At 64.2% G+C, this 44,560-nt stretch carries 43 protein-coding genes and 1 pseudogene; 34 read left to right on the top strand and 10 right to left on the bottom strand.

Annotation, left to right across the window (positions count from 1 at the left end):
- Positions 1-105 precede the first annotated feature (105 nt).
- The 5 genes from J0M27_RS16780 to J0M27_RS16760 all read left to right on the top strand — a co-directional run bounded on the left by J0M27_RS16780 (position 106) and on the right by J0M27_RS16760 (position 6,042).
- Complete coding sequence (locus tag J0M27_RS16780; protein ID WP_294994276.1) at positions 106-900, top strand: hypothetical protein; 795 nt, start codon at positions 106-108, stop codon at positions 898-900.
- Positions 897-1,283, top strand: a complete 387-nt coding sequence (locus J0M27_RS16775; RefSeq protein WP_294994274.1) for a DUF1484 family protein — start codon at positions 897-899, stop codon at positions 1,281-1,283. Before J0M27_RS16780 ends, J0M27_RS16775 begins: the two co-directional genes overlap by 4 nt.
- 79 nt (positions 1,284-1,362) lie before the next feature.
- On the top strand, positions 1,363-4,146 hold the full coding sequence (locus J0M27_RS16770; RefSeq protein ID WP_294994271.1) for a toprim domain-containing protein: 2,784 nt from the start codon (positions 1,363-1,365) through the stop codon (positions 4,144-4,146).
- Between the two features lie 40 nt (positions 4,147-4,186).
- On the top strand, positions 4,187-4,345 hold the full coding sequence (locus J0M27_RS16765) for a hypothetical protein (RefSeq protein ID WP_294994268.1): 159 nt from the start codon (positions 4,187-4,189) through the stop codon (positions 4,343-4,345).
- Between the two features lie 1,265 nt (positions 4,346-5,610).
- Positions 5,611-6,042: a DUF1178 family protein gene (locus tag J0M27_RS16760; RefSeq protein ID WP_294994265.1), complete on the top strand. Its 432-nt coding sequence runs from the start codon at positions 5,611-5,613 to the stop codon at positions 6,040-6,042.
- Positions 6,043-6,063: 21 nt separating this feature from the next.
- On the opposite strand, the gene mutS is transcribed toward J0M27_RS16760, so the two are convergent.
- The 4 genes from mutS to J0M27_RS16740 all read right to left on the bottom strand — a co-directional run bounded on the left by mutS (position 6,064) and on the right by J0M27_RS16740 (position 10,282).
- Positions 6,064-8,655 (bottom strand): DNA mismatch repair protein MutS, encoded by a 2,592-nt coding sequence (mutS, locus tag J0M27_RS16755; protein ID WP_294994262.1) that lies wholly within the window; start codon positions 8,653-8,655, stop codon positions 6,064-6,066.
- Positions 8,656-8,657: 2 nt separating this feature from the next.
- On the bottom strand, positions 8,658-9,080 hold the full coding sequence (locus J0M27_RS16750; protein WP_294994259.1) for a PIN domain-containing protein: 423 nt from the start codon (positions 9,078-9,080) through the stop codon (positions 8,658-8,660).
- On the bottom strand, positions 9,077-9,355 hold the full coding sequence (locus J0M27_RS16745) for a hypothetical protein (protein WP_294994257.1): 279 nt from the start codon (positions 9,353-9,355) through the stop codon (positions 9,077-9,079). The genes J0M27_RS16750 and J0M27_RS16745 overlap by 4 nt, the downstream gene beginning before the upstream one ends.
- Positions 9,356-9,475: 120 nt before the next feature.
- Positions 9,476-10,282, bottom strand: a complete 807-nt coding sequence (locus tag J0M27_RS16740; protein WP_294994254.1) for an inositol monophosphatase family protein — start codon at positions 10,280-10,282, stop codon at positions 9,476-9,478.
- 139 nt (positions 10,283-10,421) lie between these two features.
- Here J0M27_RS16740 and J0M27_RS16735 point away from each other — a divergent pair, with 139 nt between their 5' ends.
- From J0M27_RS16735 to J0M27_RS16670, 14 genes are all read left to right on the top strand, one after another.
- Complete coding sequence (locus tag J0M27_RS16735; protein WP_294994251.1) at positions 10,422-11,216, top strand: RNA methyltransferase; 795 nt, start codon at positions 10,422-10,424, stop codon at positions 11,214-11,216.
- Positions 11,217-11,259: 43 nt separating this feature from the next.
- Positions 11,260-12,045: a serine O-acetyltransferase gene (cysE, locus tag J0M27_RS16730; protein ID WP_294994248.1), complete on the top strand. Its 786-nt coding sequence runs from the start codon at positions 11,260-11,262 to the stop codon at positions 12,043-12,045.
- Positions 12,046-12,134: 89 nt separating this feature from the next.
- Positions 12,135-12,626, top strand: a complete 492-nt coding sequence (gene iscR / locus J0M27_RS16725) for a Fe-S cluster assembly transcriptional regulator IscR (RefSeq protein ID WP_294994246.1) — start codon at positions 12,135-12,137, stop codon at positions 12,624-12,626.
- Between the two features lie 130 nt (positions 12,627-12,756).
- The gene (locus tag J0M27_RS16720) at positions 12,757-13,914 is read left to right on the top strand and encodes a cysteine desulfurase family protein (RefSeq protein WP_294994243.1); all 1,158 of its coding nucleotides are present in this window, start codon (positions 12,757-12,759) and stop codon (positions 13,912-13,914) included.
- A 28-nt stretch (positions 13,915-13,942) separates the two neighbouring features.
- Entirely contained in the window at positions 13,943-15,154 is a 1,212-nt protein-coding gene (locus tag J0M27_RS16715; protein WP_294994279.1) for an IscS subfamily cysteine desulfurase, read from the top strand.
- A 10-nt stretch (positions 15,155-15,164) separates the two neighbouring features.
- Positions 15,165-15,548, top strand: a complete 384-nt coding sequence (gene iscU, locus J0M27_RS16710) for a Fe-S cluster assembly scaffold IscU (RefSeq protein ID WP_294994240.1) — start codon at positions 15,165-15,167, stop codon at positions 15,546-15,548.
- A gap of 2 nt (positions 15,549-15,550) precedes the next feature.
- Positions 15,551-15,874: an iron-sulfur cluster assembly protein IscA gene (gene iscA / locus J0M27_RS16705; protein WP_294994237.1), complete on the top strand. Its 324-nt coding sequence runs from the start codon at positions 15,551-15,553 to the stop codon at positions 15,872-15,874.
- A 21-nt stretch (positions 15,875-15,895) separates the two neighbouring features.
- On the top strand, positions 15,896-16,438 hold the full coding sequence (hscB, locus tag J0M27_RS16700) for a Fe-S protein assembly co-chaperone HscB (protein WP_294994234.1): 543 nt from the start codon (positions 15,896-15,898) through the stop codon (positions 16,436-16,438).
- Positions 16,439-16,598: 160 nt separating this feature from the next.
- The gene (gene hscA, locus J0M27_RS16695; RefSeq protein WP_294994230.1) at positions 16,599-18,464 is read left to right on the top strand and encodes a Fe-S protein assembly chaperone HscA; all 1,866 of its coding nucleotides are present in this window, start codon (positions 16,599-16,601) and stop codon (positions 18,462-18,464) included.
- Complete coding sequence (gene fdx, locus J0M27_RS16690) at positions 18,461-18,808, top strand: ISC system 2Fe-2S type ferredoxin (RefSeq protein ID WP_294994227.1); 348 nt, start codon at positions 18,461-18,463, stop codon at positions 18,806-18,808. Before hscA ends, fdx begins: the two co-directional genes overlap by 4 nt.
- Positions 18,805-18,999: a Fe-S cluster assembly protein IscX gene (gene iscX / locus J0M27_RS16685; RefSeq protein ID WP_294994224.1), complete on the top strand. Its 195-nt coding sequence runs from the start codon at positions 18,805-18,807 to the stop codon at positions 18,997-18,999. Before fdx ends, iscX begins: the two co-directional genes overlap by 4 nt.
- 3 nt (positions 19,000-19,002) lie before the next feature.
- Positions 19,003-19,776 carry a TatD family hydrolase gene (locus J0M27_RS16680; RefSeq protein ID WP_294994221.1) on the top strand — a complete coding sequence of 258 codons (774 nt, stop codon included), beginning with the start codon at positions 19,003-19,005 and terminating at the stop codon, positions 19,774-19,776.
- Positions 19,777-19,819: 43 nt separating this feature from the next.
- Positions 19,820-20,323, top strand: a complete 504-nt coding sequence (tpx, locus tag J0M27_RS16675) for a thiol peroxidase (protein WP_294994218.1) — start codon at positions 19,820-19,822, stop codon at positions 20,321-20,323.
- A 199-nt stretch (positions 20,324-20,522) separates the two neighbouring features.
- Positions 20,523-21,581 (top strand): OmpA family protein, encoded by a 1,059-nt coding sequence (locus J0M27_RS16670; protein WP_294994215.1) that lies wholly within the window; start codon positions 20,523-20,525, stop codon positions 21,579-21,581.
- A 96-nt stretch (positions 21,582-21,677) separates the two neighbouring features.
- Here J0M27_RS16670 and typA read toward each other — a convergent pair whose 3' ends face one another.
- On the bottom strand, positions 21,678-23,498 hold the full coding sequence (typA, locus tag J0M27_RS16665; protein WP_294994212.1) for a translational GTPase TypA: 1,821 nt from the start codon (positions 23,496-23,498) through the stop codon (positions 21,678-21,680).
- A 101-nt stretch (positions 23,499-23,599) separates the two neighbouring features.
- Here typA and J0M27_RS16660 point away from each other — a divergent pair, with 101 nt between their 5' ends.
- Positions 23,600-24,337 carry an S-methyl-5'-thioinosine phosphorylase gene (locus J0M27_RS16660; protein ID WP_294994209.1) on the top strand — a complete coding sequence of 246 codons (738 nt, stop codon included), beginning with the start codon at positions 23,600-23,602 and terminating at the stop codon, positions 24,335-24,337.
- A 7-nt stretch (positions 24,338-24,344) separates the two neighbouring features.
- A complete protein-coding gene (gene def, locus J0M27_RS16655; protein ID WP_294994206.1) occupies positions 24,345-24,872 on the top strand; it encodes a peptide deformylase in 528 nt (175 codons plus the stop codon).
- 38 nt (positions 24,873-24,910) lie between these two features.
- On the opposite strand, the gene J0M27_RS16650 is transcribed toward def, so the two are convergent.
- The 3 genes from J0M27_RS16650 to paaX form a co-directional block, all read right to left on the bottom strand.
- On the bottom strand, positions 24,911-25,312 hold the full coding sequence (locus J0M27_RS16650; RefSeq protein ID WP_294994203.1) for a hypothetical protein: 402 nt from the start codon (positions 25,310-25,312) through the stop codon (positions 24,911-24,913).
- 26 nt (positions 25,313-25,338) lie between these two features.
- On the bottom strand, positions 25,339-27,438 hold the full coding sequence (locus J0M27_RS16645) for a CoA-binding protein (protein WP_294994200.1): 2,100 nt from the start codon (positions 27,436-27,438) through the stop codon (positions 25,339-25,341).
- 116 nt (positions 27,439-27,554) lie between these two features.
- On the bottom strand, positions 27,555-28,511 hold the full coding sequence (gene paaX / locus J0M27_RS16640) for a phenylacetic acid degradation operon negative regulatory protein PaaX (RefSeq protein WP_294994197.1): 957 nt from the start codon (positions 28,509-28,511) through the stop codon (positions 27,555-27,557).
- 219 nt (positions 28,512-28,730) lie between these two features.
- Between paaX and fdhD the strand changes: the two genes are divergently transcribed.
- The 13 genes from fdhD to J0M27_RS16575 all read left to right on the top strand — a co-directional run bounded on the left by fdhD (position 28,731) and on the right by J0M27_RS16575 (position 43,549).
- Entirely contained in the window at positions 28,731-29,546 is an 816-nt protein-coding gene (gene fdhD / locus J0M27_RS16635) for a formate dehydrogenase accessory sulfurtransferase FdhD (RefSeq protein ID WP_294994194.1), read from the top strand.
- Between the two features lie 158 nt (positions 29,547-29,704).
- Positions 29,705-32,461: a molybdopterin-dependent oxidoreductase gene (locus J0M27_RS16630; protein WP_294994190.1), complete on the top strand. Its 2,757-nt coding sequence runs from the start codon at positions 29,705-29,707 to the stop codon at positions 32,459-32,461.
- Positions 32,458-33,105, top strand: coding sequence for a 4Fe-4S dicluster domain-containing protein (locus J0M27_RS16625; RefSeq protein WP_294994186.1), 648 nt, complete (start codon positions 32,458-32,460; stop codon positions 33,103-33,105). The genes J0M27_RS16630 and J0M27_RS16625 overlap by 4 nt, the downstream gene beginning before the upstream one ends.
- Positions 33,102-34,022: a DmsC/YnfH family molybdoenzyme membrane anchor subunit gene (locus J0M27_RS16620; RefSeq protein ID WP_294994183.1), complete on the top strand. Its 921-nt coding sequence runs from the start codon at positions 33,102-33,104 to the stop codon at positions 34,020-34,022. Before J0M27_RS16625 ends, J0M27_RS16620 begins: the two co-directional genes overlap by 4 nt.
- 63 nt (positions 34,023-34,085) lie before the next feature.
- Positions 34,086-34,658 carry an NADH-dependent phenylglyoxylate dehydrogenase subunit gamma gene (padE, locus tag J0M27_RS16615; protein WP_294994180.1) on the top strand — a complete coding sequence of 191 codons (573 nt, stop codon included), beginning with the start codon at positions 34,086-34,088 and terminating at the stop codon, positions 34,656-34,658.
- Positions 34,655-34,951 (top strand): NADH-dependent phenylglyoxylate dehydrogenase subunit delta, encoded by a 297-nt coding sequence (gene padF, locus J0M27_RS16610; protein ID WP_294994177.1) that lies wholly within the window; start codon positions 34,655-34,657, stop codon positions 34,949-34,951. Before padE ends, padF begins: the two co-directional genes overlap by 4 nt.
- Positions 34,952-35,000: 49 nt before the next feature.
- Positions 35,001-36,248, top strand: a complete 1,248-nt coding sequence (gene padG, locus J0M27_RS16605) for an NADH-dependent phenylglyoxylate dehydrogenase subunit alpha (RefSeq protein ID WP_294994174.1) — start codon at positions 35,001-35,003, stop codon at positions 36,246-36,248.
- 2 nt (positions 36,249-36,250) lie between these two features.
- A complete protein-coding gene (gene padH / locus J0M27_RS16600; RefSeq protein ID WP_294994171.1) occupies positions 36,251-37,507 on the top strand; it encodes an NADH-dependent phenylglyoxylate dehydrogenase subunit epsilon in 1,257 nt (418 codons plus the stop codon).
- A 2-nt stretch (positions 37,508-37,509) separates the two neighbouring features.
- Complete coding sequence (padI, locus tag J0M27_RS16595; RefSeq protein WP_294994168.1) at positions 37,510-38,862, top strand: NADH-dependent phenylglyoxylate dehydrogenase subunit beta; 1,353 nt, start codon at positions 37,510-37,512, stop codon at positions 38,860-38,862.
- A 178-nt stretch (positions 38,863-39,040) separates the two neighbouring features.
- Entirely contained in the window at positions 39,041-40,360 is a 1,320-nt protein-coding gene (paaK, locus tag J0M27_RS16590) for a phenylacetate--CoA ligase PaaK (protein WP_294994165.1), read from the top strand.
- 222 nt (positions 40,361-40,582) lie between these two features.
- Positions 40,583-41,614 (top strand): TRAP transporter substrate-binding protein, encoded by a 1,032-nt coding sequence (locus tag J0M27_RS16585; protein ID WP_294994162.1) that lies wholly within the window; start codon positions 40,583-40,585, stop codon positions 41,612-41,614.
- A 97-nt stretch (positions 41,615-41,711) separates the two neighbouring features.
- The gene (locus J0M27_RS16580; RefSeq protein WP_294994159.1) at positions 41,712-42,236 is read left to right on the top strand and encodes a TRAP transporter small permease; all 525 of its coding nucleotides are present in this window, start codon (positions 41,712-41,714) and stop codon (positions 42,234-42,236) included.
- Entirely contained in the window at positions 42,233-43,549 is a 1,317-nt protein-coding gene (locus J0M27_RS16575; RefSeq protein ID WP_294994156.1) for a TRAP transporter large permease, read from the top strand. The genes J0M27_RS16580 and J0M27_RS16575 overlap by 4 nt, the downstream gene beginning before the upstream one ends.
- A gap of 55 nt (positions 43,550-43,604) precedes the next feature.
- On the opposite strand, the gene J0M27_RS16570 is transcribed toward J0M27_RS16575, so the two are convergent.
- The gene (locus tag J0M27_RS16570; protein ID WP_294994153.1) at positions 43,605-44,042 is read right to left on the bottom strand and encodes a DsrE family protein; all 438 of its coding nucleotides are present in this window, start codon (positions 44,040-44,042) and stop codon (positions 43,605-43,607) included.
- A 41-nt stretch (positions 44,043-44,083) separates the two neighbouring features.
- Positions 44,084-44,560, bottom strand: a pseudogene (locus J0M27_RS16565) (hypothetical protein); the annotation flags it as partial.

Here is a 44,560-nt window from a genome sequence, read left to right as displayed (position 1 = left end):
ACCTGGGCGAGTTGCACGCGACCGCGCGAAACAAACTCAAGAGCGCTCAGAAACGCCCTTCGATCATCGCTGCGTGCTGGATGCAGGCTACGCTGTGGTGATGTCATGAATTACGGAAGTCTCAATAGGTTCAAGACGCCCACCAAGGGCAAATCCACCGCTGCACCGAAAAAACCCGCCCGCCGTACCCTGCCCGCGCCGACCCCGGCGAGTATTCATGCCCTGTTCGTCGCCCTGCGCACGCTGGGCTGGCGTTCCGGAATGGAACACGCCCACGGTACCCGGCGTCCGCCCCCCGAGTCCGTACCGGTCAATGCCAGCACGCCGCTGCCATCCGCCGAGCAGATCGAGGCCACGTTCATGGCCGCCTGGAAGCTGGGCTGGGAGGCGATCTCAAACGACGAAGCCAGCTTCCTGTTAGGGCGGAACCGACTCACGCAAGACGGCATCGGCCACCTTTATGAGGTCGCCATCTGCATTCAGAAAGACCACCCGTGGCAGCTCAGCCTCGCCGAACGCTGCGCCGGCGTCTACAAGGTGCCGCACTACTGCACCAGCGAGCTGCCGCCGGTATCGCCGGCCACGCCGCGTGAGCAGGCGATGTTCGCCGTTTTAAGACAGGTCGGTATCTACGCCTACCAGGAACTCGGCCACGCACCGCTGAAAGCGCCCCCCCTGCCAGATATGGAGGCTTCATCCAAACGCCTGACCGGCGCATGGCACAACGCCGCCCGCGTGCTGGCCATGGAGCTGGGCTGGTGGCGGACGAACCCACGGGAAGTGGAGCTGATACACCTGCTGCGCCGCTGCAATGACAAGGGCCGCGACATCCTCTGCGCCACGCTCAGCGCCCTATTGCGCAGGAACAGGCTGGGAAATTACCAAGGAGACACAAAATGAGCAACCCTGGATACCCAACGCTGCACGAGAAACTCAGGAATTTGGACCGTCAGGAAAATTTTGACCTGATCAATAAAATCTTTTCATCTAACCGTCGTCTTGCTCAACTGATCGGCGAGATTGGCGGTTCGCTGAGCGCGCAGGACAAGGCTCAAGCTGAAATCAACGAGATAAGCAATCGGATAGCGACATTGTGCATTGTCGTTGACGCGATCGATGACGAATTCAAATCGTTTCAATGTGGGCTCAACGGCCTCATCGAGATGCTCTCTCATATGACCGAGAGCGAGATCAACGCGGGCAGCGTGCTGTGCTTGTTGATGCCTTTGAGCAGACAATTCCGTGAGGCGAACACAGAGTTCGACAGCATGGTGGCAGTGTGACCAGGGCGCCGCTCAATCGCCAGGTGATCAATGCCAATTTCGCGGTCGGATACCTGAGATTGTTGCGGCGGTGGTATTGATGGGCGCCAACCTTCCTGCGCAGCCCGCATCCGGCTATTTCGATGCGCTGAAATCCTCGATCGATCTGCATAACCTGGCGGAACGCCTGGGGCTGCGCAGGAAGGGCGACAACGGCAACTATCAGAGTCCGCACCATCGCGACAAGACGCCGTCGCTGTCGATAACTCCCAACGCTCGCGGATGGAAAGACTGGTCTTCGGATGGAAGCGCCGGAGGCAGTTGCATTGACCTCGTGCTGTATTGCCGGCCGGAGATCGAGTCTGCAATGGATGCCGCCCTGTTGCTGGGGGACTGGTACGGCATCAGTCTTCCACGGCAGAGCCCGCAGGCCAAGGGCAAACGTAGCCAGAAGAGCATTCCCGAGTACATCGCCGATCGCTGTGTCGAGAACCCGGAACCGGTAGTGTCCTACCTGGCCGGGCGCGGCATCGACGATGCAGTTATCAGGAAAGCCATCCAGCTCAAAACCCTTGGTTGGAACACTTGGACCAACGACAAGATTGCGCCCAATGAAGCGGGACACGGCGGGCCGGCCGCCGCCTTTATCGTCCGCTCGATCGAGACCCGGCTGGTCGAGGCAGTGGATATGAGGTTCGCGGATCCTGCGCTAAACGGCGGCGTCAAGACTCAGTGCCAGGGCAGGAAGGAAGGCATTGCATGGACAAGCGATCTGCCGCGATTGACGCGGGCACACACCGTGTACGTGGTCGAGTCGCCGATCAACGCGCTATCGGTCGAGAGCTGTCCCATCCCCAATGGAACAGCCGTCCTGGCGCTGCGGGGCACCGGCAATGCCGACAAGCAGGATCTGGCCTTTCTCAAGGGCAAGCGCCTCATCATCGCCCTGGATCACACCGACCCGGTGAACGAGCGGACAGGGCAGCGCCCGGGGCTCGCCGCCGCATGGCGACTTTCCGAACGGCTCACGGCCTGCGAGATCAGCGCCATGCTGGTGGACATGCAGGATTGGGAAGAGGGCGAGGACATCAACGACGTGCTGAAGACCGGCGGAGTCGATGACCTCTGGCGGCGCCTGCGCAAGCTGGAGGAATGGCTTATTCCAGGGATGCCGGGCGGTGGCGAAGGCCTGCAGGGCACGCGCCGGATATTTCTCCCTGAACACGATTTCAAGGTGTATTGGCGCTACCGGGTGCGCGAGGATTTCACCCAGTACGTCGACGAGTGGAAGGATGATGAAGGCGGCCAGCGGAGAGAAACGATCGGCGATCTGTGCTCGTTTCGGCTGGCCGGATTCTCGCGGTTGCGTGTACAGGGCCACCTGGCCACGATCAATGGCACCCCGGACACCCAATCGGAAACGGTGTTCGGCATCAGCGCGCAATCGCCGCGGCATGGAGTGATCTTGCAGCGGGAAGTTGTCGACGATCGCCAGCTATTCAATCTTGACTGGTGGCGATCCCGCTTTGGCGCGATCTTCAAGCCGGCGCAGTTCCAGCGCATGCTGAACATCCTGGAGCGGTCTGCTGCGCTCGGTGCCCGGGATGTCGTCAATTTCGTCGGGCTGGCCTGGCGTGCGGGCTCGCCGGCGGCACTGGAGGGGAATGACTGCTTCTTCATCGAACCGGCCAAGCAGTGTCTCTACCACAACATGATTTTCCCCCGTGGCAGCGTTCAGGACGCTCGCCGCGTGGTTGAGGCTTACCAGGCCACGTTCAAGGCCAATGCCGCCGCCATTCCCCTCGTATGGGCCTTGGGTGCCCATCTGAAGGCGATCCTGGGCTTCTATCCGCATTTCCAGATGCAGGCCGAAAAGGGGTCCGGAAAATCGAAGCTACTGGAGTCCATGCAAGCGGCGCTCGCCTTCCAGGTGCTATCCGGCCAGATGCTCAAGACGGACCATCGGCGCCGCGCCTCAGTCAGCTATACCAGCCATCCGGTAGGCTGGGACGAATTCTCCAAGCTGCCAAAGATGGTGCTTTCTGAAATCGACGGACTGCTGCAGTCGACCTATCGCTTCGAATTCACGCGCGTGGGGGCAGGCCTTACGCCTTACCTCATGTGTGCCCCGGTGCTGCTCGCCGGCGAGGAAGTGGATGTCGCCTCGCTGCAATCGAAGATCTGCCGCAGCTCGTTGACCTCGGCAAAGCAGGGGCCGTTGATTCCGCATGATCTGCCCCAGTTCCCCGTCTGGCAGTGGCTTCAGTTTCTGGAAAAGACCGGAACGGACAAGGTGAAAGCGATGTATCGGCAATGCCAGGAGTATTGCCAGCAGCATTCGCGAACCAGTGTCGACGACGCCACCGGCCGCCGGATGATGGAAAACTATGCCGTGATTCTCATGGCCTGGCACTTGCTGTGCGAGTTCGCCGACATCGACATCGAACAAGGTGGCTTTGCCGGCGATCTGGTTGCGGAAATGAATGAACATATCGCCGAAACGGATGGCATCCGTCTGCCATGGGTCTGGATCATGGAGATCCTGCTGTCGGAAATCGATGCGAACCGGTTCGAGCATCCCCACTGCTGGGACACCATCCCGGTTTCTCCTGGCGCTATCGAGCCGGCGCTGTTCATTCGGCCATCGCACGTCATGGACCATATCTCGACCGCGCCGCACCTGCGGGGCAAATTCGACGCCTTGCCGATCAAAACCGGGCGTGTGTTCAAGCAGCAGCTCCAGGCGAGCGGCGTGGTGATCGATGACGATGCTGAGCGATCGATTCGAGGCAACAGGACAGCGCACCTGACGGCGATCAGCCTGGCCAAGCTTGACCGGCTTGGCCTTCACGCGACGCCGAAATTCGACAGGTACGTTAAGTGAGTCCAGGGCGATGACTGGCAACCGAGCTCGCGGGCGGCAAATGCTGATCGATCTGTTAGCCGAACGGATCGTCGCAGAATATCTTGCCGAACAGGAGATGCTTGCGCAGGCGCGGCCAGGTAACAAGCCGATTGAACCGGACCGGATAAGTGATCCCCCGGGCGTCGCGCCGATCGGCGGTCAAAGAAAGAGGCTGTGAATGGGCAACAGGAACCTGGGTGGCGACGCCCCTGGAGCGGGCAGACCAAAGCGGCGTGCAGCGCCTACGAAGGCCGCAGAGACCTTCACATTGCTTCCACCGGTCGGATTGCCAGACCGTAAGCTGGCGATCAAGCTGATGGCGGCAGTTGTCCTATCAATCTGGGAAAAACATCGCGGCCGTGGCGAGCCCTCGGCATCGATCGAGGAATCGTAGCGACGCCGGCGACCTCTACCGGCGCCGAATCCGTGGCTGCGCTTTCGATGAAGGCAGAGAGAAAATGATTCGATCATTTCTAAACGGGATTGTGTTCGGTCTGGCTACGCTGCGGGCCTTGGGCGCGATCACGTTCCTGGTCGCCCTGGCGATCTGAGGCGCCGGCAGCGGTCAATCTGTCCGCTACTGGATGCGCTTCGCCGGAGAGCACCGCCATCCCATCGGAGCTATACCCCTCAACTTGAGGGGTGCTGACTTGGCTTCGTCCAGGAACCCCTGCATACCGTCAACCGAGGCGCGCGATTTGGTTTCGCAGGTAGCGAACGGGCGCTTGGAGGTCACATAGAAAATGAAAAACCCGTGGATTCCGTGGATTTATTGACCGAAACCGCTATACGACGCCACAAACGGGTTTTTCTGTTCCACGGAATCGTTCTCAATCTCCACGGAATTGGTTCAATTCTCCACGGAATCGCCTGTTTTCTCCACGGGTCGATTTTTCGCCTTTCTCCGCTCTTCTTCTTCTTCTTTTAATAAAATCAAAGAGAAAGAGAAGAAAGACAGGCATTTGATGGGAGCGGCGCAATCCACAGAATCCAAATGTCATGGAAAAACGATTCCGTGGAGTTTTGGCCCAAATCAGGGGAATTCCGTGGAACAGCGGCAACGTAAGCTATTGATTTGACTAGGTGCGTAAATCGACCTGTGGATGATCCACAGAATTACAGGGGAATCCGTGGATAGTGATACTTATGTAACGTATTGTTGTATTGGCGGATATTGAATGCTTTATGCATTTTCCACGGAATCGGCCGGTTTTTTTGCCTGTGTGGTCCCTGGAGTGACCGGGCTTCACTGTTGTTGATCGTCAATCCCGCGTCCCCTGGATCGCTCGGCAGGGAGGTGGTTTCTCGCGGATATACTGCGCAGCACCGCAAAGCGCGTGGATCTAGGGGGCATCGATGGGGGCATTTCTAAAAACTTCACTTCCATCAACCATTGATGTTGCTGGCGTTGGCTAGTATTTTCGATTCCGGTTCCGGCACCATATGATAATCATCGATCTCCTCTGCGATCAGGGACACCGCTTCGAAGGCTGGTTCGCTTCCGGCGAGGCGTTTCGCGACCAGAGCCAGCGTCATCTGGTGCTCTGTCCGCATTGCCAGACTTCGAGCGTCAGCCAGTTGCCTTCGGCACCGCATCTGAAGCGCGGTGCGTCGGAACTCGCGCCGTCCGCGTCCACGCAATCGGTCGCCCCGGAGCCTGCGCTGGCGCGTCTGCACGAAGCGCTTGCGAGCATGGCGCGCAAGGCCGAAAACGTCGGCACGGCGTTTCCCGAGGAGGCGCGGCGCATCCATTACGACGAGGCTCCCGCGCGCAGCATACGCGGCATCGCAACAGTCGATGAGACGCGCGAACTTCTCGAAGAAGGCATTGCGGTGCTTCCGGCGCCCGTGCCGCCTGACGACGAACTGCACTGAGGCGCGAGGAAGGCGCCCGCCTTAATCCTTCGCCAGACGGGCGAGCCGGTAGAGCGTGTCGAGGGCTTCGCGCGGGCTGAGCTCGTCGCAATTCAGGTCGCGCAGCGCATCCAGCGCCGGATGCGGCGGCTCGGGCAGCGGCGGGGCGCTGGCGAACAGGTCGGGTTGCAGCAGCGATCCGGCTTCGCGGTTTTCCAGCAACGCCAGGCGGCGCTTTGCTTCGCGCACCACCGCCGGGGGCATGCCCGCCAGCGCGGCGACCTGCACGCCATAGCTCTGCGAGGCCGGACCTTCCTCCACCGCATGCAGGAAGACGATCTTGTGGCCGTGCTCGACCGCGTCGAGATGGACGTTGGCGCAGACCGGGTAGTCCTGCGCCAGGCGCGTCAGCTCGAAATAGTGGGTGGAAAACAGGGTCCAGGCGCGGTTTTTTTCGACCAGGTGGCGGGCGATGGCGAAGGCCAGCGCGACGCCGTCGAAGGTCGAGGTGCCGCGCCCGATCTCGTCCATCAGCACCAGAGATTTGTCGGTAGCGCCGTTGAGGATGGCGGCGGCCTCGGTCATTTCGACCATGAAGGTGGAACGCCCCGAGGCGAGGTCGTCCGAGGCGCCGATGCGCGTGTAGATCGCATCCACCGGTCCCAGGCGGCAGCGCCGCGCGGGAACGAAGCTGCCGCAGTGCGCCAGCAGCACGATCAAGGCCGCCTGGCGCATGTAGGTCGATTTGCCGCCCATGTTGGGGCCGGTGATCAGCAGCATGCGGCGCGCGGCCGACAGGCGCATGTCATTGGCAATGAAGCTTGCCGACTGCGCAACGAGTTGGCGTTCCACCACCGGGTGGCGACCACCCTCGATTTCCAGCGCCGCTTCCTCGCAGAACTCGGGCTGGCGGTAGTCGTGGCGCACCGCGGCGCAGGCGAAGGCGGTGAGTCCGTCGAGTTCGGCGATGGCGCGGGCAATGCGCTGCAGGAGCGGAATGTGGATCGCCAGCGCGCCCAGCAGTTCGTCCCACAACTGGCGTTCCAGCGCCAGCGCGCGTTCGTTGGCCGACAAGGCCTTGTCCTCGAAGGCCTTCAGTTCCGGCGTGATGTAGCGCTCGGCGTTCTTCAGCGTCTGCCGCCGGCGGTAGTCCTCGGGGATTTTCTCGACATTGGCGTGCGTGACTTCGATGTAGAAGCCGTGCACCTTGTTGAATTCGACCTTGAGGCTGGCGATGCCGCTGCGGGTCCGTTCGCGGGCTTCCAGTTCGATCAGGAAGGCGCCGCAGTTGTCCTGGATGGCGCGCAATTCGTCGAGGTCGGCGTTGTAGCCGGGGGCGATGACGCCGCCATCGCGGATCAGCGCGCCGGGCTCCGGCGCCACGGCCTGCATCAGCAATTCGACGCAGGCCTGCGGCGTACCAAGCGCGGCGGCGAGTTCGTCGAGCCGGACCGCCGTACCGTCAGCGCCGACTCTTGCACGGATATCGCCAAGGCGGACCAAGCTGTCGCGCAATGAGGAAAGATCGCGCGGCCGGGCGCTCTTCAGGGCAATGCGGGCAGCGATGCGGTCGATGTCGGCAAAGCCCGAGAGTGCCGTGGCCAGCGCTGCATGCGGGCCACGGCCGGCGTCGCCGATCAGCGCGGCGACCGCGGCCTGCCGCGCCTGCGGAATGCCGCGATCCGTCAAGGGATGGTGCAGGCAGTGGCGCAGCCAGCGCGAGCCCATGCTGGTGGCGCAGGTGTCGAGCAGCGAGAGCAGGGTGGGTGCGGGCTCGCCGCGCAGCGTCTCGGAAATTTCCAGGTTGCGCCGGGTCGCGGCATCAAGGCGCAGGAAGCTGCCTTCGTGCTCGACCGTGAGCTGCGTCAGGTGCGCCAGCGCTTCCCGTTGCGTGGCCTGGGCATAGCGGTAGAGCGCGCCGGCGGCGGCCAGGGCGAGCTCTTCGTCCTGCACGCCGAAGCCGCCCAGGTCGCGGGTGCCGAAGTGCTCGGCCAGCGCATGGGCGGCCGCGCGACCATCGAAATGCCAGTCGGGCAGGTGCTGGGTGACGGCGCGCGTCTCGGGCAGGCCCGAGCGCAGGGCATCCGGCAGCAGCAATTCGGCCGGACGCAGGCGCTCGAATTGCTCGGGCAGGGCATCGAGCGAAGTTTCCAGCAGGCGCAGGTCGCCGCTGGCGAGGTTGAGCCAGGCCAGCCCGGTGCGCTGGCGGTCGATGCAGAGCGCCAGCAGCAGGCTGTCTGTCTTGTCGTCGAGCAGGTTGGCGTCGGTCAGCGTGCCCGGGGTGACGATGCGCGTCACGGCGCGCTCCACCGGGCCCTTGGCCAGCGCCGGGTCGCCGATCTGTTCGCAGATCGCCACCGAGACGCCGAGCTTCACCAGTTTCGCCAGATAGCCGTCGACCGCGTGGTAAGGAATGCCCGCCATCGCAATCGGCTTGCCCGCCGACTGGCCGCGCGCGGTCAGCGTGATGTCGAGCAGGCGCGCGGCCTGCTGGGCATCGTCGTAGAACAGCTCGTAGAAATCCCCCATGCGGAAAAACAGCAGCTTGTCCGCATGGTCCGCCTTGGCGCGCAGCCATTGCTGCATGACGGGGGTGTGCGCCGCAAGTTCGGCGGCGGTGATGGCAGGTGGCATCGTCAGCGTTGTTGCAGCCACTGTTCGGGCGTGAACACTTCCGCGACAGCACGCGCGCGTTCCAGCATTTCCGAGTCCAGGGTAATCAGCGGTTCTCGGTAGGTGGCTGCGAGTGCGACATAGATGGCGTCGGCGCCGCGCAGTCTCAATTTCGCGGCGAGGCGCATGGATTCGTTGGCCAATGCCGCGTCCAGTGGTACGCCTCTCACCCAGGTTTGGGCGGAGATCATTGTGGCCACTTTCAGGCCCCGGTCCGTGTCTCCCGTGCGGCGTGCGACTGCCCCGGCAATCTCCGCCCAGACCAGCAAGGGCAGGGTCGCAGTTTGGCGTTCCTTGACGAATCGATGCATGAACGCAAGGCTGATTTCATGGTGCGTGTCCACTTCAAGAACGTTGGCGACCCATACCGATGCATCGACGATCATGCGCCAAGGTCCCGGCGCTGCTCGCGTATGGCAGCAACGGCATCATGCGGTCCTTGCCAATTCGCCGAAATATCCGATGCTAGGCGATTGAGTTCCTGAATGAATGCGTCGGCTTCCTGTTCCCGGTCTTGATCTGATGGGGGTGCCGGTGTGCCTGCGCCGACTTCCCTGCGCAGGAGGTTCGTCAGCCAATCTTTCATGCTCAGGCCCTGTAAGGCGGCAACGGCCTTTGCGCGGCGAAAGAGATCGTCGGGCATTTCGATGGTGGTTTTCATTTCAAGGTCTCCATAAATATGGGCTTACGGTATTTATGGTATTCCCATGGCCGAACGAATTCAAGCTCGCGCAACCGGATTTCGAACCACGGCGGCCGTCAAGACGGCCGACATCAAGGCTCAGGCCTGCAGCTTCGCGGTCCGGTGCGGCGCAATCAGTTGCAGCAGTTGCGCGAAGATCTTCGGATTGCCGCCGACGATGTTGCCGGTCTGCATGTAGGTGGATTCGCCCGCGAGGTCGCCGACCAGTCCGCCGGCTTCGGTGATCAGCAGACTGCCGGCAGCCATGTCCCAGGGCGAGAGGCCGAGCTCCCAGAAGCCGTCCATGCGCCCGCACGCCACCCAGGCCAGGTCGAGCGCGGCGGCGCCCGGGCGGCGCATGCCGGCGGTGCGCTGCGCCACGTCGCGAAAGATTGCCAGGTAGGTATCGATGTGGTCGAACATGCGATAGGGAAAGCCGGTGCCGATCAGTGCTTCGTCGAGCTTGACGCGCTTGGCGACGCGAATGCGCTTTTCGTTGAGGTAGGCGCCGCCGCCCTTGCTGGCGGTGAAAATCTCGTTGCGGTTGGGGTCGTATACCACCGCCTGGGTAATGATTCCCTTGTGTGCCAGTCCGATCGAAATGGCATATTGCGGCAGGCCGTGGATGAAGTTGGTGGTGCCATCCAGCGGGTCGATGATCCACTGGTATTCGCTGTCGGCGGCGGTGCCGGCCAGTCCGGACTCCTCTGCTAGAATTCCGTGGCTGGGATAGGCCTCGCGCAGCACTTCGAGGATCGCCGCTTCCGCGGCACGGTCAACCTCGGTCACATAATCACTCTGTTGTTTGACATCGACCCGCAACTTGTCGACGTCCATGCTGGCGCGGTTGATGATTGTGCCGGCGCGACGCGCGGCCTTGACGGCGATGTTCAGCGTGGGATGCATGGGTGTATTGGGCGGGGCAGGCCGGGGGGCGCAGGGGCGCGGGAAGTCCACGATTCTATCGCACCCGCGGACGCCCGCCTGAGTCGCGGTGTCGCGGATATGCCTAGCACCGCCGCCATCGCAGGTCCAAGGACATGACATGAACGCCACGCCACAATCCGCTCCCGCCGTCCTCGATCGCATTCGCGTCGTGCTCTCCCATCCGAGCCACCCGGGCAACATCGGCGCTGCGGCGCGGGCCATGAAAACCATGGGCCTGTCGCGCCTGGTGCTGGTGAATCCGAAAGCATTCCCCGATACCCAGGCTGACGCCATGGCGGCCGGCGCCACCGACCTGCTGGTGGCCGCCGAAGTGGTGGACTCGCTTGCCGAGGCCTTGCGCGGCACCAGCTTGGCGATGGCGATGACCGCCCGTCGGCGCGAGCTCGCGGTGCCGGCGCTGTGGGCGCGCGCCGGCGCGGCGGCGTTGGTGGGCATGGCGGCGATCGGCGAGGTTGCGCTGGTGTTCGGCAACGAAACGTCCGGGCTGTCCAACGACGAACTGGCGATGTGCCGGCGCTGGGCGATGATTCCAGTAAATGCGGAATTCAGTTCGCTCAACCTTGCGGCGGCGGTGCAGGTGATGTGCTACGAACTGCGGCTGGCCGCGATCGATCCCGGATTGCCGCCCGCGATTTCAGGCGCCGGGACGCTGGCCAGCCACGACGAGGTCGAAGGCCTGATCGCGCACATCGAACGCGCCGCGATCGCCAGCGAGTTCCTCGACCCGGCCCGCCCGAAGCGCCTGATCCCGCGCCTGCGGCGCATGTTCTCCCGCGCCGGTCCGGAAAAGGAGGAAGTCGCCATCCTGCGCGGCTTGTTCGCCTCGCTGGAAGCCGGTCCGCGGATGCCGGGCGGCAAATCGCCTGGCATGCGGCGGGCGTCCGATGACTGAACGCTGAAAGCCGGAGGCGTGGCGATGCCAAGCGCCGGTATACTTGGCCCTCCATTCCTGTCAGCGGTCCCCTGTCATGTTCTCCCGCCTGCGCGAAGATATTGCCTGCGTTTTCGAACGCGATCCCGCCGCCCGTTCCACCTGGGAGGTGGTGACCTGCTATCCGGGATTCCACGCACTGACCCTGCATCGCATCTCGCACTGGTTGTGGAGCGCACGCTTGCGCTGGCTGGCGCGCTTCCTGTCGCATGTCACGCGCGCGCTGACCGGGATCGAGATCCATCCCGGCGCCACCATAGGGCGAAGGGTCTTCATCGACCATGGAATGGGTGTGGTCATCGGCGAGACAGCCGTGATCGAGGACGAGGTCACGCTGTATCACGGCGTGACCTTGGGCGGTACTTCCTGGAGCAAGGGCAAGCGCCATCCGACCTTGGAGCGAGGAGTGGTAATCGGCGCTGGTGCAAAGGTCCTCGGCCCCATCACCCTCGGAGTGGGCGCCAAGGTTGGTTCCAACGCCGTGGTGGTGCGCGATGTTCCGCCGGGCGGCACGGCGGTGGGCATTCCGGCACGCATCATCGAGGATCGCAGCGAGATCGACCGCGAGGTCAAGGCCGGCCAGATGGGCTTTTCGGCCTATGCGGTGACACGCGCACAGGACGATCCGCTGGCCCAGGCGATCCATGGCCTGCTCGACCACGCGGTCGAAACGGACCGCCGCATCGAGGCGTTGCTGAAAACCATGGAGCGCTGCGGGGTAACGCTCGAAGACGACGTCGCAACAGCAGACAAGTTCGATCCAAATTATCTGTCGAAGATAGTTGACTAAAACTGTCGGGATACCATATAGTCGATGGAAACGCTCAGGTATTTAGGCCGAAGCGTTTCCCGAATGTTTTTCCCCGATGGAGAATTCCCATGAGACTGACGACCAAAGGACGTTTTGCGGTAACCGCAATGATTGACCTTGCCCTGCGCCAGCACGCCGGCCCGGTGACCCTGGCCGGCATCAGCGAGCGGCAGAAGATTTCCCTTTCCTATCTGGAACAGTTGTTCGGCAAGCTGCGCCGCCGCCAACTTGTGTCCAGCGTGCGCGGCCCGGGCGGCGGCTATTGCCTGGCCAAGCCACTGGAGGGCGTTTCCGTGGCCGAGATCATCCACGCCGTGGATGAAACGCTCGACGCGACGAATTGCGGCGGCAAGGGTAACTGTGCCGAAGACCAGCGCCCCTGCATGACGCACGAGCTGTGGACCAGCCTCAACGAGAAGATGTTCGAGTACCTGAGTTCGGTCACCCTCGCCGAACTCGTGGCGCAGCAACGCGAGCGCACCGGTACCAGCGCCGTGCTGCACGACGAACGTCCGCTGCGCCGCGTGCGCCGTCCGGCCGAGGAACTGGCGGCCGCCTGACCAGCCATGAAAAAGCGAATTGGACGCCCCCACCCCCCAACCCCCGCCCGGGCGGGGGTGACTGTAAGCTCGCTGCGCTCGATCGTGACGGGGTGCTTCGGACGTATCGGCACTAACGCCTGAGCACGCGATGTTCGCCCCCGTCTATTTCGACCACAACGCCACCACGCCGCTCGACGCGCGCGTGCTGGAAGGCATGCTGCCGTACCTGACGACGCAGCATGGCAACGCTTCCAGCCGCCACGAATACGGCCGCGCGGCGCGGCGGGCGATCGACGAGGCGCGGCAACGGGTGGCCCATGCGGTTGGAGCCCATCCGACGGAAGTGGTTTTCACCAGTGGCGGCACCGAGGCGAACACCCTGTTCATCAAGGGCGCGGCGGCCTGCCTGAGTCCGGGGCTGGTGGCGGTTTCCGCGATCGAACATCCCTGCGTGCGCGAGCCGGCAAAGGCTTTGCGGCGAGCCGGATGGCGCCTGCGCGAGCTAGCCGTCGATGCGGATTGCCGTGTCGTCGGCGCCGACTTTCAGGCGGCAATGGATGGACGGCCGTCCCTGGTGTCGGTGATGTTGGCCAACAACGAAACCGGAGTCGTCCAGGACGTGGTCGCACTGGCCCAGGCAGCGGCCCCGGCCCGGGCGTGGTTCCATACCGACGCGGTGCAGGCCTTCGGCCGTCGTGCGCTGGATTTCCGCAAGCTCAACGCCGCGGGCGTGCATGCCCTGACGCTCTCCGCCCACAAGTTGGGCGGGCCCAAGGGCGCTGGGGCCCTGGTGGTGGACAAGCGTGTGGAAATGCAGCCGTTGATGGCCGGCGGCGGCCACGAGCGCGGCCTGCGTTCGGGTACCGAGAATGTCGCGGCGATCGTCGGTTTCGGCCTTGCCGCGGAACTTGCGGTGGCTGATCTCGATGCCCGTACAAGGCATCTCGCGGCGCTGCGCGGCGAACTTGAGGCGGGCCTGTTGCATCGGGGGGCGACTCTGTTCGGCGCGGGCGCCGAACGCCTGCCGAACACCTGCTACTTCGCCATCGATGGCATCGATGGGGAAACACTGGTGGGCCGGCTCGATCGTGCCGGTTTTGCGGTGGCGGCCGGGGCAGCCTGTTCCAGCGCCAATCCGGAGCCCTCGCATGTGCTGCTGGCGATGGGCGTCCCTTCCTCGCGGGCGCGCGGCGCGGTGCGCGTGAGCCTCGGCGCGGACAACACGGTTGCGCAGGTGCGCGATTTTATATCCGTACTAGATACTACAATCTTGCAACTCAAGGGCATGACCGCCCTGGCAAGCTGAACTGGAGACTTTGGTAATGACTGCAGGCATGAAACTGCCGGTGTATCTCGACTACTCGGCCACCACGCCGGTGGATCCGCGCGTAGCGGCAAAAATGATTCCCTGGTTGACCGAGCATTTCGGCAACCCGGCCTCGCGTTCCCACTCCTATGGCTGGGAGGCGGAAAAGGCCGTCGAAGATGCGCGCGAAGAGGTCGCAGCGCTGGTCGGCGCCGATTCCAAGGAAATCATCTGGACTTCGGGCGCGACGGAATCGAACAACCTCGCCATCAAGGGCGCGGCGCACTTCTACGCCGGCACCAAGGGCAAGCACATCATCACGGTGTCCACCGAGCACAAGGCGGTGCTGGACACGGTCAAGGAACTGGAACGCCAAGGCTTCGAGGCCACCTACCTGACGCCGCAGGAAAACGGCCTGATCACCGTCGAGCAGTTCAAGGCCGCGTTGCGTCCCGATACGGTGGTCGCTTCGGTGATGGCGGTGAACAACGAGATCGGCGTGATCCAGCCGATCGCCGAACTGGGCGAGATCTGCCGCGAAAAGGGCGTGATCTTCCACGTCGATGCGGCGCAGGCGACAGGCAAGATGCCGATCGACCTCTCCAAGCTGAAGGTCGACCTGATGTCTTTCTGCGCACACAAGACCTACGGACCCAAGGGCATCGGCGCGCTCTACGTGCGCCGCAAGCCGCGCGTCCGGCTCGAAGCGCAGATGCACGGCGGCGGCCACGAGCGCGGCATGCGCTCCGGTACCCTTGCCACGCACCAGATTGTCGGCATGGGCGAGTGCTTCCGCCTCGCCCGGGAGGAAATGGCTACCGAGAACGAGCGCATCCGCATGCTGCGCGACAAGCTGCTGAAGGGCCTGATGGACATCGAGGAAACCTACATCAATGGTGACATCGAGCAGCGCGTGCCGCACAACCTCAACGTCAGTTTCAACTTCGTCGAGGGCGAATCGCTGATCATGGCGATCAAGGATATCGCCGTGTCGAGCGGCTCGGCCTGCACCTCGGCCAGCCTGGAGCCGTCCTACGTGCTGCGTTCGCTCGGCCGCTCCGACGAACTGGCGCACAGTTCGATCCGCTTCACCCTCGGCCGCTTCACGACAGAAGCCGATGTCGATTTCACCATCAAACTGCTGCACGACAAGCTGGGCAAGCTGCGCGAGTTGTCCCCGCTTTGGGAAATGTTCAAGGACGGCGTCGATCTGAATTCCGTTCAATGGGCTGCACACTAAGGAAACCATCATGGCATACAGCGAGAAAGTACTCGAACACTACGAAAACCCGCGCAACGTGGGTTCCTTCGCCAAGGATGACGAAGGCGTCGCCACCGGCATGGTCGGCGCGCCGGCCTGCGGCGACGTCATGAAGCTGCAGATCAAGGTCGGCAAGGACGGCATCATCGAGGATGCCAAGTTCAAGACCTACGGCTGCGGCTCGGCCATCGCCTCGTCGTCGCTGGTGACCGAATGGGTCAAGGGCAAGACGCTGGATCAGGCGCTGGACATCAAGAACACGCAGATCGCCGAGGAGCTGGCGCTGCCGCCGGTCAAGATCCACTGCTCCATCCTCGCCGAGGATGCGATCAAGGCCGCGGTGGCCGATTACCGGAAGAAACAAGGGGGCTGATCATGGCGGTGACACTTTCCGAACCCGCGGCGAAGCACGTCGCCAACTTCATCGCCAAGCGTGGCAAGGGCGTCGGCATTCGTTTGGGGGTCAAGACTTCGGGTTGCTCGGGCATGGCCTACAAGCTCGAGTTCGCCGATGCATCCGAACCCGAGGACCTGGTTTTCGAAAGCCATGGCGTCAAGGTGCTGGTCGATCCCAAGAGCCTGCCTTATTTGGACGGCACCGAACTCGACTACACGCGGGAAGGCTTGAACGAGGGTTTCAAGTTCAACAACCCCAACGTCAAGGATGCCTGTGGCTGCGGCGAGTCGTTCAATACCTGATGCGTATTCGCTGACCGCGCAATGACCACGTTCGACCTGAACTTTGCCGCCGACCACTTCACGCTGTTCGGCCTGCCGCGGGCGCAGGCGCTGGACCTTGCGCGTCTGGAAGACAGCTTTCGCGCCATCCAGGCCAAAGTGCATCCGGACAAGCATGCCCATGCGGGCGATTCCGACCGGCGCCTGGCAATGCAGTGGGCGACGCGGGTCAACGAGGCCTTCCAGATCCTGAGGTCCCCCGGTTTGCGGGCACGCTACCTGCTCGGCCTGCTCGGTCACGATCCGCAGATCGAAAGCAACACGGCGATGCCGACCGAATTCCTGATGGACCAGATGGAGTTGCGCGAAGCGGTCATGGAGGCGCGCGCGGCCGCTGACGAAGCTGCGCTGGACGCCGTGCGCAGCCGCTTGCTCGGCGAAATCAGGTCCGACTATGTGCGACTGGCGGAACTGATCGACATCCGGAAGGATTTCGGTGCGGCGGCAATTCTTGTGCGCCAGCTAATGTTCCAGGAAAAACTGCTGCACGAAATCGACGACGCTCTCGAGGCCGTCACTTCATGACGCTCATGGTACCGACTGACGCCAGCTGAGGACGAGACCCGCGAAAAGCTAATTGGTCACCCGCCCCCCTTCCCCCCTCGCGGGGGGGTTACTAGCCGGCGCGCTTCGCGCGTCCATCAGAGGGGACTCCGAACAAGGTGTTTCACATTAACGACAAGATATGGCACTTCTTCAAATAGCGGAGCCGGGGGAATCCGCGGCACCGCACGAGCATCGTCTCGCAGCGGGCATCGACCTGGGAACCACCAACTCCCTGGTCGCCACCGTCAGGAGCGGCATGGCCGTGGTTCTCAACGACATCCAGGGCAGGCCTTTGCTGCCTTCGGTCGTCGCCTATGCCGCCGACGGCAGTGTCGAGGTGGGGTATGGTGCGGAGGCGAGGCAGTCGATCGATCCGAAGAACACCATCGTCTCGGTCAAGCGCTTCATGGGGCGCGGCCGCCGCGATATTGCGCACATCGAAACCCTGCCCTACGACTTCGTCGATGCCGAAGGCATGGTCAAGCTGCGCACCATCGCCGGCGTCAAGAGTCCCGTGGAAATTTCGGCCGAGATCCTGCGCACCGTGCGCAACCGCGCCGAGGCTTCGCTCGGCGGGGAACTGACCGGTGCCGTGATCACCGTGCCGGCCTACTTCGACGACGCGCAGCGCCAGGCGACCAAGGATGCGGCGCGACTGGCCGGCCTCAACGTGCTGCGCCTGCTCAACGAGCCGACTGCAGCCGCCATCGCCTACGGGCTGGACAATTCCGCCGAAGGCATCTATGCCGTGTTCGACCTCGGTGGCGGGACCTTCGATATTTCGATCCTGCGCCTGTCCAAAGGTGTTTTCGAAGTCATGGCCACCGGTGGCGATTCCGCGCTCGGCGGCGACGACTTCGACCATCGGGTCTTCTGCTGGATCATCGAGCAGGCCAATCTGGCGCCGCTCTCGCCGCAGGATGCGCGACTGCTGCAGATGCGCGCCCGCGAGGCCAAGGAGCAGTTGTCTCAGCATGGCCGGGCGCCGATCACCGTCAAGCTGGGCAGCGGGGAATACGTAGACCTGACGCTGACCACCGAGGCATTCACCGAGATCACCCGCACCCTGGTGCAGAAGACCCTGACCCCCACCCGCAAGGCCCTGCGCGACGCCGGGCTAACGGTGGACGAGGTGCGCGGCGTGGTGATGGTGGGCGGCTCGACGCGCATGCCGCAGATCCAGCATGCCGTGGCGGAACTGTTCAAGCAGGAGCCGCTCAACAACCTCGACCCGGAAAAGGTCGTGGCACTGGGTGCGGCGATCCAGGCCAACCTGCTGGCGGGCAATCGCGCCGCCGGTGACGACTGGCTGCTGCTCGACGTAATCCCGCTTTCGCTGGGCCTTGAGACCATGGGCGGCCTGGTGGAGAAGGTCATTCCGCGCAACTCGACGATTCCCATCGCGCGCGCGCAGGAATTCACCACCTTCAAGGATGGCCAGACCGCCATGGCCATACATGTGGTGCAAGGGGAGCGCGAACTGGTCGCGGATTGCCGCAGCCTGGCCCGATTCGAGTTGCGCGGCATGCCGCCGATGGTGGCGGGCGCGGCGAGGATCCGGGTGACCTTCCAGGTCGATGCCGATGGCCTGCTTTCCGTGACGGCCCGCGAGCAGACCACCGGGCGCGAGGCTCGGGTCGAGGTCAAGCCGTCTTACGGCCTTTCCGACGACGAAATCGCGGGCATGCTGAAAGACAGCTTCAGCCATGCCGGTGACGACGCCTTCCGCCGCGCCTTGCGCGAGGTGCAGGTCGAGGCGCAGCGCCTGATCGAGGCCACCCAGTCGGCCCTGCAGGATTCCGCCGACCTCCTTTCCGTCATGGAGCGCGCCCACATCGACGCCGCCCTGGCCAAGATGCAGGCGGTGATGATCGGCGACGACCGCCGCCAGATCGACGACGCGATGCGCGCCCTGAGCGCCGCCACCAACGAGTTTGCCGCGCGACGCATGAACCAGAGCGTGCAGCGCGCGCTCGCGGGCCGCAACGTGGACCAGATTACATGACCCAGATCATCGTTTTGCCCCATGTCGAGTTGTGTCCCGATGGCGCCGTTCTCGACGCCGAACCCGGTGTCTCGGTTTGCGACGCCTTGCTCGCCAACGACATCGAAATCGAGCACGCCTGCGAGAAATCCTGCGCCTGCACCACCTGCCATGTCGTGGTCCGCGAGGGTATCGAATCCCTGGCCGACGCCGAGGAGCTGGAAGAGGACATGCTCGACAAGGCCTGGGGTCTGGAGCCGAATTCGCGCCTGTCCTGCCAGGCCATCGTCGGCCGCACGCCGCTGGTGATCGAGATTCCAAAGTACACGATCAACATGGTCAAGGAAGGGCATTCGAAGAAATGAAGTGGACTGACAGCCTCGACATCGCCATCGAACTTTCCGAAGCGCACCCCGATGTCGATCCGACACGCATCAACTTCGTCGACCTGATGCGCTGGGTCATGCTGCTGCCGGGTTTCGAGGAAAACGAAACCCACTGCGGCGAGAAGAAGCTGGAAGCCATCCAGCAGGCCTGGATCGACGAACTGGAATAGGCCGTGCTGATCGACACGCACTGCCATCTCGACGCCGCGGAATTCGATCCCGATCGGGCGAATGTGGCGGCAGCGGCGGCGCTTGGCGGGGTCGGCCGCATCGTGGTACCTGCCGTGGAACGCGCCAATTTCGGCGCCGTCGCGTCCGTCTGCCGGGACTATCCCGGGTGCGCGGCGGCCTATGGCATCCATCCGATGTATGTCGAACGCGCGCGCGAGGAAGACCTCGACACCCTGCGCGAAACCGTCCGCCGCGAGCGACCGGTGGCCGTCGGCGAAATCGGCCTCGACCAGTTCGTCGAGCCGCGCGACGATGCGCGGCAGGATTTCTATCTCAGCGCCCAGTTGCAGATCGCCCGCGACAGCGACCTGCCGGTCCTGTTGCACGTGAGGCGGGCGATCGATCCCGTACTCAAGGCCTTGCGCCGCTGGCGTGTCGCCGGGGGTATCGCACACGCCTTCAACGGCAGCCGCCAGCAGGCTGATGAATTCATCAAGCTTGGCTTCAAGCTCGGCTTCGGCGGCGCCATGACGTTCCCGCGCGCCAGCCGCATACGCGAACTTGCCGCAAGCCTGCCGCTCGATGCGATCGTGCTTGAAACCGATGCGCCGGATATCCCGCCGGAGTGGCTATCCGGCGCCCGCAACGCGCCGGACCAGTTGCCCCGCATCGCGCGCGCGCTGGCCGATTTGCGCGGCGTCGCCGTCGAAGCGATCGCCGAAGCCACCACCAGCAACGCCACGATGGTCCTCCCCGGACTGATGCGGCTACACTAGGCGTTTTTTCACCCCCACTACCAACCCGGAACAGGAGCTATCCATGAGTACAACCGTAACCCTGCGCGGCACACCGTTGCGCGTCGAAGGCGATCTTCCCGCTGCCGGAGCCAAGGCTCCCGATTTCAAGCTGACCAGCGGCACCCTTGCCGAAGTGTCGCTGAAGGACTTTGCCGGCAAGCGCAAGGTCTTCAATATCTACCCGAGCATCGATACGCCGACCTGTGCCACCTCGACCCGCAAGTTCAACGAAGCCGCCGGCAAGCTGGCGAACACCGTCGTGCTCTGCGTTTCCGGTGACCTGCCGTTTGCCGCCAAGCGCTTCTGCGACATGGAAGGCCTGGCCAATGTCTCCCATCTGTCGACCTTCCGCCATCCCGAGTTCATGAAGGACTGGGGCGTCGCCTTCGCCGAGGGCCCGTTGGTCGGCCTGACGGTGCGCGCCGTGGTCGTGGTCGACGAGAACGACAAGGTAATCCATGCCGAGATGGTCCCGGAAATCGCGAACGAGCCGAATTACGAGGCGGCGCTGAAGGCTCTCGGTTGACCGGGTGAAGTTCGCCGTCGCGCCAGCGCCGACTCTTGAGCTGAAAAACGGGAGCTTCGGCTCCCGTTTTTCCGGGTGCGCGGAAAATGCAGGTGCAAGTGCATCGATGCCGTCCGGCGTCGGTACAGCGCGCCACCTTGCCGCGAACGCGCTTCGTCCGGGGAATTTCGTGCTGGCGGCCTTGCTCCTCGCGGGATGCATGCAGCCGCCGAAGGCGCCGTTCGGGCCGCCGCCGCCGGAACGGGTGCGCAGCATTGCCTCGGGTGTCGATGCCGAGCGCATTGCACGCACCCGCATTCGCATCGCCGCGCAGCGCGCCACTGCTTCCGCGACGAAACGCTATCACCTCGCCAAGGCCGACGCCTGGCTCGACTTCGCGGTCGATGTCGGGTCCACCGAGGCGGGCGGCGACGCCGCCGAGGACGCGCTTGACCAGGCCATGGCCCTGCTTGGCGCCATGGATCGCGGCAGGAATCCACCCTTGCGCACCCTGCATGTGGTTGCCAGCAGCACCGTCAATCCCGAGCTCTGGGCAACGGTCGATCAGATCAAGAACAGCGCCGGCTTTCCGTGTGCCGTCGATCCGCTCGCGCGCGCCGAGGTGGCGCTGGTGTGGGCCGGGCACAAGGCCCACATCGGCGACCCGAAAGCGGCGGAGGAAATCGGAGTCCGGGCGCAACAGTCGCTTGACGCTGCCGGTGAAGAGGTCCGGCGCTGTTTCGCCGTGGCGGAAGTCGAGCTGGTGCAACCCAGCGTGCCGCGACTGGTGCCGGTGCCTGCAGCCGCGCCAGCGCCAGCACCGGCACCCAAGTCCGTGACGACACCGGCACCCGCGCCGGATCCGGAACAAACCGCCGCCGCCAAATCCGCGGCGACGCATGTGGATATCGTGCCTCTGCCTACCGATACCCTGTTCCCCTTCGGTGCGACGCGGCTGAATGCGGCGCGCAGCGAGTCGCTGCGCGACCTCGCGCAACGCATACGCTCGACGCCGAAGCTGCTCGCCGTGCGCATCGGCGGTCACACCGACCGGCTGTCGCGCAGTGGTCCGGAGTTCAATCGGCGGCTTGCCGAGTCGCGTGCGCAAGCGGTCGGCCGGGCCCTGATTGCGCACGGCGTCGACGCGGGGCTGATCTCGGCAAGCGGCCACGGCGATACGCTCCCCGTTGTGGAATGCCCCGGCCGGCGCACGCGCGCCATCATCGATTGCCTTGCACCCAATCGCCGCGTCGTGGTCGAGATCGAGCGCGCTGCCTGACCCGGCGGGGTGAGTGCCGTGTCGCCAGCGCCGACTTTCGAGCCAAAAAACAAACGGGAGCCGCGGCTCCCGTTCATTCTTGAAAGACCGGCTTTCTCAGGCGGCGGGCTCTTCGCGGTTGGCGCGCTTGCGCTCGTGCTCCTTGAGGAAGCGCTTGCGCAGGCGGATCGACTTCGGCGTGATCTCGACCAGTTCGTCGTCGGCGATGAATTCGACGGCGGACTCGAGAGTCATCAGGATCGGCGGCACCAGGCGCACGGCTTCGTCGGTGCCCGAGGCGCGCACGTTGGTCAGCTGCTTGCCCTTGATCGGATTGACCACGAGGTCGTTGTCGCGGCTGTGCACACCGATGATGATGCCCTCGTAAAGCGGATCGCCCGGGCTGACGAACATTCGGCCGCGATCCTGCAGCTTCCACAGGGCGTAGGCCACGGCGGCGCCGTTGTCCTGCGAGATCAGCACACCGTTGCGGCGCTCGGCCATGACGCCGGCCATCGGGCCGTAGTCATCGAAAATGTGGCTGGCCATGCCGGTGCCGCGCGTGGCGGTGAGGAATTCGCCCTGGAAGCCGATCAGGCCGCGGGCGGGAATGCGGTATTCGAGGCGGACGCGGCCCTTGCCGTCGGATTCCATGTTGAGCAGTTCGCCACGGCGGCGGCCCAGTTCTTCCATGACGCCGCCCTGGTGGTCGTTTTCGATGTCCACCGTCAGCAGTTCGTAGGGTTCGCACTTCTCGCCGTTGATGTCCTTGAATAGCACGCGCGGCCGCGACACGGCCAGTTCGTAGCCTTCACGGCGCATGGTTTCGAGCAGGATCGTGAGGTGCAGTTCGCCGCGACCGGACACCAGGAATACATCGGCATCCTCGGTGTCCTCGACACGCAGGGCGACGTTGGCCAGCAGTTCCTTCTGCAGGCGCTCGCGAATCTGGCGGCTGGTGACGTACTTGCCTTCCTTGCCGGCCAGCGGAGAGGTATTGACCTGGAAGTTCATGGTCAGCGTCGGTTCGTCCACCACCAGCGGCGGCAGTCCGGCGGGCGCCGCAAGGTCGCAGACCGTGACGCCGATGCCGACCTGTTCGATACCGGTGACCAGCACGATGTCGCCGGCTTCGGCTTCGGTCGCCTGTTCGCGCTCGAGGCCGGTGAACATCATGATCTGGCCGATCTTGGCCTTGCCCCGGTTTTCGTCGCCGTACATCACCGCGACTTCCTGGCCGGCCTTCATGCGGCCCTGCTGGATGCGGCCGATACCGATGCGGCCGACATAGCTGTTGTAGTCCAGCGAACAGATCTGCAGTTGCAGCGGCTGCTCGACATCGACGGCAGGCTGCGGCGTGTGCTGGATGATGGCCTCGTAGAGCGGGCGCATGTCGGTGCCTGGCTTGGTCGCGTCGAGCATGGCGAAACCGTTCAGTGCCGAGGCGAAGACCACCGGAAAATCGAGCTGTGCCTCGGTCGCGCCGAGCTTGTCGAACAGGTCGAAGGTGTGGCTGATGACCCAGTCGGGGCGGGCGCCGGGGCGGTCGATCTTGTTTACCACGACGATGGGCTTGAGGCCCAGCGCCAGGGCCTTGCGCGTCACGAAGCGGGTTTGCGGCATCGGGCCTTCGACGGCATCGACCAGCAGCAGCACGCCGTCGACCATCGATAGCACGCGCTCCACCTCGCCGCCGAAGTCGGCGTGTCCGGGGGTGTCGACGATGTTGATGTGGGTGCCTTCGAAATCGATGGCGCAGTTCTTGGAAAGAATCGTGATCCCGCGTTCCTTTTCGAGATCGTTGGAATCCATGACCCGTTCGGCGACGGCCTGGTGGGCGGCGAAGGTGCCGGATTGACGCAGAAGTTGGTCGACCAGGGTGGTTTTGCCGTGGTCGACGTGGGCGATAATGGCGATGTTTCTGAGGGCGCGGGACATAGGGGCCTTGGCGTTGTTGCAACGCGTTGCAATGCGGAAAAAAAGCCTGCTATTCTAGCACGCAGCCGCATCCGTTCCGTTTGAATTTTCAGGGGATTTTTATGCTCGGCATCATCGGTGGCAGCGGCTTGACCCAACTCGCCAATCTCGACGTGTCACACCGTGAAGTCGTGCGTACTCCCTACGGCGAGCCATCCGGCCCGCTCACCTTCGGCCGCATCGGTTGCCGGGAAGTGGCGTTCATCGCCCGCCACGGCTACGGCCACACGATCCCTCCGCACCTGGTGAATTACCGCGCCAACATCCATGCCCTGGAAAGCTCGGGCGTGACGCAGGTTGTTTCGGTAGCGTCGGTCGGCGGTATCCGCGCCGACCTTGGCCCGGGCGTGCTGGTGGTGCCGCACCAGATCATCGACTACACCTGGGGCCGCGAAATGACCTTCCAGTCAGGCGGCGATGGCCCGGTGGTACATGTCGATTTCACCGAGCCCTACGATGCCGATGTGCGACGGATGCTGCTCGATGTCGCCGCACGGGTCGGCGAGCCGGTGACCGACGGCGCCGTGTATGCGACGACGCAGGGGCCGCGCCTGGAGACCGCCGCCGAAATCAACCGGATGCAAGGCGACGGCGCCGACATCGTCGGCATGACCGGCATGCCGGAGGCTGGCCTGGCGCGCGAGCTGGAATTGCCCTACGCCGCGCTCTGCGTGGTGGCGAACTGGGCCGCCGGCCGCGCCGACTCCCTGCACGGCATCCGCTTCGAAAGCCTCGAAGCCGTGCTGCAGGAGGCCATGGCGCGCGTGCGACGCATCATCGAAGGGCTGTGCGAGGCATGAGCACGCCATGATTCGCGAGGTTCTGCGCATGGGCGATCCGCGACTGCTACGCGTGGCGCAGCCGGTGGCGGCCTTCGCCACGCCGCAACTGGCCGAACTGCTGCACGACATGCGCGATACCATGGCCCACCTCCAGGGCGCCGGACTCGCCGCTCCGCAGATCGGCGTCGACCTGCGCGTGGTGATCTTCGGCGGCTTCGCCAATCCGCGCTATCCGGAGGCGCCGCTGGTACCGGAAACCGTGCTGATCAATCCCGAGCTGACGCCCTTCGGCGAAGAGGAAGAGGAGGGCTGGGAAGGCTGCCTTTCCGTGCCCGGCCTGCGCGGCTGGGTGCCGCGCTGGAAGCGGCTCTACTACGCCGGCCACGACGAAAGCGGGCGCCGCTTCGAGCGCCGCGTCGAGGGCTTTCACGCGCGGGTGGTGCAACACGAATGCGACCACCTCGACGGCATCCTCTATCCGATGCGCGTGCGCGACTTCCGCCGCTTCGGCTTCACCGACGTCCTCAATCTTTCGGACGTGGTCGACGAGTAGCGGCGCCGTGGCGTCGGCGCCGACTTTCCGAGTACCGCTCAGCCGGCCTTGGCGCGCTTGGCCTGCAGGCGCTGCGCCGTCTTCTCGATACCGACGATGAAACGGTTGTGCTTGCCACGGGCGACTTCTTCGACCGCGTCGCGCGCGGTGAAGCTGAAGGAGACTGCGCCGCCATTGACTTCCTCCAGGGTCACGGTGATTTCCACCCACATACCCATCAGCGTGGCGCCGACGTGGTCGAGCTCGACGCGGGTGCCGACCGAATCCTTGCCTGCCTCGATGTTCGCCAGCAGCAGGTCGCGGCAGGCCATCTCGATGTCGTAGAGCAGGTTGGGCGTCGAATACACGCGGCAGTCGTCGCCCATGAAGCTGATGGTGCGATCGCGGTCGACGTCGACGCGGCGGGTTGTGCTGAGGCCGGGCTTGAGGGTGTCGCTCATGGTGTTTCCTCCTTGGTGTGTTGGTTTCAGTTCGACCGGCGCCGGCGAATCGCGTCGGCATTGAGGCGGGCCTCGACGTAGCGCACCAGCGCCTTCGTGCCGCGCGCGCAGTTGCGGAAAACGCAGACGCCCTGGTCCATCAGGCGCGCGCTCATGGCATCGTAGAGGCTGCCGCCATCAACGATGCCGATGACCGGCTTCTCGTTGCGCTCGACCAGCGGTGGCATCAGGTGCGCCGTGCTCTTCGGGTCGGTGAGGTCGAACCCCGGGCGCAGCTTGCTCGATTCGAGTGCGCGCACCGAGGGGGCCGTGGGGTCGAGGCCGACCACTACCGCGTCGATGTTTGGGTCCTGCAAGAAGGCCTCGACGATCTGCAGGTGGGCCTCGTCGTCGGCGCCTGGATTTATGTCGATGGGATTGCGCACTTCGACCAGGGCATCCAGCTTCTTGGCCTTGAGGATGTCCTCGAGTTGCTTCACCGTGGCGGCTTCCAGCGCGCCCATCTCCATGGCGAAGGTCTCAGATTCGATGGAGTCGGCCATGCCCACGGCTTCGAAGCCGGCGCCGCTGATGGCGCCCAGGCGTCGTCCGCCTATCTTCTTGCCGTGAAGTGCGCCGGCGAGGTAGAACAGGTCGTCGAAAGCGTTGAAATCGTCGGCGACGATGGCACCGGCGTGGCGCACCACGGAGTCGAACAGCACCGGGCCACCGGCGATCGACGCCGTATGGCCCATCACGCCGCCCATGCCGGGCGCGGTCTTGCCGGACTTATAGACCACCACGTCCTTGCCCTTGGCCACCGCCTTGCGCACCGCGCGGGCGAAATCCAGGCCGTCGAGGTCCTTGAAGCCCTCGATGTAGATGCCGATGGTTTCGATCTCGGGCAATTCGGCGAACCAGGCCAGCATGTCGCCGTGGGTCAAGTCGGTCTGGTTGCCCAAGGCCAGCATGTAGCGCGGGTCGAGCCAGGGGTTCTGGCTGATGCGTGTGATCATGAAGGCGCCACTCTGGCTCAGCATCACCGAATTGCGCTCCGCCTTCTTCTTCGGCTTGGGCAGGCGCTCCAGCGGGATGAACCAGGAATCGTAGGAGCCGGGGTGGGAGACGACCCCGAGGCAGTTGGCGCCGAGGAATACCGGGCCGCCGCCGGGATTGGCGTGGGCCGCATTTATGCGCCCGGCCAGGGCGGCTGCGGGTTCGCGGCTGGCCCGGGTTTCCCCCAGGCTGCCGGGGATCAGCATGACCGATTCGACCGAATCCGTGGCGATGATCTCATCGACGAGGTCGTAGACGGCGCTGGCCGCCACGGCGACGATCAGGAGGTCGAGCTTGTGGTCGAGCGCCTTCAGGCTTTCCACGCATCTGACCCCGTCGATCTCGGCTTCGCCGGGGCGGATGATGCACATCCGTTCCTTGCTGTAGCCGCTGCCCATCAGGTTCTTGAGGATGATGCGGCCGAAGTTCATGTTGGTCGAAGAGACGCCGATGATGCCGATCGACTTGGGATGGATCAGCTTCTCGATCTTGGCTATCGGCCGTGGCAGGCGGCCCGGCGCGGCCGTCGAGAACTCGCATCTGGCGGAACCGACACTGATGTCGGTGCCGACGGTTGCCGGGTTGAGTTCGAGGCTTTGCAGCACGACCGTCGACTCCGGATTGCCCGGCGACAGCCCCCGCGCGAGTGCCAGCATGCCTTCGAAGCAACTCGTCAGCGCGGCGTCGGGCGTCACGCCGCCAGTGCGCTTCGAGGCGGCGACGAGGCGCTGGTAGGCGATGCTGCGGCGAAACAGGGCGAGGAAGTCGGCGGCGTCGGTCAGCTCGGCGACCGCGTACACCGAGGCGCGATCCTTGCGGAAGTTGCCTTCGTCGAGTTCGGCGTCGGTGCCGCCGATGCCGGCGCTGATCACGATGCCGAACTCGCGCGTGTTGTCCAGGCTGATGCGCAATTCGCCGGCGGCAATTGGCGCGGCACTCGGGGCAAAGCTGGCGCCGATGGCTGCCAGCAGGTCTGCGAGGTCGCCCCGGTCGAGCGCCGTATGCCCGTTTGCGGCAGCGCTGCGGATGCGGTTGCGTATTTCGGCGATGGCCGACGGGCGGCTCGATGTGGCGCTTGCTGGGCTTGCCATGGTGGTTGCTCCCTGGATTGCGCAGGGCGGTTCACACCCTGTCGGTGCGCTACTATAACAGATACAGAAATATCATCAAAAAGTATATTAACTGTATCGGTTGATATCCAGCAGAATCAGACGGTGGTCGGCGGCTTCGGTTCCGGCGCGCGCTCCAGACCGCCGAAGCGTTCATAGAAATAGGGCGCCGCGGCCGGCAGCGGCCCGCTCGCGGTTTCGCAGACCTGCAGCAGGTGCTGCTGGGCCAACGAGTAGGTGATCCGGTAGAGGTCCTGGCACAACTGGCGCGCGACGCCGCCGCTCCAGTCCGCCGGCAGCAATTGCGAAGGCAGTTGCGGATCATGCAGCAGGGCGCGGCGGAAATCGTGCATCAACAGGGTCTGGACCAGGAAGCATTGCTCCGGATCGAGGCTGTTGGCGGCGCGCAGGGTGCGCAGGACGGGGCGGAACAATTCAATGAAATCCAGGTACTTGGCCGCCAGGGTGTCGAGGTTCCAGCATTCATGGACCAGTTCCTGCAAAGGCTTGCTGGTCAGGGCGCTGATGTTGAGCGCCTTCATGGCGACCACCTTGTCGTGGGCGCCGCTCTCCTGGAGGATGTCGAGCAGGGCTTCGCTATCGGCCGACGGGTGGGCGAGGATGCCCGAGGCCAGCGCGCCGTAGCCGGCCCAGGCCAGCTCCTTGCGCAACTGGTCGCGTTGCGGATTGGCCAGTGAACCCGGAATCAGCACCAGCTGCCACTCGCCGCCCCAGGTGTCCTGCGGGATGCTGTAGATGCGCCGGTAGGCGTGCTCGAAGCGGCGCCTGCCGGAGGTGGTCAGGCTGTAGTAACTCTTGCGCCCGAGTTGTTCGGAGACCAGCCATTTTTCCTGGGAAAGCCGGTAGACGCTGGTGCGCACCATGCGCTCGTTGAGACCCAGCGGCTGCACCAGGCGGATGAAGCTGCCGAGCCAGACCGTGCCGCCGTGGGGTGCGATGAAGTCGCCGTAGATGGTGATGATCAGCGAGTTGGCGCGGGTCGGGTGCTGGTCGAGGAAGTCCTTGATCCACTGGGTCAGGTGTCGGCTTTTCACGTTGGCTTTCGTCGATGAGGGCGCGGCTCCGGTGGGGTGGCGCGGACCGGATGCCTGGCAACAACCGCGTTGCGGGCATTGTATTTGAAGCCGGCGTATCCCGTATTCCGTATAAGGCGTTTCTAATATGATACAAAATGCTTGCTATGGAAGCAAATAAATTGTATCGTATTGTCACTGGGGGCAATACGCTGCCCCGACCATCCGGTGAGTCAGGTAATGCAAATCGAGGCAGGCGCAGGCATCGAGGCACACAACAGCTACCGCGTGCAGCGTCGGGTCGGAGGCATTGTCATTGGCGGCGAGGAGAGCGTTGCCGAGGAAACTCCGGTGGCGCTGGTGTACAACGGGATCTCCCACGCGGTGATGATGGCGACGCCGGATGACCTGGAGGACTTCGCCCTTGGATTCAGCCTCAGCGAATGCATCGTCCGCCGTCCCGGCGAGATACTCGACCTCGATGTCATGGAGCGCGACAACGGCATCGAGATACAGATGCGGGTATCCGCAGAGCGTGCCCTGCAGCTCAAGGAATTCCGTCGCAGCATGGCGGGCCGCACCGGTTGTGGCCTGTGCGGTACCGAAAGCCTCGATCAATTGAAGCGCCGCGCGTCCCGCGTGGATTCGGAGGCCGTCCTATCCAGTGGCGCCCTGCCGCGGGCGCTGGCCAGCCTCGAATCGATGCAGCGATTGTTTCGCCTGACGGGCGCCGTGCATGCGGCCGCCTGGTGCAACGCGCAGGGCGCGATCAAACTGGTGCGCGAGGATGTCGGTCGCCACAACGCGCTGGACAAGGTGATCGGCGCGGTCGCCGCGCAGCGCGGCGATTTCGGCGCCGGCTTCGTCCTGATGACCAGTCGCGCCAGCTACGAAATCGTGCAGAAGGCCGCCGCCGCGGGTATCGCGGTAGTGGCGGCGGTCTCCGCGGCCACCGGCATGGCGGTAAGGGTCGCGGAAGAGTCCGGCGTCACGCTGGTGGGGTTCGTTCGCGGCGAGCGCCACTGCGTTTATACGCATCCCCAGCGCATTCATTGATGCTCATGGCAGCGAGAGCCACCCTCTGATCATGAAACACGCAAAAGGCGAAATGAAGGTCCGCCCCCCATCCCCCTCATGGGGGCTACTGATCGGCTCGCATCGCTCGACTATCACCCGTCCCTTCGAGCAAGTTGTTTCACGTTAAGGAAATGAACATGGAAGCAGCCCAGCCCAAGTCGGTCAAGCATGTGCCCAGTTACTGCTACAACTGCGTATCGGGTCCCGACCTGATGACGGTCAAGGTAGTGGATGGCATCGCCACGGAGATTGAACCCAACTTCGCCGCGGCCGACGTCCATCCGGCCAAGGGCAAGGTCTGCGTCAAGGCCTACGGCCTGGTGCAGAAGACCTACAACCCGAACCGCATCGGCACGCCGATGAAGCGGACCAACCCGAAGAAGGGGCGCAACGAGGATCCAGGCTTCGTGCCGATATCCTGGGACGAGGCGCTCGACATCGTCGCCGACAAGCTCAAGGCGGTGCGCGCCAAGGGCCTGGTCGACGACGCCGGCCTGCCGCGCGTCGCAGTGAGCCTCGGCCACGGCGGCACGCCGTCGAATTACATGGGCACCTTCCCGGCCTTCCTCGCCGCCTGGGGCGATGTCGATTTCAGCTTCGGTTCCGGCCAGGGCGTCAAGTGCGTGCATTCCGAACACCTTTATGGCGAGTTCTGGCACCGCGGCTTCACCGTCGCCGCCGACACGCCGAACTGCCGCTACAACATCGCGGTCGGCGCCAACGTCGATGTCACCGGCGGACCGTGCGCCGTGATCCGCCATGCCGATGCCCGCGTGCGTGGCTACAAGCGCGTCCAGGTCGAGCCGCATCTCTCCGCCACCGGGGCGTGCTCCGCCGAGTGGGTGCCGATCCGGCCGAAGACCGACCCGGCCTTCCTGTTTGCCCTGATCCATGTCCTGGTGCGCGAGAACGGCCTCAACAAGCTCGACATTCCTTTTCTGCGCGACCGTACCGCCTCGCCCTATCTTGTAGCGCCGGACGGGCTCTACCTGCGCGATCCGCAAAGCGGCAAGCCGTTGGTGTGGGACGAGAACAGCGCCACGGCCGTCGCCCACGACACGCCGGGCATCAAGCCGGCCGTAGCTGGCAGCTTCCGCGTCAGCAAGGCCCTGGTTGTCGATGCCGACAAGGAGCGCCGCGAATACAGCGACGTCCAAGGCAAGACGGCCTACGAGATGCTGTCCGCGCACATCGAAAAGTATTCGCCGGAATGGGCCGAGACGATCTGCGACGTCAAAGCCGAAACCATCCGCCGCATCGCCAACGAATACCTCGAGGCCGCCAGCATCGGCGAGACCATCGTGATCGACGGCAAGACCCTGCCCCTGCGGCCGGTCGCGGTGACGCTGGGCAAGTCGGTCAACAACGGCTGGGGCGCTTACGAATGCTGCTGGGCACGCACGGTTCTGGCGGCCTTGGTAGGCGCCCTGGAAAATCCGGGCGGCCTGCTCGGCACCACCGTGCGCCTCAACAAGTCGCGCGACAACCGCCATCTCTCGGTGGCGCCGGGCGAAGACGGCTTCATGGTCCAGTACTTCAATCCGACCAGCAAGGAAGAATGGCAGCAGGCGCCCTCGACGCGCAACCTGCACCAGACCCTGGTGCCGATAGTCGGCCACAACGGCGCCTGGAGCCAGGCGCTGGGGCCGACGCAACTGGCCTGGATGTTCCAGAACGAGCGGCCCGACGACTGGAGCATGCCGATGCCGACCTTGCCCGAGGTCTGGCTGGTGTATCGCTCGAATCCGTCGATTTCGTTCTGGGACACGCGCCACCTGGCAGAGGTCGCGGCCAAATTTCCCTTCATGGCCTGTTTCGCCTACACGGTGGACGAAACCAACTACATGGCCGACGTACTGCTGCCCGAGGCCACCGACCTCGAATCGACGCAGATGATCCGCATGGGCGGCACGAAGTACATGGAGCAGTTCTGGGACCACAAGGGTGTGACCCTGCGCGCCAAGGCTGTCGAACCGCAGGGGGAGGCGCGCGATTTCACCTGGATCACCACCGAGCTCGCCCGGCGTACCGGCCTGCTCGACAAATATGTCAAGGCGATCAACAAGGGCATCTCCGGCGTCGCGCCGCTGAAGAGCGAGGGCTACGACTACAGCCTCGATCCGGCTGGCGACCTGGCACCCGAAAAAATCTGGGACGCGGTTTGCCGAGCCGCGACCCTGTCGCTGTCCGATGGGCGAGAGGAACACGACCTCGCCTGGTTCAGGCAAAACGGTTTCTACACCGTGCCGATGTCGCGCCTGGAGTGGTACTTGACGCCGACCATGGAACAACATGGCCTTCGTTACGAACTGCCTTACCAGGAGCGTCTGATGCGCGCCGGCCGCGAACTCGGTCGCCGCCTGCACGAGAAGAAGATGAACTGGTGGGACGAGCAGCTGTCCGAGTACACAGCGCTGCCGGAATGGCATGACGTGCCGGGGCGCTGGATCGCCAACCTGGAGAAGGCCGGCGCCAAGCCGGCGGATTTCCCCTTCTGGCTGCTGACCACCAAGAGCATGCAGTACCACGCGGGCGGCAACGCCGCGATCGAGGTCATGCATGAAGTGGCGCAGAACCTGCGCGGCCATGCCGGCGTGATCATGAATGCGAACACCGCGGCGGGCCTGGGGATCGCCGAGGGCGACCGCATCGAGGTGCGCTCCCACATCGGCGCCACCTACGGCAAGGCCGCGCTGGTGCAGGGCGTGCGGCCGGACACGCTGGTCATCATCGGCCAGTTCGACCATTGGGCCACCCCCTTCGCCAAGACGATGGAAGCGCCCAGCCTCAACAGTATCGCCCCGATGTCGCTGGACCTGACCGACGCCACCGGATCCGGTGCCGATATCGTGCGGGTGGCGGTACGGCGCATGGAAGGGAGGGCAACGGCATGACCCGTTATGTGATGACCATCGACCTGCGCCGCTGCGTGGGTTGCCAGACCTGCACCGCCGCCTGCAAGGGCGCCAACGCGACGCCGCCCGGTATCCAGTGGCGGCGGGTGCTCGACATCGAGAGCGGCGAGTTTCCCGACGTGCGCCGCACATTCCTGCCGGTGGCCTGCATGCATTGCGGCAATCCGCCCTGCGAACAGGTCTGTCCGACACGCGCCACGACCAAGCGCGCGGATGGCCTGGTGGCGATCGACTACGACCTGTGCATCGGTTGTGCCAACTGCGTCATGGCCTGTCCCTACGACGCGCGTTCCATCGTCCATGAGCCGCACTACGCCTATGGCGATGCGCCGATGGCCGCCGAGGCCAAGCGCTTCGATCCGGCGCGGGTTGGCGTTTCGATGAAATGCACGTTTTGCGTTGACCGCATCGACCACGCCGAGCGCAGCGGACAGACGCCCGGCGTCGACCCCGAGGTCACGCCGGCCTGCGTCAATTCCTGCATCTCCGGCGCCATGGACTTCGGCGACATCGAGGATGGCGCAAGCAGCGTCAGGCACCTGCTGGCCGAGACGCAGCATTTCCGCATGCACGAAGAACTGGGCACCGAGCCCAGCGTTTACTACATCTGGGACAAGTCATGAAGCCTTCAACCCCTCGCGCGGCCGCGCTGGCGGCGCCCAAGCAACAGCGCAACTGGGACTGGCGTGCCGCCGCCAACTTCATCTGCGGCGGGGCCGGCGGTGGCCTGCTGCTCGCTGTCGCGTTCGCCGGCATCGAAACGCCGGCCGCGCGCATTGCGCTGCTGCTGGGCCTCGCCCTAATCGCCACCGGCCTGACCTGCGTCTGGTTCGAGATCGGGCGCCCCTGGCGCGCGATGAACGTCTATCGGCATTTCGCCACCTCGTGGATGACGCGCGAAGCGGTGGTGGCCCTTGTCGTGTTTGCCACGGGTGGGCTTGCGCTGCTGACGGGGATGCGGGGACTCATCGTCCTTGCCGGGATTTGCGGCCTGGCCTTCCTCTACAGCCAAGCGCGCATTCTGGCCGCGAACAAGGGCATTCCCGCCTGGCGCCATCCGGCCAGCGTGCCGCTGATGATGGCCACCGGGCTCGCGGAGGGCGCCGGCTTTCTGGCCTGCGTCGCCGCCTGGTTCGGGGCGGCGGGCAGTTCATGGATTGCCCTGGTCCTGGTGGCGCTTGTTGCCCTGCGCGCATGGTTCTGGAAGAGCTACCTCGTCCGACTGGACGACGACGGCGCGCCCGACGAGGCACTCAAGGTGCTGCACGGGATGTCGTCGCGGCTGCTGCTGCTCGGCCATGCGGCGCCGGCAATCGCCGCCGCGTTGGCAGTTTCCGGGGCGCCCGGGCGGGGTGGGTGGCTACTTGCGGGGGGGCTCCTGACGGTCGGCGGCGGCTGGTTCATGAAGTACACGCTGGTGCGACGGGCTGCCTTTACGCAGGGTCTGTCGATGGCGCGCCTGCCGACGCGCGGACGGGGAGTTCCCGGCCCGCAAGTGAAACCCGGATGGAAGTCCATCCAGGGCGCCAAAGCGGGATAATCGGATTCAGGGAAGCAGACATCAGGCGGGGCCCACGAGCCCGGCCGCATTGGAGGAGACGGGATGTACGAAGTACGCTTTCATGGCCGCGGCGGTCAGGGTGCCGTAACGGCCGCCGCGATGCTGGCTGCTGCCTTGCTGGAAGAAGGGAAGTATGCGGTGTCGATTCCGTCCTTCGGCTTCGAGCGCCGCGGCGCGCCGGTGGTTTCCTTCCTGCGCTGCAGCGATCGCGAGATACGCCAACTGACCAACATCTATACCCCGGACTGTTTGATCTGCGTCGATCCGACGCTGGCGAAGTCGGTCGATATCTTTGCCGGCCTCAAGCCCGGCGGCACCTTGGTTCAGGCAACGAACCGACCGCTAGAAGAAGTCGCCATTGCCGACACGGTGGGCACGGTCGGGCTTTGCGACGCCATCGGCATCGCGCTGCAGATTTTCAGGAAGCCGATCACCAATACGCTGATGCTGGGCGCTTTCGCCAAAACCACTGGCATCGTCTCGCTCGAGGCGCTCAAGCGCTCGCTCGAGGATTCCGATTTCCGCGACGCCGGCCTGCGCCAAAACCTGGACGCGCTGCAGCGCGGCTATGACGAAACCGTGGTGCATACCATTCCGCAAAGGGCTGTGGCATGAGGCACAAGAGCTATCCGATGTTCGACCTGGTCAAGGCCGAGGTGCCCGACGACCTCAGTCCCGTGGCAACCGTCATGAGTCCGATGCTGCCCGGCGACTGGCGCAGCATGCGGCCGGTGGTCGACCGCGACAAGTGCGTGAAATGCGCCGTGTGCTGGCTCTACTGCCCGGTGCAATGCGTCGAGGAAAAACCCGCCTGGTTCGATTTCAACCTCAAAACCTGCAAGGGCTGCGGCATCTGCGCCAACGAATGCCCGCAGCGCGCGATCACCATGATTCCGGAGGCCGCATGATGAACAATCGCCGTGTTCCCAGCGCCGACTTTCAGCAGAGGGAGGCCGCATGAGCGCAAGCACATTGGAGAAGCCATCTGCGCCGGCGCCGGCCAGGCAGAAGGTGATGCTGGTCGAAGGCAACGAGGCCGCCGCGCTGGGCGTGGCCCTGGCGCGCCCCGACATGGTCGCCGTATATCCGATCACGCCCCAATCCTCGCTGGTCGAGCATGTCGCCAAGCTAATCGCCGACGGCAAGATGGATGCCGACATCGTCGATGCCGAGGGCGAGCATTCGGTGCTGTCCGTGCTGCAGGGCGGGGCGCTGGCCGGCGCGCGCACTTACACCGCGACCTGCGGACCGGGCCTGGCCTTCATGTTCGAGCCCTATTTCCGCACCTCGGGCATGCGCCTGCCGATCGTCATGTCCATCGTCACGCGCGACGGCATCACGCCGCAGTCGGTCTGGGGCGGGCATCAGGACGCGATGACGGTGCGCGAAGTGGGTTGGGTGCAGGTGTATTGCGAGACGGTGCAGGAAGTGCTCGACACCACCATCATGGCCTTCAAGATCGCCGAGCACCACGACGTGATGCTGCCGGTCAACGTCTGCCTCGACGGCAACTACCTGTCCTACGGCACCTCGCGTGTCGAACTGCCGAACCAGAAAGACGTCGATGCCTTCATGGGTGCCAAGGACGTGAATTGGCACGTCGCCCTCGATCCGCTGCGGCCGATGGCGGTCGACCCGCTGACCGGCGGTTCGGGCGGCAAGGGGCCGTCGACCTTCGTCCGCTATCGCAAGGGCCAGTGCAAGGGCATGCAGAATTCGCTGCGCGTGATCGAGGAAATCCACGAGGAGTGGGCGCAGCGCTTCGGCCGCCGCTTCGCGCCACTGGTCGAGGAATACCGCCTCGACGGCGCCGACTACGCGATCATGACCCTGGGCAGCATGACCGGCGCCGCCAAGGACGCGATCGACGAAGCGCGAGACGCCGGCAGGAAGGTCGGCCTGATCAAGATCAAGACCTTCAGCCCCTTCCCGGTCGAGGCGTTGCTGAAGTCGCTGAACAAGATCCAGGCGCTGGGCGTGGTCGACCGTTCGGTGGGCTTCCGCTGGAACTGCGGGCCGATGTATCAGGAAACCATGGGTGTGCTGTATCGCCTCGGGCGCCACATTCCGTCGATGAGCTTCATCGGCGGCCTGGCCGGCGCCGACATCACGGTCGGCCATTTCCATCGCGTCATCGAAGCCACCGAAAAGCTACTGAGCAATCCGGCACCGATCGAGCCGGTCTGGCTTAACGAAAAGGATTGACCATGGAACAGACCAAATACCTGGTGGTCGGCAGCAGCCACGCCGCGCTCGAAGCGGTGACGGCGATCCGCATGCACGACCCCGACGGCAGCCTGACGTTGCTGACGCGCGATCCGCACCTGCCGTATTCGCCGACCGTGCTGCCCTATGTCGTCTCCGGCCGCTCGGCGCCCGATGCCATATTTCTGCGCGACGAGAAGTTCTTTGCCAGGCAGAAGGTGCAGTTGAAGCGCGGCACCGCGCTGAAAGCTCTGCACGCGGAACGCAACGCGGCTGAACTCGCCGACGGCAGCGAGATCGCCTACGAGAAGATCCTGCTCGCCACCGGCGCGGCGCCTGCCATTCCGCCGATTCCCGGCCTCGACCAGGTGTCCTACCATGTACTGCGCACGCTGGACGATGCGACGAAACTCAACGCCGCAATCAAGAACTCGAAACAGGCCGTGGTGCTGGGCGCGGGTCTGGTCGGCATGCACGCGGCCGAGAACCTGGTCAAGGCCGGCGCCTCGGTCACCATCGTCGAGATGGCCAAGCAGCTGACCGATGGCTATTTCGATGCGATCGCAGCCGGCTTGATCGAGAAAGCCTTTACCGACAACGGCGCCTTGATCCTGACCGGCAGCCGCGTAGTCAAGCTGGCGCCTTCTGCAACCGGAGCCACCCTGACGCTGGAAAACGGCACGACACTCGAAGCCGACCTGCTGCTGGTCGCCACCGGCGTCAAGCCGAACATGGAGTATCTGGCGGGCAGCCGGGTCGAACACGACCGCGGCATCCTGGTCAGCGACACCATGCAGACCAGCGTCGCCAATGTCTGGTCTGCCGGCGATTGTGCCCAGGCCAAGGGCTTCTACACCGATGCGAAGATCATGAACGCGATCCTGCCGGACGCCACGGAGCAGGGCCGCATCGCTGGCATGGCGATGGCAGAGGATCCGGGATTGAAGAAATATCCCGGCGGCGTGCCGCTCAACACCTATCACTTCTTCGGCCGCCATGCGATTTCCGTCGGCAGCAGCAAGGTGCCCGAGGGCGGCGAGATGGTGACGCGTTTCGACGAAGCCAGCGGCCGCTACCTGAAGGCGATTTTCAGTGCCGACAACCGCCTGACGGGAATCTACGGCGTAAATGAATTCTTCGACGGCGGCGTGATGTGCCAGTTGATCCTGCGCCGCGTCGATCTGGCGCCGGTCAAGGAGCGCTTCCTGGCGAATCCCCTGGCCGTCGGCCGCGAACTGATGTCGAAGCTGTGGAGATAAGCATGGGAATGTTTGGAGGGGCCTACAACACCATCGCCTTCGATGCCAACAAATGCGACGGCTGCGGCGATTGCATGACGGCTTGTGCGACTGCCAAGACGGGTACCGTCGATCAGTCACGCTCGCGCATCCAGATCGTCGGCAGTGCGGATGAGGGCTTCGAACTCGCGCTGTGCCGCCAGTGTGCCGATCCGAAGTGCGTCACGGTCTGTCCGGCAGCGGCGCTGACCAAGAACTACGCGAGCGGCGTGATCGACTGGAACGCGGACAAGTGCGTCGATTGCCTGCTGTGCACCGTCGGCTGCGCCTATGCCGGCATCGCCCTCGATGCCGGCACCGGCCACGTCGCCAAGTGCGATACCTGCGACGGTGCGCCGGCCTGCGTCCCGGCCTGCCCGCACGATGCGCTGACCTACGTCACCACCTCGCGCATCTACAACGAAGTCGGCGACTGGGAGGATCTCTTCGCTCCCGGCCTCGCCGGCTGCCAGGGCTGCAATACCGAACTGCTGATGCGCCACACGCTACGCCGCGTCGGGCCGGATACTGTGCTGGCGACACCGCCGGGCTGCGTGCCGGGCATGGGTTCGGTCGGTTTCAACGGCACCACCGGGACCAAGATTCCGGTGTTCCATCCGCTGCTGACCAACACAGCTGCCATGCTGGCCGGCGTCAAGCGCCAGTACAAGCGGGTCGGGCGCGATGTCACGGCGCTGGCCATTGCCGGCGACGGCGGCGCTTCCGACGTGGGCTTCCAGTCGCTGTCGGGCGCCGCCGAACGCAACGAGCAGATCCTGTTCATGGTGGTCGACAACGAGGGCTACATGAATACCGGCATGCAGCGTTCGAGCTGCACGCCCTACGGCGCCTGGACTTCGACCACGCCGATCGGCAAAGGCCCGGGCAACATTCCCTCGCAGGGCAAGACGCAGGACGCCAAGAACCTGCCGCTGATCATGGTCAACCACCGCTGCGAATATGTCGCAACGGCCTCGACGGCCTACATGGACGACCTCTACGACAAGCTCGACAAGGCGATCCAGGCCTCCAAGCGCGGCTTTGCCTACCTGCACGTGTATTCGCCCTGCACCACGGGCTGGCGCTTTCCGACCGACCAGAACATGGAAGTCGCGCGCAAGGCGGTCGAAACCAATTTCGTCATGCTGTGGGAGTACAACCCGACCGACGGCCTGCACTTCACCAGGCCGGTCGATGATCCGCTGCCTGTCACCGAGTATCTCAAGGCGATGGGGCGTTTCCGCCACCTGAGTCCGGATCAGGTTTCACACATACAGTCCAAGGTCGTGGAGAATCTCGCGTTCGTAAAACAAATGGCGCATCGAGAAGCCATTTAGCGTGAAATCGCTTGTTGGAAGCGCGGGGTGATTGACGAGCCAAGCGATCTGATCAGTAGCCTCCCCTTGGGGGAGGATGGGAGGGGCGGGCCCAATTGCCAGCCTTGGCTGTTGCTACGTTATGGTGTTTCATGATGCCGGTTGGTTCATCGAAGTCATGAGCGATAAGGGGAGCTACATGAGCAAGCAGGAAGAGCAGGGCAAGGATCTGGAGCCCATCGAGAAGGCAAGTCGCGACGAGTTGCAAGCCGTGCAGTTGCAGCGCATGAAATGGTCGCTGCGGCACGCCTACGAAAACGTGCCGCACTACCGCAAGAAATACGACGCCGCCGGGGTGCATCCGGACGACCTCAAGACGCTGGCCGACCTCGCGAAGTTTCCCTTCACCACCAAGCTCGACCTGCGCGATACCTATCCTTTCGGCATGTTCGCGACGCCGATGCGCGACGTGGTGCGCATCCATGCCTCCTCGGGCACCACCGGCAAGCCGACGGTGGTCGGCTACACGAAGAACGACATCGCGATGTGGGCGCAGCTGATGGCGCGCTCGATGCGGGCGGCGGGCTGCAGCGCCGACGACATCATCCTCAATTCCTACGGCTACGGCCTGTTCACCGGTGGCCTGGGTGCCCATTACGGCGCAGAGTGCCTGGGCGCGACGGTGATCCCGATGTCCGGAGGCCAGACCGAAAAGCAGATCCAGCTGATCCAGGACTTCAAGCCGACCGTCATCTGCTGCACGCCGTCCTACATGCTGACCGTCGCCGACGAGATGATCAAGGCGGGCATCGATCCCCGCGCGACCAGCCTGCGCGTCGGCATTTTCGGCGCCGAACCCTGGACCAATGAAATGCGGCGCGAGATCGAAGCGCGCCTCAACATCGACGCCATCGACATCTACGGCCTGTCGGAAGTCATGGGGCCGGGCGTGGCCTGCGAATGCGCCGAGACCAAGGACGGCCCGACCATATGGGAAGACCATTTCTATCCGGAAATCATCCATCCCGAAACCGGGGAGGTGCTGCCCGACGGCGAAATGGGCGAACTGGTGTTCACCTCGCTGTCGAAAGAGGCACTGCCCATCCTGCGCTACCGGACACGCGACCTGTCGCGCCTGCTGCCCGGCACCGCGCGCCCGATGCGGCGCATGGAAAAGATCACCGGCCGCAGCGACGACATGCTGATCATTCGCGGCGTCAATGTGTTTCCGACGCAGATCGAGGAAATCCTGCTGAAAAACCCGAATCTTTGCGCGCAGTACCAGCTGCAGGTGTCGCGCGACGGCCATCTCGACAAGCTGGATGTCTTCGTCGAGGTGCGTGCCGACCTGTCCGACAAGACCAGCGAGGAACGGCGCAGGGAAATCGGTGCGGAGGTCGAGCATCGCATCAAGGTGCTGGTCGGCGTTTCGTCCACGGTGCACGTGGTCGATACGGACAAGGTCGAGCGCACCCTGGTCGGCAAAGCAAGGCGGGTCGTCGATAAAAGGCCCAAATAAATTGCTGGAGATCAAATCATTAATTGGAAATTGGTGTAGTATTGTTCGCATAGCTTGCGTATAAACGTGAAATATAGTGCATTTTAGTTGGGCGGCTTGGCATGCAATACCTTGGTTTCCGTTGTGGTATAAGGTGCGCTGATTCATGTATCACAAGTATTCTGCTGGATTTGTTCGCAATTTAAATAAGGCGGCGACGCCGCCATCAATGAGGAGACGTAGATGAAAAAGCTGTTTGCAAAAACCCTGATTGCCGCATCGATCGCCGGCACCGCCTTCGCGGTTCAGGCTCAGGAGGTCACCCTCAAGGTGCACCACTTCCTTTCGGCCCAGACCTTCATCCATACCGGCGTCTTTGAGCCGTGGTGCGCCAAGCTGGGCAAGGAATCCAACAACCGCATCAAGTGCCAGATTTATCCGGCCATGCAGCTCGGCGGCACGCCGCCCCAGCTCTTCGACCAGGCCAAGGATGGCGTCGCCGACGTGGTATGGACCGTGCTCGGTTACTCGGCCAACCGCTTCCCGATGTCGGAAATCTTCGAACTGCCCTTCACCATGACCAACGCGGAAGCCACCAGCCGCGCTGCCTGGGACTTTACCCAGACGTATGCCAAGCACGAGTTCAAGGATGTTCACGTCCTTGCCGTCCATGTCCATGGCCCCGGCTACCTGTTCACCACCAAGAAGCCGATGAAGTCGATGGAAGACTTCAAGGGCATGAAGTTCCGCGCCCCGACCCGCCTGACCAACAAGATGCTGGCCTCGATGGGCGCGACGCCCGTGGGCATGCCGGTTCCGGCCGTGCCCGAGGCGCTGTCCAAGGGGGTTATCGACGGCGCCGTTATTCCCTACCAGGTGGTGCCGAGCATCAAGGTCAATGAAATCGCCAAGTTCGGCGCGGAGACCGATCCCAAGTCCAAGGCGCTGTACACCACGGTGTTCACCATCGCCATGAACAAGGCCAAGTACGATTCCCTGCCGGCCGACCTGAAGAAGGTGATCGACGCCAATTCGGGCATCGAGTTCTCCGCCATGGCCGGCCGCGTGCAGGAAGCCGACGACGGCCCCGGCCGCGAGAAGAGCAAGGCTGCGGGCATGGCGATCAACGTGATCCCGGCCGCCGAACTTGACAAATGGAAGAAGGCCACCGACGCGCTTGATGACGAGTGGATGGCCAACATGACCAAGGCCGGCCATGATGGTCCCAAGCTGTTCAAGGCGGCTCAGGACCTGATCAAGAAGTACACCAAGTAAGCAGCTCGACGCACCGCCGGGTGCCGGCCCCGCCGGCCCCGGCGTTTTTTTGCTGTCCCCGACCTGCGTCGCGGACGGAACGCAACGGGAGAGAAAGATGGCTGACGCCCTCTATGTCGACAAGGATGCCGAGCCGACTGCATTGGTGGGTAGGATGCTGAACAAGGTATGTCGCGCGTTCGCGGTCGGCTCCGGTCTCACGCTAATCCTGATGTCCCTGATGTCCCTGACCAGCATTGTCGGCCGCAGCCTGTTCAGCAAGCCGATCCTCGGCGACTATGAGTTGGTGCAGATGATGTCGGCGGTTGCCGTGACCATGGCGCTGCCTTTCTGCCAGATGGTCCGCGGCCACATCATCGTCGATTTCTTCACCGTCCACGCGCCGAAGAAGTTCAATCGCGCCTGCGATATCGTCGCCAGCCTGGCCTTGTCTGTCGCCGGCTTCGTCTTCGCCTGGCGCATCACCCTGGGCATGCTTGATCTGCACGATAGTGGCGACGCCTCGATGCTGCTTAACCTGCCCACCTGGTACGGCTACCTGCCGATGGTGCCATCCTTCTTCCTGCTTGGCTGTGCGGCCCTCTATACCGTCTGGATCGACATCACCGGAGCCGAAGCATGACCGGCATTGAAACCGGCGCCGTCGCCGGCGTCCTGATGCTGGGCCTGATGGCCTTGCGTGTGCACATCGCGATGGCCATGATGATCGCCGGCGTGGTCGGCTACATCTGGATGGCCGGCCCCTCGCCGCTGCTCAGTTACATGAAGACGGCGGCCTGGGCGCGCTACTCGATCTATGATCTTTCGGTGGTCCCGCTGTTCCTGCTGATGGGGCAGTTCGCCACCCATGGCGGCCTGTCCAAGGCGCTGTTCCGCGCCGGCAATACCCTGATCGGCCACTGGCGCGGCGGCATGGCGATGGCCGCGGTCGGCGCCTGCGCCGGCTTCGGCGCCATCTGCGGTTCCTCGCTGGCCACCGCGGCCACCATGGGCCAGGTGGCACTGCCCGAACTTCGCAACCACAAATACTCCGGGCGCCTGGCCACCGCGGCGATCGCCGCCGGCGGCACGCTGGGCATCCTGATTCCGCCCTCGGTGCCGCTGGTGATCTATGCCATCCTCACCGAGCAGAACATCGCCAAGCTGTTCATGGCCGCGGTGATCCCCGGCATCATCGCCATGGTCGGCTACATGGTCGTGATCGGCATCATCGCCCGGGTCGACCCCACGGCCGCGCCGCGCGGCGAACGGGCCAGCTTCGCCGAGAAGCTCAAGGCCATCGCCGAGACCTGGCCGGTGATGCTGATTTTCATTGCGGTGATTGGGGGTATCTACGGCGGTTTCTTCACTCCGACCGAGGCGGCCTCGATCGGCACCTTGGCCACCGCCTTCGTCGCCTGGCGCTCGGGCGGCCTGTCCAAGCGCGGCTTCCTCGAATGCGTCTATGGCACTTCGCAGGCGACGGCGATGATTTTCCTGATCCTGCTCGGCGCCGACATCATGAACGTCTTCCTGGCGCTGACCCAGATGCCGGCGGAACTCGCCAAGTGGGTGGTGGGCCTCGGACTTTCGCCCCTGCTGGTGCTGCTGGTGATCCTCATCATCTACCTGATCCTCGGCTGCATCATGGACAGCCTGTCGATGATCATGCTGACCATCCCGATCTTCTTTCCCATCATCATGGGCATGGATTTCTGGGGCCTGGATCCTGAAAGCAAGGCGATCTGGTTCGGCATCCTCTCGCTGATGGTGGTTGAAATCGGCCTGATCACGCCGCCCGTCGGCCTTAACGTTTTCATCATCAGCAGCATGGCCAAGGACACCTCGATGAAGGATACCTTCATCGGCATCATTCCCTTCCTCGCCTCCGACGTGCTGCGCATCGCGCTGATCGTCTTTGTGCCTTCGATCGCGCTGATCGCGCTGAAGCTATAGCCGTACCGAAGAGTCGGCGCCCGGGGGACGGCGATTGCCGCCGTCCCGGTGCGATTCAGGGCTTCAGGTAGGCGTAACCCTCGCGCGCCTGCAAGCGGCTCACTTCGCCGACACCCGACGGCACGATCTTGGCCTCGGGAATCACCTTGCTGGGGTCGATCTTGCGCCGCTCGAGGGTGATGTTGCAGACCTTGAACTCGACGCCCTGGCTTTTCAGGTCCTCGACGATCACGTGGTAGGGGTTCTTGTCCTTGTCCTCGGCGCCGGCGAGCAGGAAGTCGATGCCGCGCGCATGGGTGACCACCGCGATCTTCGCTTTCGGATCGGTGCTCAGGTGGTTGCGGATGTTGCGCAGGGCGTCGCTGGCCTGCTCCAACCCGGTGTTCAGGTGGTACACGACCTTGATCGGTTCCTCGGCGAGGGCCGGCAGGCCGGCGGCGAACAAGGCACCGGCCAGGGTGGCCAGACGCAGGCTGCGGGTGATGGTTTTCATTGTTCTCTCCTTCGGTTGGGGTAGAGGTTGCGGGGAGGTTGTCAGACGCGCACGTAGGACCATCCCTGGCTCATGCGCATGACAATCTGGTCCAGCGCCGAACTGGCGACGCGGGTGCCGGGCAGCAGCTGCACCACCGTGCCTTTCTCGCGCAGGCGTTCCACGGTCTGGCCGCAGGCGATCAGGGCCAGGTTGGGATGTTCGGCGCGCAGCCTAGCGATCCGATCGGCATGGGGCGAAACGCCGGCGCGCAGCAGGTCGAGGCCACCGGCATTGGCCACCAGTTCCACGGCGATCGGCTGCCCGGCCTCGCGCGCGGTGCGCAGCAGGCCCTCGGCGTCGTCGAGGGCGACGCGCGCCCGCTGTTCGTCCCAGGCGGTGAGGTGCAGGATCACATGCCCCGTGTCGGCCTTGCGGGCGAGGCTGTCGCCCCCCATCCCGGCCTGGTCACGGGCGATCCAGCCGCCCAGGGCCGCTCCCGCCAGCAGCAGCGCCATGGCCAGGGCGCGCCAGGGCCG

It is taken from the genome of Sulfuritalea sp. (assembly GCF_017302275.1).
Taxonomy (GTDB): domain Bacteria; phylum Pseudomonadota; class Gammaproteobacteria; order Burkholderiales; family Rhodocyclaceae; genus Sulfuritalea.
The sequence above is the reverse complement of the archived record's forward strand: the minus strand, read 5'-3'. Positions and strand labels throughout refer to the sequence as shown.

What these genes read in the sequence shown, in the direction of transcription:
- J0M27_RS16780 (WP_294994276.1), top strand. Translation starts at nt 106, where the DNA reads ATGAATTACGGAAGTCTCAATAGGTTCAAGACGCCCACCAAGGGCAAA.
- J0M27_RS16775 (WP_294994274.1), top strand. Translation starts at nt 897, where the DNA reads ATGAGCAACCCTGGATACCCAACGCTGCACGAGAAACTCAGGAATTTG.
- J0M27_RS16770 (WP_294994271.1), top strand. Translation starts at nt 1,363, where the DNA reads ATGGGCGCCAACCTTCCTGCGCAGCCCGCATCCGGCTATTTCGATGCG.
- J0M27_RS16765 (WP_294994268.1), top strand. Translation starts at nt 4,187, where the DNA reads ATGCTGATCGATCTGTTAGCCGAACGGATCGTCGCAGAATATCTTGCC.
- J0M27_RS16760 (WP_294994265.1), top strand. Translation starts at nt 5,611, where the DNA reads ATGATAATCATCGATCTCCTCTGCGATCAGGGACACCGCTTCGAAGGC.
- mutS (WP_294994262.1), bottom strand. Translation starts at nt 8,655, where the DNA reads ATGCCACCTGCCATCACCGCCGCCGAACTTGCGGCGCACACCCCCGTC.
- J0M27_RS16750 (WP_294994259.1), bottom strand. Translation starts at nt 9,080, where the DNA reads ATGATCGTCGATGCATCGGTATGGGTCGCCAACGTTCTTGAAGTGGAC.
- J0M27_RS16745 (WP_294994257.1), bottom strand. Translation starts at nt 9,355, where the DNA reads ATGAAAACCACCATCGAAATGCCCGACGATCTCTTTCGCCGCGCAAAG.
- J0M27_RS16740 (WP_294994254.1), bottom strand. Translation starts at nt 10,282, where the DNA reads ATGCATCCCACGCTGAACATCGCCGTCAAGGCCGCGCGTCGCGCCGGC.
- J0M27_RS16735 (WP_294994251.1), top strand. Translation starts at nt 10,422, where the DNA reads ATGAACGCCACGCCACAATCCGCTCCCGCCGTCCTCGATCGCATTCGC.
- iscR (WP_294994246.1), top strand. Translation starts at nt 12,135, where the DNA reads ATGAGACTGACGACCAAAGGACGTTTTGCGGTAACCGCAATGATTGAC.
- J0M27_RS16720 (WP_294994243.1), top strand. Translation starts at nt 12,757, where the DNA reads ATGTTCGCCCCCGTCTATTTCGACCACAACGCCACCACGCCGCTCGAC.
- J0M27_RS16715 (WP_294994279.1), top strand. Translation starts at nt 13,943, where the DNA reads ATGAAACTGCCGGTGTATCTCGACTACTCGGCCACCACGCCGGTGGAT.
- iscU (WP_294994240.1), top strand. Translation starts at nt 15,165, where the DNA reads ATGGCATACAGCGAGAAAGTACTCGAACACTACGAAAACCCGCGCAAC.
- iscA (WP_294994237.1), top strand. Translation starts at nt 15,551, where the DNA reads ATGGCGGTGACACTTTCCGAACCCGCGGCGAAGCACGTCGCCAACTTC.
- hscB (WP_294994234.1), top strand. Translation starts at nt 15,896, where the DNA reads ATGACCACGTTCGACCTGAACTTTGCCGCCGACCACTTCACGCTGTTC.
- hscA (WP_294994230.1), top strand. Translation starts at nt 16,599, where the DNA reads ATGGCACTTCTTCAAATAGCGGAGCCGGGGGAATCCGCGGCACCGCAC.
- fdx (WP_294994227.1), top strand. Translation starts at nt 18,461, where the DNA reads ATGACCCAGATCATCGTTTTGCCCCATGTCGAGTTGTGTCCCGATGGC.
- iscX (WP_294994224.1), top strand. Translation starts at nt 18,805, where the DNA reads ATGAAGTGGACTGACAGCCTCGACATCGCCATCGAACTTTCCGAAGCG.
- tpx (WP_294994218.1), top strand. Translation starts at nt 19,820, where the DNA reads ATGAGTACAACCGTAACCCTGCGCGGCACACCGTTGCGCGTCGAAGGC.
- J0M27_RS16670 (WP_294994215.1), top strand. Translation starts at nt 20,523, where the DNA reads ATGCAGCCGCCGAAGGCGCCGTTCGGGCCGCCGCCGCCGGAACGGGTG.
- typA (WP_294994212.1), bottom strand. Translation starts at nt 23,498, where the DNA reads ATGTCCCGCGCCCTCAGAAACATCGCCATTATCGCCCACGTCGACCAC.
- J0M27_RS16660 (WP_294994209.1), top strand. Translation starts at nt 23,600, where the DNA reads ATGCTCGGCATCATCGGTGGCAGCGGCTTGACCCAACTCGCCAATCTC.
- def (WP_294994206.1), top strand. Translation starts at nt 24,345, where the DNA reads ATGATTCGCGAGGTTCTGCGCATGGGCGATCCGCGACTGCTACGCGTG.
- J0M27_RS16650 (WP_294994203.1), bottom strand. Translation starts at nt 25,312, where the DNA reads ATGAGCGACACCCTCAAGCCCGGCCTCAGCACAACCCGCCGCGTCGAC.
- J0M27_RS16645 (WP_294994200.1), bottom strand. Translation starts at nt 27,438, where the DNA reads ATGGCAAGCCCAGCAAGCGCCACATCGAGCCGCCCGTCGGCCATCGCC.
- fdhD (WP_294994194.1), top strand. Translation starts at nt 28,731, where the DNA reads ATGCAAATCGAGGCAGGCGCAGGCATCGAGGCACACAACAGCTACCGC.
- J0M27_RS16630 (WP_294994190.1), top strand. Translation starts at nt 29,705, where the DNA reads ATGGAAGCAGCCCAGCCCAAGTCGGTCAAGCATGTGCCCAGTTACTGC.
- J0M27_RS16625 (WP_294994186.1), top strand. Translation starts at nt 32,458, where the DNA reads ATGACCCGTTATGTGATGACCATCGACCTGCGCCGCTGCGTGGGTTGC.
- J0M27_RS16620 (WP_294994183.1), top strand. Translation starts at nt 33,102, where the DNA reads ATGAAGCCTTCAACCCCTCGCGCGGCCGCGCTGGCGGCGCCCAAGCAA.
- padE (WP_294994180.1), top strand. Translation starts at nt 34,086, where the DNA reads ATGTACGAAGTACGCTTTCATGGCCGCGGCGGTCAGGGTGCCGTAACG.
- padF (WP_294994177.1), top strand. Translation starts at nt 34,655, where the DNA reads ATGAGGCACAAGAGCTATCCGATGTTCGACCTGGTCAAGGCCGAGGTG.
- padG (WP_294994174.1), top strand. Translation starts at nt 35,001, where the DNA reads ATGAGCGCAAGCACATTGGAGAAGCCATCTGCGCCGGCGCCGGCCAGG.
- padH (WP_294994171.1), top strand. Translation starts at nt 36,251, where the DNA reads ATGGAACAGACCAAATACCTGGTGGTCGGCAGCAGCCACGCCGCGCTC.
- padI (WP_294994168.1), top strand. Translation starts at nt 37,510, where the DNA reads ATGGGAATGTTTGGAGGGGCCTACAACACCATCGCCTTCGATGCCAAC.
- paaK (WP_294994165.1), top strand. Translation starts at nt 39,041, where the DNA reads ATGAGCAAGCAGGAAGAGCAGGGCAAGGATCTGGAGCCCATCGAGAAG.
- J0M27_RS16585 (WP_294994162.1), top strand. Translation starts at nt 40,583, where the DNA reads ATGAAAAAGCTGTTTGCAAAAACCCTGATTGCCGCATCGATCGCCGGC.
- J0M27_RS16580 (WP_294994159.1), top strand. Translation starts at nt 41,712, where the DNA reads ATGGCTGACGCCCTCTATGTCGACAAGGATGCCGAGCCGACTGCATTG.
- J0M27_RS16575 (WP_294994156.1), top strand. Translation starts at nt 42,233, where the DNA reads ATGACCGGCATTGAAACCGGCGCCGTCGCCGGCGTCCTGATGCTGGGC.
- J0M27_RS16570 (WP_294994153.1), bottom strand. Translation starts at nt 44,042, where the DNA reads ATGAAAACCATCACCCGCAGCCTGCGTCTGGCCACCCTGGCCGGTGCC.